The organism is Micromonospora sp. NBC_00330 (assembly GCF_036136635.1).
GTDB classification, from domain to species: domain Bacteria; phylum Actinomycetota; class Actinomycetes; order Mycobacteriales; family Micromonosporaceae; genus Micromonospora; species Micromonospora salmantinae.
Genome location: NZ_CP108012.1, coordinates 7267574 through 7324852, shown reverse-complemented (window position 1 = coordinate 7324852; position 57279 = coordinate 7267574). Strand labels below are relative to the sequence as shown.

The window sequence follows — 57279 nt, the reverse complement described above, 5'->3', positions numbered from 1 at the left end:
GTCGTACAGGTGGATCTTGCGATAGCTCGCGGCCAGACTGCCGGCACGGTCGAAGACCAGCGAGGTGTTCCAGGTGTGGTCCGGGTCCGGGCCGGCCTCGTGGAACGAGCCGGCCACCAACCAGATCCCGAGCCGCCTGGCGACGCCGGCGAAGAAGCTGCCCACCTCACCGTCGACCGGCTCCGGTTCGGGCAGCCCCGCGGCAGGACCCAGGTAGTCCACGTACTCCGGAAGGACGGCGAGATCCGCGCCGCCGGCGGCGGCGCGCTCCAGTAGGGCCTCCGCGGCCGCCAGATTGGCCTTACGGTCGTCCCGGGCGTTCAGCTGGCAGACGGCGACACGCATGACCAAAGGGTACGGCTGGAGGGCCGCTCACGGACAGCGTCACCGTCTGGCCGACACGGGGGTGGTGGTGACGGACCAACGGCGCCGAACACGATCACGCCGGCCGCTCAGTATCGAACGGCCGGCGTGACGCGGAAAGGATCAGGCGGACTTCTCTTCGCGGTCGCGCCGAGCCCGGCGCCCGGTGAACTCACGCGGCACGATCGTCGGGTTGACGTTCTCCAGGACAACCTCGCGGGTGATCAGCACGCGGGCGGCGTCGGGGTTGCTCGGCACCTCGTACATCGCGGAGAGCAGAACCTCCTCGATGATGGCCCGCAGACCACGAGCGCCGGTGCCGCGCAGCATCGCCTGATCGGCGATGGCTTCCAGCGCCGGCTCGTCGAACTCGAGCTCGACACCGTCCAGCTCGAACAGGCGCTGGTATTGCCGGACCAGGGCGTTGCGCGGCTCGGTGAGGATCCGAACGAGGGCGCTGCGGTCGAGGCTGCGAACGTTGGTGATCACCGGCAGCCGGCCGACGAACTCGGGGATCAGCCCGAACTTGAGCATGTCCTCCGGCATGACCTGGCTGAAGATGTCGTCGGTCGACCGATCGGAGACCGACCGGAGACGGGCGCCGAAGCCGGTGCCGCCCTGCCCGGTGCGGGATTCGATGATCTGGTCGAGGCCGGCGAACGCGCCACCACAGATGAACAGCACGTTGGTGGTGTCGATCTGGATGAACTCCTGGTGTGGGTGCTTACGGCCACCCTGCGGCGGCACGTTGGCCACAGTGCCCTCGAGCATCTTGAGCAGGGCCTGCTGCACACCCTCACCGGAGACGTCCCGGGTGATCGACGGATTCTCCGACTTGCGGGCGATCTTGTCGACCTCGTCGATGTAGATGATGCCGGTCTCGGCGCGCTTGATGTCGTAGTCGGCGGCCTGGATCAGCTTGAGGAGGATGTTCTCGACGTCCTCCCCCACGTAGCCCGCCTCGGTCAGCGCGGTGGCGTCGGCGATGGCGAACGGGACGTTCAACATCCGGGCGAGGGTCTGCGCCAGGTGAGTCTTGCCGCACCCCGTCGGGCCCAGCAGCAGGATGTTCGACTTGGCCAGCTCGACGGCGTCACTGCCGGAGCCCGGCGCGCCAGCCGCCTCGGCCTGGATCCGCTTGTAGTGGTTGTAGACCGCTACGGCGAGCGCCTTCTTGGCCTGATCCTGACCCACGACGTAGGTGTCGAGGAACTGGCAGATCTCCATCGGCTTGGGAAGCTCTTCCCACTTCACCTCGCCGGACTCGGCCAACTCCTCTTCGATGATCTCGTTGCAGAGATCGATGCACTCGTCGCAGATGTAGACCCCTGGGCCCGCGATGAGCTTCTTGACCTGCTTCTGCGACTTGCCGCAGAAGGAGCATTTCAGTAGGTCGCCGCCGTCACCGATCCGTGCCACCTACGTTCTCCCTGCACTCATCGGCCGGAGACCCGGCCCTGACCTGCGGACGTTGCGCGCCGTCCGGCTTAGTTCGCGCCGCCGGCCGAACCGGCGAAGCGGTACGGACCCGACGTTACCCGCTGGCGGGGCATTCTCCGACCCCCAAAACGGGTGTGTCAGAGGTCGGCCGGGAACGGAGCCCCGGCCAACCTCTGACCCGGTACAGCTCAGCGGGCGGCGTTGGCCGCCAGCAGACCCTTCTTGCGGCTGGTCAGGATCGTGTCGACCAGCCCGTACTCCTTGGACTCCTCGGCCGTCATGATCTTGTCACGGTCGATGTCCTTGCGAACCTGCTCGATCGGGCGGTTGCAGTGGCGGGACAGCATGTCCTCCAGCTGCGTACGCATCCGCAGGATCTCCCGGGCCTGGATCTCGATGTCCGAGCCCTGCCCGTAGCCGCCCTCGGTGGCCGGCTGGTGGATGATGATCCGCGAGTTCGGCAGGGCCATCCGCTTACCCGGAGTGCCCGCCGAGAGCAGCACCGCCGCAGCGCTCGCCGCCTGCCCGAGGCAGACCGTCGAGATGTCCGGACGGACGTACTGCATGGTGTCGTAGATCGCCGTCATGGCGGTGAACGAACCACCCGGCGAGTTGATGTACATGATGATGTCGCGGTCCGGGTCGGTGCCCTCGAGCGTCAGCAGCTGGGCCATCACGTCGTTGGCCGACGCGTCGTCCACCTGGACGCCGAGGAAGATGATCCGGTCCTCGAAGAGCTTGTTGTACGGGTTCGACTCCTTGACCCCGTACGACGTGCGCTCGACGAACGACGGCAGCACGTAGCGGTTGTGCACGGCCGCGAACTGGGGCGGCAGGCTCAGATCGGTCATCGTCAGCTCCTCAGCTCAGGGTCCCGGCGCCATCCGGAACCTGTGCGGCCCCGATGATCACCTTGTCGATGAAGCCGTAGTCCATGGCCTCCTGGGCGGTGAACCAACGGTCCCGGTCCGAGTCGGCCTCGATCTGCGACTGGCTCTGGCCGGTGTGGTGCGCGACCCGCTCCTGGAACATCCGCTTCGTGTAGAGCATCTGCTCCGCCTGGATGGCGATGTCGGACGCCGTTCCGCCCAGACCACCGGACGGCTGGTGCATCATGATCCGTGCGTGGGGCAGGGCGTACCGCTTGCCCTTGGTGCCCGCGCAGAGCAGCAGCTGGCCCATCGAGGCAGCCATACCCATCGCCACGGTCGACACGTCGTTGTCGATGAACTGCATGGTGTCGTAGATCGCCATGCCGGAGTAGACCGAGCCACCCGGCGAGTTGATCCACAGGTTGATGTCGCGGTCCGGGTCCTCCGCGGCGAGCAGCAGCAGCTGCGCGCAGATGCGGTTGGCGACCTGGTCGGTCACCTCACTGCCCAGGAAGATGATGCGTTCCTTGAGCAACCGGTTGTAGACCGAGTCGTCGAGGTTGCCAATGGAGTCGCCACCGCGCGCGTCAATCGCCCGGAGCGACTTCTTGGGGATGTGCATGTCGGTCATGGCAGCCCTTCGCTCTCCGTACCGTCTTTCCCGACACTAACCGCTGTGCGGGGCGGCAGAGTCCCGGTCGGGGCAGTGTTCGCTCTCAGCGCAGCTGTGTCGGGCGTACCCGCGGCGCGGGCTTCCGGGCGTACCCGGCAGTGCTTGCTGCCCGGGCGTACCCGGCAGTGCTTGCTGCCCGGGCATTACCCGGAAAGGGAAACGGCCGCCGTCCGCCGCTCAGCGGCGGACGGCGGCCGCACCCGACGATCAGTGGTCGTGGTTGTGCTCCGCCTCGTTGGCGGCACGCAGGGCGTCGAGGGTGATCCCGTTGCCGGCCGAGTCCTTGATCGTGATCTTCTCCATGACGGCCGCGAGCGCCTTGCCCCGCCGCACGTCGCCGAAGACCGCGGCGGCCGCGCCGGAGCGCACCAGCTGGTCGTAGTACTGCTGCGGGGCCATCCCGGCGCGCTGCGCCCGGTGCACGATCTCGTGCCCGAACTCGTCGTCGGAGACCTGCACGTCCTCCGCGTCGGCGAGCGTGTCCAGCAGGAGCTGGACCTTGACGCCCTCGGTCGCCGCCTCGGTCAGCTCGGCGTCGATCTGCTCCTCGGTCTTGTCCTCGGCCGCGAGGTACTCCTCCATCGAGGCGCCGATCCGCTCCAGCTGGTCGACCATGGCCTGCTTGCGGCTCTCGACCTCCTCGCGGACGACACCCTCCGGGGCCGGGATCTCGGCGGCCGCGACCAGCTCGGCCAGGGCCTTGTCCCGAGCGGCGTAGATCTGCTCGACCTGCTTGCCCTGGGTGACCCGGGATCGCAGGTCGCCGCGCAGCTCCTCGATCGTGTCGAACTCGCTCGCCATCTGGGCGAACTCGTCGTTCAGCTCCGGCAGCTCCTTCTCCTTGACCGTGCGCACGGTCACCGCCACGTCGGCGTCCCGGCCGGCGAAGTCGCCGCCGACCAGCTGGGTGGTGAAGGTGGTGTCGTCACCGGCGGCGAGGCCGACCACTGCCTCGTCCAGGCCCGGCAGGAGCTGCTTGCTGCCCACCTCGTGGGAGATGTTGCTCGCCTGGCCGCCCGGCACGTCCTCGCCGTCGACGGTGGCGTTCAGGTCGATCTGGACGTAGTCGCCCTCGGCGGCGGCCCGCTCGACGGTCTTGAGGGTCGCGAAACGCTCCCGCAGGTTCTTCACCTGCTCGTCGATCTCGCTCTCGTCGATCTGCAGCTCGTCGACGGTCACCTCGATGGTGCTCGCGTCCGGGATGGTGATCTCCGGGCGGACGTCGACCTCGGCCGTGAAGTTCAGCGAGTCACCGTCGTTGAACTCGGTGATCTCGACCTCCGGGCGCCCCAGCGTCTTCAGGTCGTGCTCGCGCACCGCGGCGAGGATGTTCTCCGGGATGGCCTCCTGGACCGCCTCGTTGAGAACGGTGCCCCGGCCCACCCGCTGGTCGATCACCGCGGTCGGCACCTTGCCCCGGCGGAAGCCCGGAACCTGGACCTGCGAACCGATCTCCCGGTACGCCTTCTTGAGGCTCGGCTCGAGCTCGACGAACGGCACCTCGATGGCGAGCCGCACGCGCGTCGGGCTCAGAGTCTCGACGGTGCTCTTCACAGGCGTACTCCTTGACGGATCTCAGTTGAGTCTGGGCGTGATTCAGCCCATCGAGTGTAGGCGAGCCGGCCTGACGCTCCGGCATCGCCCGGGGACCGCACTGGGCGGCACCCGGGGCGGCCCGGCCGCGGACGACAGTCGGGGTGGCGGGATTTGAACCCACGGCCCCTCGCTCCCAAAGCGAGTGCGCTACCAAGCTGCGCCACACCCCGTGGCGACGTGCAGTCTATGCCGTCGCCACGCCTCAGTCGGTGCCGGGGCATCCCCCACCCGGACACATCACCCCAAATTACCATTTCGCTCCGCCCTCGTGCCGCCAAGATCCGCCGGGCGGCTCCAAGATCCGCGCAACTTCACGGATGCAGTGGCCTCGGCGCAGGGCGCGGCCACTACATGCCGGATGTTGTGCTGATCTTGAGTCGCTGTGCCGCCGGGTAGCGGACGACGCGGCACCGCGGGGCGGCGACGCGGTTACGCGTCGGGCCTCGACATTGGGTACGCTGTAGGCGCGTCCTGTTTCGGCGGGATGCACGCGGGCGTAGCTCAATGGTAGAGCTTCAGTCTTCCAAACTGACTACGCGAGTTCGATTCTCGTCGCCCGCTCCAGGCACGAAGGCCCAGGTTGACCGCACGATCGCGGCACCTGGGCCTTCCGCATCTCCCCCACCCTCGATCTTGCGTGCCATCCGCGCCATCCGCGTGCCATTCACGGGCTGCGGACTTGGGCGGCCCGAATTCCAGACGGTCCCTCAGCGCCGCCAGCTCGCGAGGCACCCGCACGGTCGCCGCGTCCAGTCGACATCGCAGCGGCGCAGGGCAGCCAGCTCCCGCCACCGCAGACCCGAGAGCGCCGCGAAGCGGGCCGGCATGGCGTCGGCCAGGGCTGGACCTGAGCGATCGGCGGATCTTCTAGCCTTCCACCCGCGCGACTGACGCCGATAACGACGCCGTCCGACCGATGGGGACTGCTAGAAGACGCGATGCAGGCCGGCGGAGCTGGCGTCAGACGGCGTGCCACTGTTGTGCTCGATCATGTGGCGAATAAACCCGGGAGCAAGGTCAGGTCGGCAGTAGGAGGTGGTGTCGAGGCCAGCGGGACCCACGAATCGGAAGTCCACCTGATGATCTACGACCCGGACTGCTTCCTGCCACCACGTTGCCAATGGATCGGCGAGCTCGATGAGTGACGACAGTTGCGGCCCGGTGAACCACAGGACGTTGCCCGACCGATGTACCTCGATGCCGCGGCTCTGCACCAAGGGCGCCAGCGCAAACAGGAGATCCGTAGGGTCGATCGCCTCCCCCTGCGAAAAGACGCTCACACCGAAACCGACACGCATGTTGCGCAGCGTAGTCGCTCGCCGGGTCCATTGGTCACATCGCGAAACTGTGGAACGTGAAGCGATGCCGCGGCGCCAGTAGAACCATCCGTAGCGCCGAGCCGGAAGACCCAGCCGTTGGAGGCCCGACGCGAGGCGACGGGACGTGCAGGTCATTCTCGTCGCCCGATCCACGCACGAAGGCCCAGGTGGACCACATGGTCGCGGCACCTGGGCCTCTCGCACCTCCCCATTGTGGTGCGGCGCAGTTGGCCGACCCGGCGAACGAAATCCTGAGAGACTTTCCCGCCAAGCGGGATCAGCTGCCCTCTAGGACGTTTCGGCGTAGCTCCGAGTCGCACGGATGATCGACGCCGTGACATCGTCGGCGCGGGTGTGCCTACCGGTCCATTTGGCAAGGTTGGACTTCTGGACTGCCCAGGCGACCACACGCTCGTTCGTCGAGGTCGTGATGGTCATGCCGCCGTAACCCGCATCCACCGTCGCCACGTCGCGCAGAGCGATGCGGTGGGAGACGTTGGGATTCTGCACGATCACCTCGGTGTCCGTGAGGATCACGGCCGGACGCCAGGCGAACCTCCACCAACTCAGCAGCGCACCGACGACGGCAAGAGCGCTCGCGAGCACGGAGCCAAGAGCCAGCCACGACAACAGGCCGACCAGAGGGACCAGAGCGAGTACGCCGAATCGACCGAGCGATGAGACCCTCCAGATCTGCGGCGCGAGTGGGGTGCCGACATGCTGTGTCATCGTCGTACTGTCCTTCCTGCCATGCCTCGGCCGGCCAAAGATGGCCCTGGCGCGGGACGTCACCCCGAGCCTTCGGCCCTGGATCTGCTGTTCGCGTAGGTCCAGATGTTCTGGATCATCGCCGACTTGTGCGTGTGGGCCGGCCGCTCAGTGAACAGCAACAGTTCAAGCTCCGGCGACGGCCCCTGCTCCGCCAGCAGCCAGGCCCGTACCCGCCAGCCGCCGGCCCCGAGGAACTCCCGGCGGTCGGCGACCGCGAGGAACGCCTCGCGGTCCAGCAGCGGCAGCAGTTCCCTCAGTGTCTCGTCCAGCCGCCGGCGCACCTGCTCCGACACCTCGGCTCCGGTGGCCTCGTCGGCGATCCGCCACTGGTCACCACCGGAGAAGGTGGTGAATCCCACGCGGTGCTTCCAGATGCCGTACAGCGGCCGAGGTTGCTCGGACTCGGGCAGGCGGTAGCGCTGCCGGGCAGCCTCCCACGCCGGTGCCAGCACCAGACCCACATTGATGTAGAAGATCTTCTCGGTCGGGCTGGAGTGATCCGACATCTGAAGCTCGATGACGAGCGCGTCGCCCGCCGCCGAATACCGACGGAAGACGCGACCCTTCCCCTGTTCGAAGCCGTACCCGGCCAGTTGCTCCGCAAGGCCCTTCACGAAGTCGTTGAACAACGTTTGCAGGGACATTGACATGGTCCTTTCAACTGGCCGGGACGGCAACGAGCAGAAGCGGCCCGGTCCTTCGACTACTGCGCGGCTGACAGCCGGCCAGCCGGGGCACCAGACGTTCGATGTTCGCCGATACGGCTCCTGTGCAGGCGATGGCGGACGGCCGAGACTGTAGCGATGTCATCCGTTGGGGTGGGCGCCCCTCGCAGGCAGGTCGTCACTGCCGCCCTGCTCATCGTCGTCGGTGTGCTGGTCCTCTTCGTCCCGGCCGGTGACGAGGGCAGGGTTCTCGTGCCCATCAGCGAGGGTCACGGGCTGTCCGCCGTGGACGGGGTCGGCGCAGCGCTGCTGACGGCGGGCGGCACCTGGCTGGAGGTGCTGGTGATACGACGCCTGCCGTACCTCGCCCTGCCGCCGCGGGCCCTGTTCGCACTCGGCCTGCTGGCCGGTCTCGGCGTGGGGCTCGTGGTCGCCTCGGCCTTCTCGGGATTCTTCTGGTGGTGGGCTGTGGGCGCTGCCACGCTGGGCATTGCCCTCCTCGTCCTGGTGCCCCTCACGGCGCGCCGCTGAGAGAGATGCGCCGCGCCCCTGGCGCGCACAGGGCAAGGCCCAGGTGGACCGCACGGTGGCGGCACCTGGACCCACTCGGCGAGGCCGAGTCGCCGTGTCACTTCAGATGAAACCGTTCGTCGACAGCGAGAGCCGCCAACTGCGGCACGGAGAACGGCAGCTTCGTCAACGCCGGCCGGCTCTCGTCCAGCCGCACGCCCTGCGCCACGAAGACCACCACACCGTCCGGGTGCCGGTACGCCGACCACTGGTCGAGCCGATCGTCGCCGATCGGTCGGACCACCACGCCGACCCGCGAAGCTCCGACGGTCTCGACCTGGCACTCACCCCGCATGCCCCAGAATTTCTGGGCCAGGTCGCACGGCTCGGTCGGCAGTTGGTTGCCGGCGGCGTGCACCTCGACGATCACGCGACCGGTGCCCTTGCCCTGCGCCACGGCCACCGAGGACGAGTAACTCCACACGTCGACGCCGTCCACCTTGTCCTCGAACTGCGCCTGGTGGGTCCGCAGCGTCCGCTCCTCGGCGGACTGGCTCGACGGGTCCTCCGGCGTGGTGTAACCGGAAGGTATGACCGAGACAGCCTCGCTGAGCAGGTGAGCTCCCTGCTCGTACCTGGACCCGGCCCGCGCGGTCCGGTCCTCCTGCGGTTGCCCGTCCGGCCCGGTCGGCCACGGCTCCTTGGTGTCCGGAGAAGCAAGTGGCCCCTGCCCCGCCGGTTGGTAGACGTGGCCGCCCGGGGTGGCGACGGCCGCGAAGCCGATGACGGCCAGCACGACAGCCGCCGATCCGAGGGACGCCCACAGCGCGCGTCGACGGAAGTGCGTCCGCCGTGCCGCGCCGAGCGCGGCTGTCGTACTCAATGGTGGTGGTGGGGTTGTCCCCGCCATCTCGCTGCGCAGCCCCTCGCGCAACTCCTGCTCGTTCATCGCTCCCCCATCTCGATCCCGCTGTAGGTGGGGGTCAGAAGGCCGCGCAACGTGTCGAGCCCTCGTGCCGCTTGGCTCTTCACCGTTCCTGGAGAACACTCCAGCAGCGCCGCGACGTCCTCGATCGACAGGTCCTCCCAGTACCGCAGAACCAGCACGGCCCGCTGACGCGGCGCCACCCGGGCCAGCGCCTGCAGCAGCACCAGTCGGCTCTCCGGCGAGTCGGGCGGGGCCACCTGCTCGGCGTCCTCGCCACCCACCCGTTCACGCCGCCACCAGCCGCGGCGGCGCTCGTCGAGGAAGGTCCGGATCAGGATCCGGCGTACGTAGCTGTCGAGCACCTCGTGCCGGGAGATCCGGTTCCAGACCCGGTAGAGCTTGACGAACGTGGTCTGGACCAGGTCTTCGGCACGGTGCCAGTCGCCGCACAGCAGGTACGCGGTGCCGCGCATGGCACCGGAGCGTGCCGCGAAGTACTCGGCGAACGCCTCGTCGCGATCGCTCATTCAGGCCTCCGATCCCCGTTTCGAGATAGTCACGCGGGGTCCGGCCCGGAGGGTTGCTCCGGAACTCGCGCAGATCTCACAGGGATCAACGCGTCATTCACGCCCGCGCCATCCCGCCGGGGCGGTGACCGCACCCGGCGGGATGGCCAACAGGTCGATTCTCAGGAGATGGCGGTGAGGCTCTGAGCCGCGAGCACGCTGAGCTGCTTGGTCACCCGCTCAGCGGTGGCAGTGTCCAAGGCGAGCGTCTGGATCCGCGAAACGAGCGCACCCCGGGCCAACAGCAAGGTGCAGATATGGGTCGGCACCGACCGGTCCGCTCCATCGATCACCTCGCAGTACATCAGCTGCCCATCCAGACCAGGCAGGCGAGGAAGCTGCGTCTCACCGAGAACGCGATAACGATCCTCGCGATCACGATAGGTGCCACAACCAAGCTTGCCGCGAACCTGCTCGACGGCCTCCGCAGCCGATGTCACACCCCACGCGCCGGCCAGCTGCATGACCCGCAGATCCGGCGCCTCCCACTCACGCTGCTGCCCGAAAGCAGTGCCGTAGACGCCGTTTCCTTGACGCATCCCACAGACGGTCGAGAGGACGTCGTCGGCGTAGGGCGACTGCTGAGGCACAACCTTCAGGCCGTCGACATCCAGCGTCGGCGCGATCAGCACCCTGCCGACTTGGTCCTCAAGCTCAGGGTCCATGTCGAAGACCGGCTGCAACCCCTCGGCGACCGGATCGATGGTGTACCCGCCGGCCGGCGGCCCACTCCGGCCGGCTCCCGGCGGCGTGCCGGAGCCGCCCCCGCAGGCCGCAGTGAGGACGAGCCCCACCGCGGCCACCAGTGTGAGCAATGACCGACCGAACCCGGTCACCAACGCTGCCGGTACGGCTCGGTCACGACTGCGCTTTTCGGCGAACCGGCTTTCCACACCACGTCCTTCACCACTGACCCTGATGAGTTGAAGCCCTGTGCCCTGGCTGGAGTTGATCGCCCTCTAGGACGTTTCGGCGTAGCTCCGAGTCGCACGGATGATCGACGCCGTGACATCGTCGGCGCGGGTGTGCCTACCGGTCCATTTGGCAAGGTTGGACTTCTGGACTGCCCAGGCGACCACACGCTCGTTCGTCGAGGTCGTGATGGTCATGCCGCCGTAACCCGCATCCACCGTCGCCACGTCGCGCAGAGCGATGCGGTGGGAGACGTTGGGATTCTGCACGATCACCTCGGTGTCCGTGAGGATCACGGCCGGACGCCAGGCGAACCTCCACCAACTCAGCAGCGCACCGACGACGGCAAGAGCGCTCGCGAGCACGGAGCCAAGAGCCAGCCACGACAACAGGCCGACCAGAGGGACCAGAGCGAGTACGCCGAATCGACCGAGCGATGAGACCCTCCAGATCTGCGGCGCGAGTGGGGTGCCGACATGCTGTGTCATCGTCGTACTGTCCTTCCTGCCATGCCTCGGCCGGCCAAAGATGGCCCTGGCGCGGGACGTCACCCCGAGCCTTCGGCCCTGGATCTGCTGTTCGCGTAGGTCCAGATGTTCTGGATCATCGCCGACTTGTGCGTGTGGGCCGGCCGCTCAGTGAACAGCAACAGTTCAAGCTCCGGCGACGGCCCCTGCTCCGCCAGCAGCCAGGCCCGTACCCGCCAGCCGCCGGCCCCGAGGAACTCCCGGCGGTCGGCGACCGCGAGGAACGCCTCGCGGTCCAGCAGCGGCAGCAGTTCCCTCAGTGTCTCGTCCAGCCGCCGGCGCACCTGCTCCGACACCTCGGCTCCGGTGGCCTCGTCGGCGATCCGCCACTGGTCACCACCGGAGAAGGTGGTGAATCCCACGCGGTGCTTCCAGATGCCGTACAGCGGCCGAGGTTGCTCGGACTCGGGCAGGCGGTAGCGCTGCCGGGCAGCCTCCCACGCCGGTGCCAGCACCAGACCCACATTGATGTAGAAGATCTTCTCGGTCGGGCTGGAGTGATCCGACATCTGAAGCTCGATGACGAGCGCGTCGCCCGCCGCCGAATACCGACGGAAGACGCGACCCTTCCCCTGTTCGAAGCCGTACCCGGCCAGTTGCTCCGCAAGGCCCTTCACGAAGTCGTTGAACAACGTTTGCAGGGACATTGACATGGTCCTTTCAACTGGCCGGGACGGCAACGAGCAGATCAGCCTGACGCGGCCAACGTACCGCCGACAGCGCCGACTCCGATCGCCACTCCGCACACGCCTGCGGTGGCAAGGACGCAGGCACCGGCCAAACCGACCACCCCCACGGTGACGACGGTGGTGACCACCCACGGGTTGACGATGGGCTTCGGCACCTCAACCGGCTTGGGTGCCTCGACCGGGACCTTCACCGGCTTGGGCGGAGGCGGCGGGGTGGGTTTGCGCCAACGGAAGGCGCGGTAGAGCACTTGCCCCTCGGTGGGGCCGTTGTAGACGACCACCGACTCCTTACTGCCGGGCACCGCCGCGAACACGAGTGAGGTCAGTGCGAAACCTGGCTCGACGTTTGTGAACTGGCCGTCCGCCTTGAGTTTGCGAATGTAGTGCTTGACCTCACGCTCGGCCTCGTCCTTCAGGTGGGCGATCTTCACCTCCCATACGTAAATCGTGTCGGTTTCCACATCGATGTAGACGATGTCGGCCGCACCGGGCTGTCCGCATTGCCCCTTATGGCTTTTTGTCTTACAGGCATCCGGTATGGAGTACTCGATGGTCACCTGCTCGGGATCACCACCCATGTCCGCAACCTGTCTACGGATCCGGTCACGAGCGGCGATCTGGGCCGCCTTGTGGCGGGCATTGTTCAGGTACTTGAGGAAGTTGTCGTCCTTCTTCTTCTTTTCCTTGGCCTGCTTGGCCCGATGCTTCTGCAGCCGCTCGTTGTACTCGGCACCGGTCTCCTCCACGAACTTCAGGCCGGACGGATCGGAGAGGGTCACCGGGTTGTTGTTGCCGTAGACGTACCCGTTGATCTGCTGCGGATCGAGCAGGTCCATGACCGGGTCGAGGGAGATGAACTTCCCGAGGGCCGGGTCGTACTCTCTGGCACCCAGGTGCGTCAGGCCCGTGTTGTCGATCGTGCCGCCGACGAACCCCTTGTCGTTCGGCCAGGCCGGCGTGCCTCCGCGAGGCGTGCCGTACGGGGTCTGTCGGCGGACCGTCGCCTGTTGCGAACCGGCGTCGATGGCGACCAGGGCCGTGCCCTGGTGGTCTGACCCCAGCCAGGTAAGGCCGCTCGCCTTTCGCGACGCCACGATCGACCCGGCGAAGGCGTAGTAGCGGGTACAGGACGTCGTGGCGGTGCTGTTGGTGTACCGGATCTCCTGACCCGGCAGATAGAGGGTTCTACCGGCCGGGTCGCGGCGGATCAGCCGGTTACCGTCGGCGTCGTAGACGTACCGGGTCTCACCGGTCGCGTCAGTGGAGGTCTCCAGATGCCCCTCGGCATCCCAGGTGAGGGTCTGTGTGCCCGCCGCCGGCGTGGGACGGGTGGTCATGTTGCCCGTCGCGTCGTACGTGTAGCTGCCGCTGCGGCCGCCCGAGGTACTGGTGACCGCGTGCGGACGGACGCTCGTGCTCCCCGACGCGGGATAGTTGTACGTCGTGGTGGAGTTACCCGAACCGCTGTGCACCACCTCGCTGGTGCGGTTGCCGAGCAGATCGAAACGCCAGGAGTGCCAGTACGGGGCGGGCCCTCCCAGCGCCGTTGTCGGCGCAGCAGCGCAGTCACCGTTGGCCGGGGTCCACGCCTCGGTCAGTCGGCGGAGATGGTCGTAGTCGAAGCACTGAACGTCGTCGGCGGGGTCGGGAGCGGCGTCGACGGCCTTGGTGATGTTGCCGAAGTCGTCGTGGGTGTACCGCGTGTCGGCGACGATGTGCGGTGCCACGGAGTCGCGATCGGTACGGACGCCGGTCAGACGGCCGGTCTCCAGTTCGCGCGTGTACTTCTGAAAGACGCGCCCACCGGTGCCGGTGTACAACTCGATCTGATCGACATCGCCCAGAGCGTTGTAGTCCGTATCGGCGACGTACGACGAGTTCGTGGTGCCGTACAACGTGCTGAGCGTGGTCGGCAGACCCAGTGGGCTGTAGCCGTAGGTCAGTGCCTCGGCGGGAAGGCCCGTGTTGGTCGACGGCATACTGGTCGACGCGGTCGTCTCGTCGAGGTTGTAGGTGTTGTTGTAGTTGTAGGTCCCGCCGAGGCCGGTCTCGCTGGCGGGGACGATGATCTGGGTGTTGCCGGGCCGGTAGCTGTCGGTGTAGTCGAGGATCTTGACCTGGTAGGCCGCTGAGCCGACCATGCGCGTGGACTGCGACAGGTAGCCCTTTGCGATGGTGTCGTAGACCCACTGGGCACGCATCGTGCCGCCGACCTCGTTCTCGTACGTGGCGCGCTTCCGTCCCAACGGGTCGTACAGGTACGCAAGCTTCTTGCCGCGCGCGTCGGTGACCGTCGTGACCCGGTCGGCGTTGTCATAGGTCGAGACGGTGAGGCCCTTGTCGGGATCATCGGTCTCGGTCTGTCGGCCGCGGACGTCGTACCGGTAGATCCAGTCGTTGCCCTGCGCATCGACCATCGTGGCCAGGTGGCCCCTGCGGTCGTAGGCGTAGCGAGTCGCGTTCCAACTTCCCGCAGTGCTGGGGGTGGGGGTGGCGGAGTGGTACTCCCGCAGCTCGACCGTCCTGTCGCGGACGTCAGTGATCTTGGAGGTTGCCGTGCCACCGGCCGGAGGCGTGACGTCGGTGCGGTCGCCGGAGTAGTACGTGGTCGTGCGCCATCGCTCAGCACCGTAGGGCTGGAAGACCAGACCAGTGGTCCGGCCCGCGCCGTCGTAGATACTGCGCGTCTGCTTCGGGACGAAGGCCTTGTCGGTTGCGGTCATCAACGTGTCGCCGGGAGCACCACTCGCGTGATACGTCTCGAAGCCCAGCACGGAGCGACCGGCCGAGTCGTAGAACGCCTCGGTGATGAGCCGACCCCCAGAGGGTGACGGCTTCTGCGTCTGCCGGCTGCGTAGCAAGCCGTCGAAGAGTTCGTACGTGGTGACGTAGGCACCCGTGGCATTCAGCCGCGAGGACGAGATCACCGACGGCGCGTCGGCGCGGATCTGGTAGGTGAAGGTGCTGTTCGCTGTCTGGGTCGCCTTGTCCCGGCCCGGCAACCACAGGGACGACAGCCGGCCGAGCGGGTCGTAACTCAGATCGGTCCGCTTGCCGTTCGGGTCGACGATCGTTGTCGGCAGCCCCCACGCCGGGGCCATCGTCGTCGTGGTCTCGTGCAACAGGGGGTTCTTGGTCAGCGTCGAGGTGACGGCCCCGTCGGTCGCCGGAGTGAAGGCGACGGTGGTCTGCTTGTCCATGGCGTCCCAGGAGGACGTGACCCGGCCGTGGACGTCGTAGGCGTCCCGCTTGACCACTGTGAAGGTGGGCGCCCCGCCGTTCCAGGCCGCTATCTCCTCCGTGTGGGTGGCCAGGCCCTTTGTCGGCGTGGCCTCGAACGCCTGGTTGTCGTAACGGGTTCGCGTCTCACCGACCACGTCCGCTTCGGTGAGGGTGGCGGGGTTGGCCGCATCAGCGCACGAGACCGCGTAGGTCTCGACCCGGTGCAGGCGATCCATGATCCAGTTGGTGGAGTTGCGCGGCGTGAAGTCGTTCTTCGTGCACTGCTCGTCGCCGGCCACGCCGTCCTGGCCGAGGTCGTCGACGGTGAGTGGCATGCCGAAGCTGTCGTACGTCGTGACCGTCTTGTTGACACGTTCGCCGCGGCCCGCGTCCAGGGTGGTGTGGCGGGCCACCGTGCCTGCCCGGGTGAAGCGTGCGGTCACGGTGTCGCCGTTGATGGTGCGGGTGGCGGTGGCCGACGACGCCCACGGGGTGGTCAGCTCCCGCTGGACGACGGGTCCGCCGGGACCGTTGAAGACTTTCGTCTCGCGGAGCAGACCGGCGTACCAGTCTTCGTCGTCGATGCCGTCGACGGTCGCGGTTCGCGTGCCACCGCTCGGCGAGGACTTGTCGCCGTGCATCCCACGGAAGTAGCGGGTCTCGGTGTAGGTCCGCTCCCCGGCGTCACCGACGGTGAGCCCTACTCTGCCGTACCCCCGGTAGTCCGACCAGGTCTTGTGCTTCTTTTCGATCAGGCCGTCGTCGTCGTTGTAGTGCCAGGCCGCACCATCGAGATAGTCATAGGAGTAGACCGTGCGAGGACTGCCCTGTGGCGGGACGCCGCCCGTGTTGTCATTTTCATAGATGGTGGTCACCACGTACTTGTGGAACCAGTCGGTGACCGGGTTGGTGTATCCCTCCGGTTCCCAGATGACCGGGTAGCAGCGCCGGGTGTTGGTGTGCGGCGTCGGCATGGCCTGTCCGGCCTTGCAGTCCTGACCGGAGTAGTTGACGCTGATCGTTCCACCGGTCTCGTTGCGGATCTTGGTGATCCGCATCCAGTTCATGGCGGCGGCGAAATCGATCGTGTCCACCCGGTTGGACAACTGCACGGGGGTGAACAGCACGTCCGGAACGGAGACAGTCCCCGCGACGAGGCCGGTATGGGACAGCTTGTCCAGCCACAACCCCGCGCGGGTGCCGTCACCAGGGTCGGGGAAGGTATGCGTGAGCGTCCAGCGCTCGACATCCGTGTAACCGGTGCCACTACGGATCTGGGTGGTGACCGTGGACAGCCGCTTGGTCGACCAGAACGTGGGGAAGAGCTTGTCCGGGCACGACGTGCCGGAGCAGGCCATGTCCCACGGGGTGTCCGGCCAGTGCGTCTCGTCGTGGGTCGCGCAGTCGTTGAGGCAGCGGTCGGCGACGCCGAGGTCCACCCGCAGGGGTGCTGCCGTGCTGAGCGCCGAATCGACGCCGTTGACCTGCCGGGTGCCATAGTCAATCCGATCCAGCCAACCACCCCGGTCGTAGGTGGCCTCATCCTCGGCGTCCAGATTGCGGCCGTACTTGTTCGTCTCCTGCTGGTACCAGTAGGACGCCGAGTTGCCGGACGTGTCGACGACGTAGTCGAGGTTCCACCGCCACGCCTGTGTGCAGTCGGAGTCGATGAAGGCCGTCGCGTGACAGGGTTCGCCCGGGTCGTTGCCGAAGACCGGAGCGGTGAACGTCGACTTGGTTTCGGCGTTGCCGGACGTCCAGCCCGGCAGCCGGTTGCGGCCGAACCAGTACTGGACACCATCACTGGTGGTGACGACCCAGTGCTCGCCGTCGTTGTCGCCGTTGCTGGCACCGGTCTTGCGTTCGATCCGCGACCCGTCGTCGCCCCGCAGGTGCCAACGACCCTCGGCAGCGTTGTAGATCAGCTCACCGGAGTGGCCGACGAGGGACAGGACCGCGTTGTTGGTCTCCCAGCAGAGATCGCCGGTCTTCTTGTCGTTGTTGGCCGAGCCGTCCATATCACGAGCGCAACCCTGGTACCGGCGCTCGATGAACCCGCCAATTGACGGCTCGAAGCCCTCCCCAATCCAGGAGGGCTGGTTGTTGGAGGCGGCATGCTGGCCGTCGACCGACTGCGAGGAGTACGACAGGCCGATCTGGGGTGCCGGACCGCCCAGGGCAGCCGGCGTCCGCATGGGATACGACCACGTGAAGGCACCGGTGTTGCCGCCAGCCGCCCAGGTCGCCGACGGGTTGAGCGGGGAGGCCGCGTAGTCGCCGGCGGGACCGGACGATCCCGCCGCAGCAGCTACCAGGGTCTGCGCTCCGCTCACCGACACTTCGGCGGTGAGGGACCTGGTGGCGAGGTCGTTGCGCGACGGGAGCGGCGTTCCGGCGCACTGCTGCTTCTCAGGGGTGGTCAGGGCACAGGCGGGTAGCGCCACGAGTCGGAGCCGGCTTGCCCAGTCGGCGCCGTAGGCCGTGGCGAACGACCGGTAGTCCAGAGTCAGTTTGGCGTGGCCGGCCGCGGCAACACCGTCGGCACGGCCAAGACGCATGACCACGCCCTGCACGCCGGCCCGCTCGGTCGCGGGCCGGTCGAGGACCTCGACGCTCACCCGCTGAGGGGACCCGGTCGAGCGCGCCGTCGGCCCAGCAGCAGCCACGGTCACCGGCAACGCTCCGGCCCTGACTCCGTCGGTACCGGCCTTGGCCAGGTCAGCCACCTCCGCTCCCGGCCGTGGCCAGACTGCGGCCGGCTTGCCGGCGGTCGACGGGGCCTGCTTGGCCAGCGCTGCCGTCTGCGCCTTAACCGGTTTCACCGGCACGGTCGGCACCGGCTTGGCCGAGGACGGGGTGTACGCCTCCTTCGACGCCGCCTGCGCAGGGGGCGCGTGGAGAAGGGCAGCTACCAGGGCGGCGGTCAGAGGCGCGGCGATCCAGGAGCGACGCGCCGCAACTACGATTGGCAACTGTCTCTTTACAGAAAGTGATATCCATGGCAAGGGTGACGTCACCGGTGGCCTCCGGAACTTGGAATCAGCAGAGGGTCAGGAAGTGGATGGTGGCGGGTGGATCAGGGGGTTGGCGGGTTGAAGCGCAGCCCCAGACCGGGCCGGAGGACCGGCTGGCGGTAGGCGTACTGGATCGCGCTGGTGCCGCTGGCGTTCTCGATGCCGATGGTGGCGGCGCCACCGCGTTCGAGGAACGTGCCGTCGTTGTCGGTGTAGGCGAAGCTGTAGCCGCCGGCCTCGTCGAGGATGACCTGGAAGGTCACCCGGGTGAGCGGGTCCTCGAACGAGTGCACGTTGCGCCACTCGATGACGAACTGTCGGCTTCCGGTGCTGCCCCGCACTCCGGTGCGGATGCTGGCGTTGCTGTCGACCACCCAGTCGTGCCAGAGCGGGTAGAGGGCCGCGTTGGGTTCCTCGGGACTGTCCGGCGACGGGATGGGCCAGGCATCCGGTGAGGCCTCGCCGGGGTCGACGAAGCTGACCAGACCGTTGCTGTCCACCCAGCCGGTGTTGTACGTCTGCCCGTAGAGGTTCACCGGGAAGGGCAGGGCCACCGACGCGTACGCGTCGTCACCGGTCACCGGCAGCACCGTGGTGTTGACGGGGGTGTACGGCACCGGCTGCTCGACCAGCGTGTAACCGCTGCCGGTCGGTGTGGCGGCCAGCGCGTAGTCGGCGCTCACCTGCGTGTTCGTGCCGACCACCACCTGCCGAACGTCGGAGCCCTTGCAGGTGCCGCTCGGCACGGTGCTGATCACCGCCCAGGAGCCGGCGGGTACGGCATCGACACGGTAGGTGCCGTCGGCGGCGGTGGTGGCCGTCTTGTCGGCGACCGCGACGCTCGCCCCGGCCACCGGCGTGCCCTGGCAGGTGACGGTGCCGGCGACGCTGCCCTGGCCGGGCGGGTTGGGCTTGAACGTCACGCCCTGACCGCTGGCCAGCCAGTTCTCCCGGTGCAGGTACTGGAAGCCCATCGAGCCGTCGGCGTTCTCGATACCGACGGTGGCCTCGCCACCGCGCTCGACCGGCTTCGCCGAGTCGATGTCGGCGTACGCGAGGGTGATGTCGCCGCCCTCGGCGAAGATGACTTCGAAGGTCGCCCGGGTGTTGGTGTCGCCGTAGGCGTGGACGTTGCGCCACTCCACCACCCACTGCCGGTTGGGCGCGCTGCCACTGATCTTCGTCGCGATCCGAGCCTGCGAGTCCACCACCCAGTCGTCCCAGTGCACGTAGACGGTCGCGTTGGGCGAGCCCTCGGTGGCTGGCGAGGGAAGGGTGCCGGGGATGGACCCGATCCAGCCGAAGTACGCCGGGTCCTTGAAGCTGATCAGGCCGTTGGCGCTGATCCACGCCGACGTGTACGACTCGCCGTAGAGCTTCACCGGGAACGGCGGGTTCTTCTGCCACACAGTCTCGTCGCCGCTCCATCCCTCGGTCACGTCACCGGGAACGAACGTCTGTGCGCCGGTGGTGCACTTGTAGCCGAACTCGTCGCCGTCGACCATGACCGACAGGTCGACGTCCGAGGTCCCACCGGGGTGGTTGACGACCTCCTTGGCGTACTGCCCCGCGCACCGGTTGTCGCTGGTCGAGGCGGCCAGGGCGTACTCACCCACCGCAACGGTGTTGAACTGGTAGCTGCCGTCCGCGCCGGTCGTGGTGCTCCGGTTGCCCGGGTTCAGGGTGACGGTGGCACCTGCTACCGGGTTACCGGTCACGGCCGTGGTCAACACACCCTTGACCGTGCCCGCGGCAGCAGGTGTGTAGGTGATCGAGCTGTTGGCGGTCAGCACCGCCTCCTGGAAGGAGTACAGCGCGGCCACCGACCCGGAGGCGTTCTCCAGGCCGACGGTGGCGCCGGCGCCCTGCTGCACCGGTGTCGACATCGCGCCGTAGTGGAACGCGATCCGCCCGTCCTCGTGGAAGATCACCTCGAAGGTCAGCCGCTCGGCGTTCGTCGGGCGGAACCCGACGTTGCGCCACTCGATGACGTAGGAGCGGTTCGGGGCCGTGCCGAGCGTCTGCGTGCGGACGCTGGCCGACGCGTCCACCTCGAAGTCGTCCCAGAACGGGGCCACCACCGCGTTCGGGGCCGTTGCCGTCGGCATCGTCGGGTTCGCCCACGTGTCCGGTTCACCCGACGCGCTGCCGAAGCTGACCAGACCGTTGGTGTGCACCCGCCCGGTGGAGTAGGTCTGGCCGTGGAACTGCACCGGGAACGGCAGCGCTACCGACGTCGTGGCGTCGTCGCCGGTCAGGGCGAGCGCTGTGGACGCCGCCACGTAGCCGGACGTGCCGGTGGCGCAGGCGTACCCGAGACCGCCGTAGTCCGGACCAAGCTGCAGGTTGCGCACCGTGTTGGCGGAGAGTTCCACCTGGCTGCGCACCGCGACACCACACCGGCCGGCGAGCTTGGCCGAGACGGTGTAACTGTCGGCGACCAGAGCGGTGAAGCTGTACGCCCCGCCGGTGCCGGTGGTGGCGCTCAGCCCGCTCGGATCAAGTGTGACAGTGGCACCGACGACCGGGGTGCCGGCCGCGTTGGTCAGCACGCCCGAGAGGTTGTAGGTCTCCAACCCGCCGGCGACATCCGGGCGGACGAAAGTGATCGCCTGAGTGTTCGCCAGTACCGGATCGCCGATGGAGTAGGACAGGCCATCCTCGCCGGCTGCGGCCTCGATGCCGACGATCGCGTTGTCGCCCTTCTCGGCGGCGTTGTCCAGCTGGTCGTAGTTGGTGGTCACCGTGCCGTCCGGCGCGAGGATCGCCTCGAACGACAACCGCTGCGTCGTGTCGCCCTTGCGGTGCACGTTGCGCCACTCGACGACGAACCGCTGCGCGGTGCCGGTGCCGGTGGTCGCCGTCCGGACACTGGCGGAGCCGTCCACCACGAGGTCGTCCCAGAAGGGCGCGACCAGGGCGTTCGGGTCCGCCGGTGCGGGCAACTGCCCCCCACCGGTGTACGGGTGTGAGCCACCCGGGTCGGTGAACGACAGCACACCGTTGGTGTCCACCCAGGCGCTGCGGTACGCACCTCCGTAGAACGGGAAGGCGAACGGCAGCTGCACCGTCGCGACAGCGTCGTCACCGGTCAGCGGCAGCACCGTCGACGCCGCGGTGAAGGCGCTGGTCTGCTCGCTGCAGGTATGACCCAGGTCGTCACTGAGCGCGACGAGGAAGATGTCCAGGTTGAGGCCCTGGCCGTCGATGTCGATCGCCTGGCTGAAGGCTGAGCCACATCGGCCGCCGAACGTGACAGTGACCGTGTACGAACCGGGCGGGAAGTTGCTCAGCGCATAGCTGCCGTCCGCACCCGAAGTGGCCTGATACCCGCCGGGTTGAAGCCGAACGATCGCCCCGGCCTGCGGAAGCCAGTTCGGGTCGTACACGGTGCCGGCCAGGCTCGACGATGGCGCGACGGCGAACTCGCCCTGGTTCATCCCGCTGGTCCGGTTACCGTCGTCCACAGCGACCGCGTACACCGGCCGCTTCCCGGTGGTGCTGCCCACCGCGACGGTGACCGTCGCCGTGCCACCTGCCGCCGTGGCATTCACAGTGGTGCCCAGACCGGTGCCGTCGACGCTGTACTTGAACTTCGTGACGTTCGTGTCGCCACCAGCGTCGAACCGTACGGTGAGCTGACCGCCGGCGGTCACCTGGGACCCGTTCGGGAAGGTGATCTTCGGTTGCAGCGGAACGGCAAGCTTCGCCAGGTTGGTCGACGTCTCCACGAAGTTGTAGAACCGAACATCGTCGACGGTGCCCGAGAAGAAGCTGTCGTAGTTGCCGTCCCACCTGCGCTTGCCGATGGAGAAGTCGCCGGTCGCGTTGAACCCACCGGTCAGCGTCGCCGTCGCCGTCTGCGCCACACCGTTGACGTACAGGGTCAGCTTCTTGGTCGCCGCGTCATAGGTCGCCGCCAGATGCGTCCACTTGCCCGCGACCGGCGCGGCGTTGGATTCCACGCTGTACATCGTGGAGTTGTCAGCGTCGGCGGAGACCATGGCAAAACGCCATCGCTGATTGCCGAGGACGTACCCGAGCTGGAAGGCGGACCTACGGGACCCGTTCGCGCTCACGACGGTCTGGGCACCGGCGCCGCTGGTCAACGAATCGAGCTTCACCCAGGCGGCGACGCTCAGGTCAGCGTCCGTCCGCACCGGGGTGGAGACGAGCGTGTCCGGGTGCGGGAAGTTGAGAGTGCCCGACTTGGCGGCCGCACCGGTGCCCGACAGCTTCATTGCCGTGCCAACCCCGGCCCGGCCGGCGACACGGGTGACCCCCGTGCTGAGGCTCAGCGTGTTGCCGTGCCCGGAGGCGTCAACCGCGCTGGTGCCGCTGGCCTCCTCGAACTTCCACTCGCCTGCCGGTCCGGAGCCGGCACGGACGCTGAAGGTGTAGGTCACCGGAGACGAGAATCGACCTGCGTGGTCCTTCGACCAGACGTAGAGCACGTTGACCCCGTCGTGCAGAGGGGTGACCGTGACGGAGGCGCCGTAGTCCGTCGTCCGGGCCGGCACCGTCGCCGCGGCGGTCAGCACGCCGGAGTCCAGGCTGTACGCGTACTCCTTGACCTCGTGGGGACGGGTGGTCGGCGCGGTGATGGTGAAGGCACCGGCCAGACCGACGCCGCCCTTCGGGACGCCATTGTTGGTGTAGGTGGTCGAGGCGACGCTCGCCGGCGGCGGTGGTGGCGTCGCATCCACTGTGAACTCACAGGTGCCAGACCAGGCGCTGTAGTGGCTGCCGTCCCAGGTCCGGGACTGCCACACGTAACTCGCGCCGTCGGTCAGCTTGCCGGAGGGGATGGTCGGCGACACGGCCGACGGGTTACCCGAGGCCTGGCTCACCTTGTTGGTCTCGCTCCGCGCGCCACCGACCGGCCACCAGTAGAAGGCGGTCGTGAGCGACTGCTGGCCGCTGTCCGGGTCGGAGTGCTTCGCGGAGAGCACAGGCGTGGTGGTCAGCACGTACGGCCGGGCCGCGCCCGTGGCACATGCCTTGCCGTCCGACTTCCGGTCGGTGGGCGCGTTCGGGTCGGTGTTGTAGGTGATCGCCAGCTTCGGTGAGGCGTGGTTGAACCGCTTCCACTGGTCCTTGGTGCCCTCGTCGATCGCCCGCAACCCGACGGTCACGTTGGGCCACTTGCTCGCCGCCGCCTTCTCCACGATCGACTTGACGTTGAACTCGATCGTTCCCGTGCCGAGGCATCCGTGGGCCGAGCCGTACTTGCGGTTGCCGACGGCCTGCGCGGTGTAGGCGCTGTACCAGGTCGGTTGGTGGTTCCAGGTCGTGCCGGACGAGATGGATCCGGTCATCCACAGCTTCGCGTTGGACTTCGGACTGCACGTCCATGACCACCGCTGCTCCACCCGGAACTGCGCGCTGAGGATGCGCTTACCGGCCACCGTGGAGGTGTTCATCCGGAACAGCGACCGGATGATGTGATCGGCACAGCCCGAGCAGTCCTCCGTGCGCCCCGCGCCCGCCGACCCCACCGTCTTGCCATTACTCAACGCGGACGAGTTCTGCCAGAACGAGCTCGACTTGTACTTGCTCCACACCGAGGTCCACGCGTTGCTCGCGATACCGCCGGTCCACGACGGGTCGATGTAGATGGGTAGCTTCGTCCGCTGGTCGGCCAGCATCGCCTTGTCGGGGATGAGTGTCAGTGCGTCGGCGTCGACTCGGACCGGCATCACGGCCCGGCGGGCCGCCTCCGGCACCGAGCCCCGGTCGGGCGCCGCTTCGGCGGCCCGAGCTGAACCGGACGCGGCATCGGCCTCGGCCTTTGTCGTGGGCTTGCGCTGCGGCTCTGCGGAGCGCTCACCCTTCTTGTCCTTCTCGGGTGCCCCGCCCGCCATGTCCTCCGGGGTCGAGGAGTCCCACATCAGCGGCGCCGGTGCGGCGAAGACCGTGCCACCCTTGCTGTCCCGAGCGGCGAGCCCACCGCCGGAGGCGGCACCGACCGACACGCCCTTGGCCTGCAGGCCGAATCGCAAGGAGGCGAGCTTCGGGTTCGCCGCCGCCGCCCGGGATCGAACGACCAGGACCTCCGAGAAGCCGAGAGGCTGCGCGGTGACCTGAAGGTCCACGTCCGGAAGGACTTCGCGGTACGTCGCCGTGGAGCCCTCGATCACGGGCGCGGGCAGCTTTCCGGGCCAGGAGACGGCGAGTTCGCGCGACCCGTCACGCAGCCGCGCGAAGGCACCGTCGCCACCCTTGCTGTTGAAGACCATCGGCAGGATGGTCGCCTTCGGCACCACGCCCTCGGGAGTCACCTTCAGCGTCGTGTCCACCGGGACCCAGGATTGGCCCTTACGCACCCGCGTCGGCTCGATGGTCTGCTCCAACGTCTCGGAGCCGTCGACGTTGAGAAACGTCTGCGACCACTCCGTACGCTTCGAGAGATCCTCCACACGCCGTCCGCAGACCGCCAGCATCCGCCGTGCGGCGTTCGCGTCGGGCTGTTCGTCCGCGCAGGAGTTGCTCTTTGGCTGCGCCGCCGAGGCGGCGGTGGCCGGCGCCACGAGCAGCGAGCCGACAACAGCCGTCGTCATGACGACTGCGATCGAACGTCGGAGAGTCGAACGACTCCGCGTATAACGCGCAGGCAAAAGCCAACCAGGCATCAGCAACCCCCGTGATCAAGCCCGGATAGTGGGCCAGACATTAGGGATCGGTAGGCAGCACTGTAAAGAGCGGTCACAACTTGCGAGAACAAGCAGGACATCTGACCTAATTGACTGACCGCGCTCACGTTCGGTCACCCTCGCCGCAGGTGTGAGGCCCCACCCCTTCTTGACAGGTGTCGATCTGTGCACTGGTGTAAGGACCAGACACATCGACGTCCGTCACAGGAGGGCACATGATCGTCCGACGACGGTGGACAGCTGCCGCCACCACAGTGATCCTGTTCAGCGCAGTGTTGTCCCATCCGGCTTCCGGGGCGGCCGCACCCGCCGACCCGGCCGCCCCGATCGCTCTGAGCGCCACCGAAACCGCACTCGTCCGAGTTCAGCTCCGCGACCAGGCCCAGCTGGATCGGCTCGTCGCCAGCGGTGTGGACCTGGCCAACCGGCCCCGGGCGCGGGACGGTCGGATCATCGCCGACCTGGTGCTCAGCGGCGCGCAGCTCGGCGAACTGACCGCGCAGGGCGCGACGGCAGTGCAGATCGTGCAGCGCGCCGGGGACGGCAACCGGCACTATGCCGACAGTGTCCGTGCGGCTCAGGCCCGCACCGCCGCCGGGCTGCGCGCGCCGGCCGCGGGCCAGCGGTCCACCGCCGCCGCCACCGCCGTGGACACCCTCCAGGTGCAGCAGGCGTACTGGTGGACCACGACCGGACAGACCTTCCTACAGGCCCAGGTGGCCACCACCGCCACCGACGACCCGGACGTGGAGATCACCGTCAGTTGGCGCACGGCGGACGGCGCCACCGGCTCCTTCCCGCTGTACCGGTTCGAGGACTCCGGCGAGTACCAGTACCACTACGCGCCCCCCAGCCGCTGCCGAGCCGACCGGTTCAGCTGAGCGCCACCTCCAGCCTCGGCGGGGTCAGCCGGGCGGTCACCCCGACGCTCTGGCCGAACGCCTCCCCGCCGCCGCTGCCGGCCGGCTACCAGAAGGACTTCATCGACGCGTACCTGACGCCGGTGGACATCCAGGCGCGGATCAAGCGGCTGGCCCGCCAGTACCGGGACCTGGTGGACGTGATCGACCTGCCGAACAAGACCCAGGGATACCGGCGCAACGCCGCCGGCTACCTGGGCGACCCGGCGGTGGCCGCCCTGGTGGTCGAGTCGGTCCGCTTCGGCGACCAGAACATGAACGGCGTACAGGTGCGGACTGTCGACCCGGGCCGGGCGAACCGGCCACTGACCGTCGGTTACCGCGACCGCGTCCTCACCGTGTCACTGGCCACCGACACCGCGGGCAAGACGGTGAGCACCACCGACGAGGTCGCGGCGGCGATCAACGCCCGTCAGCCGGACCGGTTCCGGGCCATCGTCGAGGACGGTTCGGCCGGGCTGCCGATGCCCGTCGCCGGCCCCACCCGACTCGACGACGGACTCCAGGGCACCGAGGTGCCGGCACGGCCGTGGACGGTGCAGGCGCTGCGCCTCGGCGTGCACCGGGACGGCTCCCGGGTCGGGGTGCTCGCGTACTCCCAGGAACACGCCCGGGAGTGGGCCACGCCGCTGGTGACGCTGGAGTTCGCCGAGCGGATGCTGGCCAACGCCCGGACCGACCCGGCCACCCGTGAGCTGCTGGAGCAGGTCGACATCTTCGTCATCCCGATGGTCAACCCGGACGGCGCGAACTACTCGTTCAACGACTTCAACTTCCAGCGCAAGAACCTCGTCAACCACTGCACCGGGGCGGCCCGCGACCCGAAGAACCGCACCTCGTGGGGCGTCGACATCAACCGCAACTACACAGTCGGGTCGTACTTCGACGGCTACGTCGGCGCCAGCGCCAACTGCCTGTCCGGCACCTACGCGGGCACCTCGGAGCTGTCCGAGGCGGAGAGCGGCAACGTGATCGCGCTCGCCCAGGACCACCCGAACATCAAGTTCGCGATGAACGTGCACTCCTACGGCGGCTACTTCATGTGGCCCCCGGGGGCGTACCGGGCCGACGGCAGGGTCACCCTGCCGCGACCGTCGATCGACGAGTCGACGCTGTTCCTCAACAGCGCCCGCCGGATCGTCGGCGCCATCGCCCAGGAGCGCGGCACCGTCACCTGGCCGTCGCAGACCGGACCGGTCGCCGACGTTCTCTACTCCGCCGCCGGCAACTCGGCCGACCAGCTCTACTACGAGCTGGGCATCTTCGCCTGGGACTTCGAGGTCGGCAACGACCGGTGGAACCCGGCGACCAACCAGTGGGAGGGCGTCGGCTTCCAGCCGCCGTTCGACGAGGCGCACGGCGAATCCCAGGAGTACGCCGGCGGGCTGGTGGAGATGGTCCGGGTGGCCCGCGACTACGCCGCCGCCGAATCTGCCGGCTGATCCCTCACCGGTGCCGCGTCCGCTTGTCGGGCGCGGCACCGTCGGCCGGATTTCGCCCGTTTCCGCCCGGTGCCTGGTGGGTAGGGCTCGTCCATGGACACGAACACGACGGCCCACCTGGTGGGCGGCCCCCGAGACGGCAGCACCCACGAGACCGGCAACGAGGCACTCGTCGAGGTGGAGATCGACGGCCTGATGCACCGCTACATCAAGACCACCAAGCAGCACGACGATGGTCGACCGCTCTACAACTACGACGGGGCGGTCGCCCCGGACGGCGGCGAGCCCGGCGTAGAGGATCCGGCCGCCCGGGTCGCGTCGCCCCGAGCCGACGCCGAGGGGCACGGCGGCACCCACTGACCGCCGCACCGTCGGGATCACGCAAGCCCACGAATGAGGTACCGGTCGGAGCGGCCGGCCACGGATGAACCGCGGCCGGCCGGGTAAGCAGCGACCTTGCCTGGTGGGGAGACGACCGGGTGCACGGGTGGGCGGTCCTGGACCGCCCGCCCGTGCACGACCGGTCAGTTCGAGGAGATCCAGTTCCAGGCCGAGACGACCCACTCGGTCTGCTGGAGCCACGCCACGCCGAGGCCGACGAGGAACACCGCCGTCGCCAGGTGCGCGCCTCGGGCGCTGCGCCGGACCCGGCCCAACTGCCGCTCCAACACCACCCGGCCGATCAGCCGGAACAGTGCGAACAGGCCGAGGGCCACCAGCAGGCTGAGCACCAGCACCAGCAGCGGGCCGCTCAGGTCACCCTGGCCGGACAGCGCCCAGATCCCCCAACACACGAACGCGAAAAGGCCCGCCGCCGCGCTCCATTCACCGCCGCGCCGTAGCTGCTCCATCCGCGAGCTGAGCGAGCGGCGGGGCGCCGGTTCACCGGGCCAACCGGTGCCGGTCGGTTCCTGCTCGACCACCGGGAACGGCTCCGTCCGCGGGGTGCGGCGCTCACCCACCGGGGCGACCCCCCGGCGGAACCCGTCACGCTGCGGCGGCACCCCGACGCCGGCCTGCGGTGGCACCTCCACGGTCCGTTCCGCCCACGGCTGCGTCTGGTCTGCCATCTCGTCCTCCCCCTGACCGACGGCAACAGCACCGCCTTGATTCGAGGGTAGCCAGCCGGCAAATCGATCGCCGACCCCGGCCGGGACGCGCGGCCCCCCGCGACGGTGCCGGATCGAACCCGGCCAGGGTACGGTCGGCTGATGGGTGACAGCGACCGACGACGGCGACGGCTGCGCCACCATGCCGACACCGAGACGGCCAGACCGGGTGCGGACGGCCCGACGATCAGCACGCCGGGCGTGCACGACGGTGTCGAGCCGCCGCCGCGACGCAGGAGCACGGGCGGCGACGAGCGCGACGGCGAGCGAGGGCTGCGCGGGTTGGTCGGTTCCGGCTCGTCCCAGGTGGGGCTGAGCGCCGCGCTACGAGCCCGGGACGCGGCCCGCCCCACCGACGACGACCTGGCCGAGGCCGAAGCCCGGGTGGTGGTCGTCCGGCGAAACTGGGTGCCCCGCGAGGAGCTGCCCCGCTCGCCGCGCTGAGCGCCGCACGGTCAGGGCAGGTCGGGCAGCTTCCGGGTCCGCTCGTACTCGGCCACCTGGGCGATCCGACGAGCGTGCCGCTCGTTGCCGGAGAACGGCGTGTTCAGGAACGCCTCGACGATGCCGGTCGCCTCGTCCAGCGTGTGCTGGCGGGCACCGATGGCGACCACGTTCGCGTCGTTGTGCTGACGGGCCAGCTGAGCGGTCTCGACGCTCCAGGCCAACGCGGCGCGGACGCCGGCGACCTTGTTCGCGGCGATCTGCTCACCGTTGCCGGAGCCACCGATGACCACTCCGAGACCCGTCTCGTCGGCCACCACCTGGTCGCCCGTGTGCAGGCAGAACGTGGGGTAGTCGTCGTCCGGGTCGTAGCTGTGCGGGCCGACGTCGACCACGTCGTAGCCCTGCATGGCCAGGTGGTTGGCCAGGTGCACCTTCAACTCGAAACCGGCGTGATCGGATCCCAGGTAGACGCGCATACCGGGCAGTCTGTCAGGCCGCGCTCGGGGACGTCACAGGGGCGGCGTCCCCGAGCCGGGTTCGTCACACGGTCGTGGGGATGAGGCTCAACGCGGCAGCTCGGCGACGACCAGACCGCCGCGCGCCTTCGGGGTGAACCAGGTGCTCTTGCGGGGCATCTTCTCCCTGGCCAGGTTGACGGCGACGAAATCCGCCACGGTCACCGGCGCGATCAGGATGGCCAACTCGGCCCGACCGGCGTCGACCTCGCCGGTGAGCCAGCTCGCCGGGTAGTCACCGCCGACGTAGGTGATTCGCTTGTCGCCCGGGTCCAGACCGAGCGCGTCGCGCAGCACCAGCCGCTCGACCAGGGCGTGGTCCAGGTTTTCCAGGCGGGCGGAGGCGGTGGCGGGCAGGCGCACCGCGTACCCCTGGCCGTCGAGGCGGAGATGCACGGTGCCGCCGGCCGCCGGGACCTCGACCGGGCCGTCGATCGGCTCGACCTCGGCGCCCGCGGCCCGCAGCCGGTCGAGCAGCTCGGCCGGGGTGGTGGTCAGCTCGCTGACCAGCCGGTTGTACGGCTGGATGTCCACCGACGCGGGGGTGGTGACCACGGCCAGGAAGCGCGGCAGCCCGCCGGTCTGGGCGGCCAGGCTGCGGTGGTTGCCGTCTGCGACGACCAGGTCCCCGCCGCCGGCGAGAGCGGTCAGCGTGGCCTGCTCCGGGCCGGGGCCGAGCAGCCAGATGGCGTGCGTGCGCCCCGCCTGGTCGGTGTCCGTCGCGGCGGGCGCGCCGGCCGTGTCGGTCGCCGCAGCGAGCGCGGCGTGCAGTTCGTCGCCGCGCCCGGTCTGGAGCAGGAGTACGGGTGAGAGCAGGTGGCCCAGCGCGTCGGCGAGCGCCACCCGCTCGCGCACCTTGGCGATGAAGACGTCCTCGTTGCGGATGACCAGGCCCGGCTCGTCTGCCCGGGTGGAGATCTGGTCGGTGTCCACCATCGCGAACAGCCCGTACGCCGGCTCCTCGCCGGGCGCGCTGATCCGGTAGAGCACCACCACCTGCTCGGCGGGGGTGTAACTGCCGTCGGCCTTGGCCTCGGCGAGGCGGGCCACCGCGTCCGGCAGCGCGTCGAGGAACGACGTGCCCAGGCTCTGCGGGGCGCGGTGCGGCATCTCGATGCCGAGAGCGCTGTGCGGGTTCGACTCGATGATCGCGGTGATCTCCGCGTCGTCGGCGAACTCGTCGTAGTTTTGCGCGCCGGTGCCGCCAGTGGTGACCCAGGCCCGGGAGATCGGATGCACGACCGTCATGCCCACTGACGCTACCGGCGACGGTGTGGCCGCCGACGGGGACCCGCGGGGCGTCCACCAGATGAAAGCACCCGGTGGGGCCCGGCAGGTCAGCCGGCGCGGTCGGAGGTGCCCCGGCGGTGCTTACCCGCGCTCACCGGCCCACCGTTGCCACGCCGACCGGCCCCGATCGGCCCGGCGTTCAGGGCGCGGCGGGGCGACGCGGGCGGCCCCGGCACGGGACGGTCGGGAGGAGGCGTGGGAACGGGCCGCGGGTTCAGCGGCGGCGTCGGCACCGGGCGCGGAGGAGCCGGCGCCGGTGGCGGAGGAGCCGGTTCAGCCGGTGCCGCCCCCGACGGCACCAGCGCCGGCGCTTCGATCGGCACCGGGTCGACGGACGACGGCAGTGGGTCGACCGCCCTGGGCGGGGTGAGCCGGGAGGTCACCGGGACCCGGGCCACGCCCACCACGATGGGCGGCGCGAGTAGATCCACCAGGTGGGCGGGCAGGTCCGGGCGGACCGTCGGCCAGCGGGAGTCGTCGACGGACCAGTAGTCCGCGCCGGGAGTCTCGATCACCCCCTGCCGGGTCAACTGATCGTCACCGGACGCACGGTGCTTGGCCATCGGGGTTTTCCTCCACGAACTGCGGCGTGCGGCCCTGCGGGTCGCTGCGGCGGACACCGAGGGAAACGACGCCGCCCGCCTCCCGGTGACGCCACGACCCTCCGCCGACCTCGGCACCCGACGAGAAACGCCCCCGTCCGCGCCACTGACGAGGCACGGACGGGGGCGCTGCGGTCGTCGCTCAGTCGAAGATCGGGCTCTGCTCGCGGGTGCGCTTGAGCTCGTAGAAGCCCGGAGTGCCGGCGACCAGCAGCACGCCGTCCCAGAGCCGGCCGGCGGCCTCCCCCTTCGGAGCCGGAGTGATCACCGGGCCGAAGAACGCGACAGGGGCGCCATCCGGGCCGGGCGCGTGCACGACCGGAGTGCCCACGTCCTGCCCGACCGGGCGCATGCCCGCCTCGTGGCTGGCCCGCAGTGCCTCGTCGTAGTCGGTGCTGTCGGCGGCCGCGGCCAGTGCCGGGTCGAGGCCGGCCTCGGTGAGCGCGGCCACGTACAGCTCCGGACCCCGCTCCTGCTTCTGCAGGTGGATCCGGGTGCCGAGCGCGGTGTAGAGCGGGCGCAGCACGTCATTGCCGTGCAGCTGCTCGGCGGCGATGCAGACCCGCACCGGGCCCCACGCGGTCTTCAGGAACTCCTTGTAGTCCTCGGGCAGCTCGTCCCGGCCGTCGTTGAGCACGGCCAGGCTCATCACGTGGAAGCGGATGTCCACATCTCGGATCTGCTCGACCTCGAGCAGCCAGCGGGAGGTGATCCACGCCCACGGGCAGGCCGGGTCGAACCACATGTCGGCGGTGACACGTTCGGTCACTGTGAGATCCCTTCACGACGGGTGGCGCCGACAGGTCGGCGTCTCAGGAGAATCTTCACCCCGCAGCGCATCGACCGGCACCCGAATGAGAGCGTGACCTCGGCCACCGCGGGCTGCCCGTACATGGAAGACTCGAATCGGGCCAGCCGTCACGAGCGGTAGGCGAACGGGCGCCGCCGGGCGTACGGCGACACGTGGGATGGAGACGAACAGTGCCGGGAGTGCGCAACCTGACGCAGGTCGAGGCGACCGAGCGGGCACGCCTGCTCAACGTGACGGGGTATGACATCAGTCTGGACCTGTCCAGCGCCGTGCTGGCGGCCGACGGCCGCACGTTCAGGTCGACGACCGAGGTCAGGTTCCGCTGCTCCGAACCGGGCGCGAGTACCTTCATCGAGCTGGCCGCCGAGTCGGTGCGGTCCGCGACGCTGAACGGCACGCCCGTCGACCTCGCCGACTGGTCCGCCGAGAAGGGCCTGACCCTGTCCGGGTTGGACAGCGACAACGTCCTGGTGGTCGACGCCGACTTCGGTTACTCCAACAGCGGCCAGGGTCTGCACCGGACGGTCGACCCGGTGGACGGCGAGACGTACCTCTACAGCCAGTTCGAGACGGCCGACGCGCAGCGGGTGTTCGCCTGCTTCGACCAGCCCGACCTGAAGAGCGTCTACACCTGGCACGTCATCGTTCCGGCGCACTGGCGGGCGGTCTCCAACATGCCGGTCCAGCGGGAGGAGCCGGCGGGCGAGGCGCTCAAGACGCTGCACTTCACCGAGTCGCCCCGGATGAGCACCTACATCACGGCGATGTGCGCCGGGCCGTACCACGAGGTGCGCGACGCGCACGACGGCATCGACCTGGGGGTGTTCTGCCGGGCGTCGATGGCGCAGTACCTGGACTCCGACGACCTGTTCCTGATCACCAAGCAGGGCTTCGACTTCTTCCACGAGAAGTTCGACGTGCGCTACCCGCTGCCGAAGTACGACCAGCTCTGGGTGCCCGACTTCAACGCCGGCGCGATGGAGAACTTCGGCTGCGTGACGCACGCCGAGTCGCACTACCTGTTCCGCTCGCAGGTCACCGACTTCGAGTACGAGCAGCGGGCCAACACGATCCTGCACGAACTCGCCCACATGTGGTTCGGTGACCTGGTCACCATGCGCTGGTGGAACGACCTGTGGCTGAACGAGTCGTTCGCCGAGTGGGCCAGCCACTGGTGCAACACCAACGCGACCCGGTTCACCGAGGCGTGGACGACCTTCCTGTCCATCCGGAAGAACTGGGGCTACCGGCAGGACCAGCTCTCCTCCACCCACCCGGTCTACACCGAGATGCCGGACATGGAGGCCGTGGAGGTCAACTTCGACGGCATCACCTACGCCAAGGGCGCGAGCGTGCTCAAGCAGCTCGTCGCGTACGTGGGTGAGGAGCCGTTCGTGGCCGGGCTGCGGGCCTACTTCGGCAAGCACGCCTGGGGCAACGCCACCTTCGACGACCTGCTCACCGAGCTGGAGGCCGCGTCCGGCCGGGAGCTGCGCAAGTTCGCCGCGCAGTGGTTGGAGACCGCGCAGGTCAACACGCTGCGTCCGGAGGTGACGATCGGGGCGGACGGCACGTACGAGCAGGTGCTGGTGCGGCAGGAGGCCCCGGCGGCGTACCCGACGCTGCGGACCCACCGCATCGGCGTGGGCCTGTACGACCTGACCGAGGGGCGGCTGGTCCGTCGGGAGCGGTACGAGGTGGACGTGACCGGCGAGCACACTGACCTCGCCCCGCTGCGTGGCGTCCGGGCGGCAGACGTGTTGCTGCTCAACGACGACGACCTCAGCTACACCAAGCTGCGCCTCGACGAGCGCTCGATGGCGACGGTGGTGCAGCACATCGGTGGTTTCGACTCGTCGCTGGCCCGCGCGCTCTGCTGGACCGCCGCATGGGACATGATCCGCGACGCCGAGCTGTCCGCCCGCGACTACGTGGCGCTGACGCTGAGCGGGCTGCCCGCGGAGACCGACATCAACCTGGTCACCGCCACCCTGCGGCAGGCGACCACAGCGCTCACCCTGTACGCCGACCCGGCCTGGGCGCCGACCGGCTGGGCCGACCTGGCCCGTACCGCCCGGGACGCACTCGCTGCCGCCGAGCCCGGCAGCGGGTTCCAGTTGGCCTGGGCCCGTGCGTTCACCTCGGCGGTCCGCTCCGAGGAAGATCTGGCCACGCTGCGCGGTTGGCTGGACGGCACCGGCATGCCGGCCGGGCTGACCGTCGACACCGAGCTGCGCTGGTCGGTCCTCGCCGCGCTGGTGGCCAACGGTGCCGCCGGGACCGCCGAGATCGAGGCGGAGCTGAGCGGCGACCGTACGGCCAGCGGTGAGCGGGAAGCCGCTTACGCGCACGCGTTGATGCCGACGGCCGAGAACAAGGCCGCCGTGTGGGCCCTGCTCACCGGCCCGGACGCGCTGCCCAACTGGCGGCACCGGGCGCTGTTGCAGGGCTTCGCCCACCCGGCGCAGGTGGAGCTGGTCACCCCGTATCGGGAGCGGTACTTCGCGGCGGTCGGGCAGGTGTGGGCCACCCGGGACAGCGAGCCGGCGCAGGAGTTCGCCCAGCTGGCGTATCCGACCTACCTGGTGGAGGACGACACGGTCGCGGCCACCGACGCGTGGCTGGCCGGTGACGGGCACCCGGCCCCGCTGCGTCGACTGGTGGCCGAGGGTCGCGACGGTGTGGTGCGGGCGCTGAAGGCCCGCGCGAAGGACGCCCAGAGCGCCTGAGCAGCGTTGTCCGGCCGGGGCCGGCGTGGGTGTGAGCCCGCGCCGGCCCCGGGTCGTTTTCCGCTTGTGAAGATCGTGCTCCACCATGGAAGTAGGGGCCTCAGCCGCAGCCGAGGCCCCTACTTCCTGGATCGGGCACGATCTTGCATGCCCGCGCGTCGTGTGTGCCGGTCAGCCCTTGCCGGCGTGGCTGGCGAGCTGGTCGAGGCCGTTGATGATGCCGCCGGCCAGGTCACCGCCGCTGAACGCGCCGACCATGGAGAGCGCGGCCAGCTTGGCGTACGTGTCGGGGATGCGCTTGCGGGCGTACCGCCCGGTGATGATCTCCAGTTGCCGCTGGTTGGGCGACACGGCGATCAGCACCGACTTGTCGGGCTCGGCGAGCTGACGGTGCAGCCGCTGGGCGTGCTCGCGGATCGGCTCGTCGAGACCACCGACGAAGACCGAGAAGACCAGGCCGGTGCCCTTGTCGGCCAGGCGCAGGGCCTCGTCGATGCGCAGCAGCTGGCGGGTCGAGAACGGCCCGTCGAGCACCTCGGGCGGATTTTCCGACCCGGTCTGCTTCTCACCAACGGTCACTTGCGCCTCCGGTTCCACCGGCCGGCGCCTCGACGCTGGCCTGCTCAAGCTTGTGGCTGGTCAGCGCGGGCGCCTGCGCCCCCGCCGTCAGCGCGGTGCCGGCCGAGTCGGCCAGCTGCTCCGGACGGCCCAGGAACCAGACCGGAGTGAAGTCGAAGGGCCGGCCCGGGCGGTAGCGCTTGGCGCCACCGCCACCGCCGGTGGCACCCCCACGGCTACCGGCGTACGACAGGCCGGCGATGACCAGCACCGCGGCCAACGGGATGCCGACGAAGACCAGCAACGTCTCGGTAACAGACAATCCCAACGCCCCCAGGCGGAAGAAGGACGACCTTGAACAACCGGGTCGGGTGGACGATCACGCTGCCGACCGCCCGACTCCGTCACCATTCACGTTAGCGGAGTCGACGGCCCGCCAGATTGCGGGGTGCCGATCCCATCCGTCACTGGAGTTCTCCAGTTGCGCAGCGGTAGCGATAAGCCGCGCGTCGTCGCCGTACCGGCCGGTGAGCAGCACCCCGACGGGCAGGCCGTCGGTCGTGGCGCCCAGTGGCAGGGAGACGGAGGGATCGCCTGTGACGTTGAAGATGGCGCAGTAGGGCGAGAACCGGCGTTGCCTGTCGAAGTCGGCGGCCGGGTCCGCGTCGGCGGTGAACCAGCCGACGGGCGCCTGCGGGGTGGCCAGGGTGGGACAGAGGAGCAGGTCGCAGCCGGCGGTGCGGCGGGCACCGAGGCGCACCTGCGCCTGCAACTCCCCGAGGGTGGCGGCCAGGGTGCCGGCGGAGAGTTCGGCGCCCCGGGCCCGGAGCAGCCGGGTCAACGGCAGCAGCTCCGCCTCCCGCTGCGGTGGCACCGGGGTGAGCGCCAGCACGTACCAGAGGATCTCGAACAGCGGCCACGCCGCCGGCCCGAGCGGCGGTGGCACCTCGACCACCTCGTGGCCGGCCGCCGCGAGCAGCGCGGCGGCCCGGTCCACGGCGGCCACGCAGTCGGGGTGCACCGGTTCGTCGGCGAGCATCGGCGTGGTGAACCGGCCGATCCGCAGCGGGCCGGGCTCGGCCCGGCGCGCGACGGCCAGGTAGCCGCCGGGCGGCGCGGGCGGCGGCAGGTAGGGCTCGCCGGCGACCGGAACGGCCATGACGTCGAGCAGCGCGGCGACGTCGGTGACCGTCCGCCCGAGCGGGCCGCTGGTGGGCAGGCCGAACGCGCCGGAGCCGATCGGCCCGCCGGAGACGAGGCCCCGACTGGGCTTGTAGCCGACCAGGCCGCAGAGCGACGCCGGGATGCGCAGCGACCCGCCGCCGTCGGACCCCTGGGCGACCGGGACCAGCCCGGCCGCGACCGCCGCCGCCGCGCCACCGCTGGACCCGCCCGCCGTGTACGCCAACTGCCACGGGTTGCGGGCCGGCGGTGCTACCCGGCCCTCCGAGTAGAGCGAACAGCCCAGCTCGGAGGTGGTCGTCTTGCCCAGGCTGACCAGACCGGCGGCCTTGATGAAGCGGACCACGTCGGCGTCGACCGGCGGGACGAAGTCGAAGAAGGCGGCCGAACCGAAGGTGGTGCGGACCCCGGCGGTGAGCGTCAGGTCCTTGATCGCGGTTGGCACGCCGTGCAGCGGGCCGCGCTCCTCGTTCGGCACCGCGTCGGCGGCGCGCGCGGCCTGCCGGGCGAGGTCCGGTGTGACGGTGACGAACGCGCCCACCGTGTCGCCGAGCGCCGCCACTCGGCGCAGGCAATGCTCGACCAGGTCGACGCTGGACAGCTCGCCGCGGGTCATCGCGGCGGCCTGTTCCAACGCGGTCAGGTCGTGCGGCTCGGCCATGCCGTCATCCTGCCGGCAGTCGGTCGTTCGCGCAGCCGACACGCGCCGACGACCGGAAACGGACCAACCGGGCGCCCGCCCGTCCGCCCGGCCTGCCCGGTCTGTAGATCTTGGACAGTTTCCGTCAGCGCCGGACGGAAACTGTCCAAGATCTGCTCACGTCGAGAGCTAGGCGGACGATCAGCCGTGCAGGAAACGGAGGGCGTTGGTCGACAGGAGCTTGTCGCGCTGGGTGTCGGTGAGGAAGTCGGCCGCGTGAACCACAGCGCCGGCCGGCCGTTCGCCCAGCGGGTACGGGTAGTCGCTGCCGACCAGCACCCGATCCTCCCCCAGGGTGTCGACAAGCAGCCGCAGCGCGGGCGGCGCGAACACCACCGAGTCGACGCTGAACCGGTCGAGGTAGCTGCTGGGCGGACCGGCGGACGCACCCCGGACCAGGTCGCCGCGGCGGTGCCAGGCGTTGTCGGCGCGGCCCAGCCAGAACGGGAAACTGCCGCCGCCGTGCGCGAAGCAGATCCGCAGCGTCTCGGGCACCCGGTCGAAGACACCGCCGAGGATCATCGCCAGCACCGACAGGTGCGTCTCGGCGGGCATCCCGGTGAGCCAACGGGCCATCCAGCGGTCCAGTCGCGGCCCGCCGGGCATGTCCCACGGGTGGACGAAGACGGGTGCGCCCACCTCGGCGCAGTGCTGGAGGAAGGTGACCACGCCGGCGTCGTCCAGGTCCCGGTCGCCGACGTGATTGCCGATCTCCACGCCCACGTGCCCGGCGGCGAGGCTGCGGTCCAGCTCGGCACAGGCGGCGTCCGGGTCCTGGAGCGGCACCTGGCAGAACGGCACCAGTCGGTCGCCACCGGCCGCGGTGACCTCCAGGGTCAGGTCGTTGAAGATCCGGGCGACCTTCACCGCCTGGTCGGCCGGGCGGTCGTAGCTGAAGAAGACCGGGGTGGGCGAGACCACCTGCACGGCCACGCCGTCGGCGTCCATGTCGGCCAGCCGGCGCGACGCGTCCCAGCACTCGGCGCCGACCGGGCGGAACTCCGTCTCCCCCACCATGATCATGGCGGCACGTTCGGAGTCGACCCGCAACCACGGCCAGCCGGACCCGCCGCACGCCGCGCCGAGGTCCGGCCACCCCTTCGGTACGACGTGCGTGTGCACGTCGACAACGCCTGCGGGCATCAGCCCTTGCCCGGGTGCAGGGTGCCGCAGTCGGCGCAGGTGCGCGCCTGCTCGTCGGCGTAGAACGCCTGGAACACCGGGGGCAGATCGGCGGCGATGTCGCGGACCTGCAACTCCACCTCGTGCACCTTGCTGCCGCACTCCGGGCAGTACCACTGGAACGTCTCCAGCGTGCCCTCCTCGCGGACCCGCTCGACGACCACACCGATGGAGCCGGCCTCCGGCCGCTGCGGCGAGTGCGGGGTGTTACGCGGCAACATCCACATCTGACCCTCGCGCACGTGCACCGTACGCGGCCCTTCCGGGGTGACCAGGTTGATGTGCATGTTGCCAGTGACCTGGTAGAAGAACTCCTCGTACGGGTCCACGTGGAAGTCGGTGCGCTGGTTGGGCCCGCCCACCACCATCACGATGAAGTCGTCCCCGCCGGGGAACATCTCCTTGTTGCCCACCGGGGGCTTCAACAGGTGCTGGTTGTCGGCGATCCAGCCCGGAAAGCTGAACGGCTCGGCGATCTCACTCACGACTGACCTCCCGAGGGAAGAAGGGCCACGGCCTGGATTTCGATCAGCAGGTGCGGATGCGGCAGCTGGTGCACCGCCACCGTCGTACGGGTCGGTCCGGAGGCGTCGAAGAACTCGGCCCACACCTCGTTGTAACCACCGAAGTCGTTCATGTTGACCAGGTACGTCGTCACCTGCACCAGGTCGGTGAGGTCCGCGCCGACCGAACGCAGCAGATCCCGCACGTTCTCGATGACGGCCCGTGTCTGCGCCCGGATGTCGAGGTTGGTGGTGCCGAACCCGTCCACCTCCACACCGGCGAAGGTGTTGTCCGCGCGCCGCGACGACGTACCGGAGACGAAGACGAACCCACCGGCGACCTTCACGTGCGGAAAAGCCCCCCGCGGGACGGCCTTCCCGGCCACCACCCGGGCGGTCACGACGACGCCCGCAGCGAGGCCGTGCCGAGCTTCTCGACGACGGCGCGGACGTGGGCGCCGGGACGCAGCGGAACAGCGGCGGTGGCGGCACCGGCCAGGAAGACCCAGCCGGACTCCAGCCGCACCCCGTGCCGGCCCGCCAGCCGGATGCCCTCGTCGAGCGCCCGGCGCGGATCACCGAGGATCGCCGCCGTCGAGCCGACCTGCGCCACCCGCCCGTCGACCTCCAGCAGCACGCCCAGGTTGTCCAGCCCCGCCGGCACCGGCGACCACTGCCCGATCACGAAGGCGGCGGCCGAGGTGTTGTCGGCGACCACGTCCGGCAGCGAGAACTGGAAGTCCGCGTACCGGGAGTCGATCAACTCGATGGCCGGGGCGACGGCGCGGACCGCCGTGGCGAAGTCGCCGACCGGCTCGCCCGGCTCGGGCAGCCGGTCCAGCAGGAACGCCACCTCCGGCTCGACCCGGGGATGGATGTACGCGGCCGGGTCCACTGTGCCGCCGTCGGGCACCCGCATCGTGTTGGTGAGCCGCCCCCAGATCACCTCGTCCACGCCGACCTGGGCCATCTTCGCCCTGCTGGTCAGCCCCATCTTCAGGCCGACCAACCGCTCACCGGCGTTCAGCCGGCGTTGCAGCAGCGCGGCCTGCACGGCGTACGCGGTGTCCACGTCCAGGCCGGTCTCGGCGGCGAGCTGCGGGATCGCGGTGGCCGTGTCGGCCGCCGCGCCCAGCTTCTCGGCGATCCCGACGATGTCCACGCCGATCATGCTGGCCCACCCTTCGTTCGCGACTGCGGGGCTCGCAAGCCCGGCTCACTCCTCGCGCTCACGGCCTCCTGGTCGGCCAGGTCGAGCGCCACGTCCACGATCATGTCCTCCTGGCCGCCGACCATCCGGCGGCGGCCCAACTCGACCAGGATCGACCGGACGTCCACGCCGTACTTCGTGGAGGCCCGCTCGGCGTGCCGCAGGAAGCTGGAGTAGACCCCGGCGTACCCCAGGGAGAGCGTCTCCCGGTCCACCTGGACCGGCCGGTCCTGGAGCGGGCGGACGATGTCGTCGGCGGCGTCCATCAGCGCGAACACGTCGCAGCCGTGCTTCCAGCCGTGCAGCTCGGCGACCGCGACGAAGACCTCCAGCGGGGCGTTGCCGGCGCCCGCGCCCATGCCCGCGAGGGAGGCGTCGACACGGACGGTCCGGCCGTGCACCGCGTCGGGGCCGACCGGGGCGGACCCGGTGACCCGGCCGTGCTCGACGGCGAGCACGCTGTTGGCGACCCCGAGCGACAGGTTGTGGTGGGCGTGGATGCCGATCTGCGTCTCCGGGGCGAGGACCTGCCGGTACGCGTCGACCCGCTGCGCCACGTCGGACATCAGCAGCCGGCCGCCGGAGTCGGTGACGTAGACGCAGTGCGCCCCGTACGACTCCATGAGCTTGGCCTGCCCGGCGAGCCCGGCCGCATCGTTCATATGCGACATCATCAGGAACCCGGCCACGTCCATGCCGTTCTCCCGCGCCCAGGAGATGTGCTGGGCGGAGATGTCCGCCTCCGTGCAGTGGGTGGCGATCCGGACGCTCGTCACCCCGAGGGCCTTCGCGGCCTTCAGGTCGGCGATCGTGCCGATGCCCGGCAGCAGCAGGGTGGTCAGCTTCGCAGTGGTCAGCACCTCGGCCGCCGCCGAGATCCACTCCGCGTCGCTGGCGGCGCCGTGGCCGTAGTTGACGCTGGAGCCGGCGAGGCCGTCACCGTGCGCCACCTCGATGGCGGCCACACCGGCGGCGTCCAGCGCGGCGGCGATGGTGCGTACGTGGTCGACCGTGTACTGGTGGGCGATGGCGTGCATGCCGTCGCGCAGCGTCACGTCCTGGATGTACAGGTCGGTCATGGCGCGGCCACCTCCGAAGAACGCAGGGCGACCAGCCGCTCCGCGGTGCGCAGCGCGGCGGAGGTCATGATGTCCAGGTTCCCGGCGTACGCGGGCAGGTAGTGCCCGGCGCCGGAGACCTCCAGGAAAACCGACACCTGCAGGGCGGTGAGCCGCCGCCCGAGCGTCGGCAGGTACGCCTCGACAGTGTCGAACTGCACGTCCTGCTTGAGCCGGTAGCCGGGGACGTACTCCTGCACGGCCGCCACCATCTCGGCGACCGAGGCGGCGATGGCGTCGGCGTCGGCGTCGGCGTCCGGGCAGAGGCAGTAGACGGTGTCCCGCATCAGCAGCGGCGGGTCCGCCGGGTTCAGCACGATGATCGCCTTGCCCCGCTCGGCACCGCCCACCACCTCGATGGCGCGGGCCGTGGTCTCGGTGAACTCGTCGATGTTGGCCCGGGTGCCCGGGCCGGCGGACTTCGACGCGATCGAGGCGACGATCTCCCCGTACGCCACCGGGGTGACCCGGCGTACCGCGGCGACGATCGGCACCGTCGCCTGCCCGCCGCACGTCACCATGTTGACGTTGGGCTGGTGCAGGTGCTCGTCGAGGTTGACCGGCGGCACCACGTACGGGCCGAGCGCGGCCGGGGTCAGGTCGACCACAGTGCGGCCGTGGGCGCGCAGCACCTCGTCGTGGCGTCGGTGCGCGCCGGCCGAGGTGGCGTCGAACACCAGCTCGACGTCGGCGAACTCGGGCATCGCCACGAGCCCGTCCACGCCGTCGGCCGTGGTGGCGACGCCGAGCCGGCGAGCGCGCGCCAGGCCGTCTGAGGCCGGGTCGATGCCGGCCATCGCCACCATGCGCAGGCTGTCGCTCAGCCGCAACACCTTGATCATCAGATCGGTCCCGATGTTTCCCGATCCCAGCACCGCCACGTTAGTGGTCACTGCCCGCCCCTGTCGCTGAAGGATGTCCGAACCGAGCCGAGCCCGGAGATCCGGGCCTCGTACGCGGCCCCCGGGGTGACCGGCACCATCGGGCCGAGCGCCCCGGAGAGCACCACGTCCCCGGCGCGCAGCGGGTCACCGGCGCGGGCCAGGGTGCCGGCCAGCCACTGCAGGGCGTGCAGCGGGTTGCCCAGGCAGGCGGCGCCCGCGCCCACCGAGACCGGCTCGCCGGCGTGCTCCAGCACCATCCCGCACAGTCGCAGGTCGACGTCGGCGAGCCGGCGCGGCGTGGTGCCGAGCACGAAGAGCCCGCTGGAGGCGTTGTCGGCGACGGTGTCCACGATGGAGATGTCCCAGGCGGCGATGCGCGAGTCGACGATCTCGATCGCCGGCAGCACGTGGTCGACCGCGCGGATCAGGTCGACGGTGGTGAGCTGCGGGTTCGGGAGGTCCTTGTCGAGCACGAAGGCGATCTCCGCCTCCACGCGGGGCTGGAGCAGCCGGTCGATGGGCACCTCGACCCCGTCGCCGACCGCCATGGCGTCGGTCAGCATGCCGAAGTCCGGCTGGAACACCCCGAAGGTCTCCTGCACGGCCCGGGAGGTCAACCCGATCTTCGCGCCGACCCGGCGTTCGCCGCGGCCCTGCCAGGCCCGCGCCTGGAGTTGCTGCACCCGGTACGCGGCCTCGACGTCGCCCTCCGGCAGCAGCCGGCCCCGAAGCGGCGCGCACGGCTTGCCGGTGCTGCGGGCGTCGGCCAACTCCCGGTTGGCGGCCTCGATGTCAGCTTCCATGCCCGCTCCCTCGCTACGGCTCACGACAGGTCCACGCAGACGTTCGTGAGTTCGGAGTAGAAGTTCAGCGAGTGCACGCCGCCCTCGCGACCGATCCCGGACGCCTTCACCCCGCCAAACGGGGTCCGCAGGTCACGCAGGAACCAGGTGTTGACCCAGACGATGCCGGCGTCGAGCCGGGCGCCGGCACGGTGCGCGACGCCCACGTCCCGGGTCCACACGGTCGCCGCCAGGCCGTACTCGGTGCCGTTGGCGAGGGAGTACGCCTCGTCCTCGGTGTCGAACGGCGCGACGTGCACCACCGGGCCGAAGATCTCCTCCCGGTTGGTGCGGGCGTCCGGGCCGAGCCCGGTGAGCACCGTCGGCTGCACGTACGACCCGCCGTCGCGGGTGTCGCCGAAGGTGGGCGTGCCGCCACCGGTGAGCACCTCGGCGCCCTCGGAGCGGGCCAGCTCGTACGCGCCGAGCACCTTCGCCCGGTGCTGGTGGGAGATCAGCGGCATGGTGGCGGTGGCCTCGTCGGTCGGCCAGCCGTACGCCAGCTCGCCGGCCCGCTTCGCCAACCGGGCCGTGAACTCCTCGAAGACCGGACGCTGCACGTAGATGCGCTCGGTGCAGAGGCACACCTGCCCGCCGTTGGTGAAGCTGGACCGCACCGAGCCGGCCACCGCGGCGTCCAGGTCGGCGTCGGCGAAGACCAGGCCGGCGTTCTTGCCGCCGAGTTCGAAGCTCACCGCCTTCACCCCGTCGGCGGCTGCTCGCATGATCGCGCCGCCGGTGGCCGACTCGCCGGTGAAGGTGATCGCGTCGACGCCCGGGTGGCGGGTGAGGAACTCGCCCGCCGAGTCCGGCCCGAACCCGTGCACCAGGTTGAACACCCCGGCCGGTACGCCGGCGGCGGCCATCACCTCGGCGAGCACCGTCGCCGAGGCGGGAGTCTCCTCGCTGGGCTTGACCACGACGGCGTTGCCGCAGGCAAGCGCCGGAGCCACCTTCCAGGTGAGCAGCAGCAGCGGCAGGTTCCACGGCACGATGACCGCTACCACTCCGACCGGCTTGCGCAGCGCGTAGTTGAGTGCCCGACCACCGGTCGGGGTGACAGTCGTGAACGACTCGGTGGGGGCGGTCGCCACGATCTCCGCGAACGCCCGGAAGTTCGCCGCGCCGCGCGGAATGTCCAGGGTGCGGGCCTGGGCGATGGACTTGCCGGTGTCGGCGACCTCGGCGGTGACCAGGTCGTCGAAGCGGCGCTCCAGCTCGTCGGCGACGCGGCGCAGCACCTCGGCGCGCTCGCGCTCCCCCATCCGGCCCCACGGCCCCCGCAGCGCCGCCCGGGCGGCGGCCACCGCGTCGTCCACAGTGGACCGCGACGCCTCGTCCACCTCGAAGACCTGCTCCCCGGTGACCGGGCTGGCCTTGGCGAACGTGTTTCCGCCGTCGACGAACTCGCCGGCGACGAAGTTGCGCAACCGCCGCGGACCACTCGGCGCGTGGCCGGCCATCAGCCGCGGATCCCAGTTGCCGGTCATGCCCGCCTCCCTCGGCCCAGTGCCGCACCGACCGCGCCGACCAACAGCAGCGCGGCCCCGCCGACGACCGCCCCGAGCACCCGGTGCTGTCGGCGCACCCGGCGGCGCACCTCCGCGTACGGGGTGGTGGAGAACGACACCAGCTCGTACTGGGAAACGTACCGGCCGGGCAGTGCCCGTTCCAGTGCGTGCTCCACCCGCCGCCGGGTCTGGAAGACCGGCGAGGCGACCTTGTCCCGCATCTCCACGAAGTTGGTCAGCGCCATCGTCGCGATGGCCTCGGCGTTCTCCTGTCGGCGCCGCTGGAACAGCGGCAGCGCCGCCAACCAGTCGTCGGCGCACTCGTCCAGGCAGCGGTCCAGCTCCACCACGTCCTCGAAGGCGCAGTTGGCACCCTGGCCGTAGAACGGCACGATGGCGTGCGCCGCGTCGCCGAGCAGGCCGACCTTCCCGTTGACCTGCCACGGGGCGCAGCGCACGGTGCCGAGCACGCCCACCGGGTTGTGCTGGTAGTCGTCGACGAGGTTCGGGGCCAGCGGGACCACGTCCGGGTAGTGCTCGGTGAAGTGCCGTTCGATCTCCGCCGGGTTGGTCAGCGAGGCGAAGCTGCCGGCGCCGTCGTTGGGCCAGAACAGCGTGCAGGTGAAGGAGCGGTCCGGGTTCGGCAGCGCGATCATCATCGAGGTGCCGCGCGGCCAGATGTGCAGCGCGTCCGGGTCCAGGGCGAAGTCCCCGCCCAGCGGCGGAATCGTCAGCTCCTTGTAGCCGTAGTCGAGGAAGTCCACGCTCTCGTCCAGCAGCCCGTACGCCAGCAGTTGCCCGCGCACCGCCGAGCCGGCGCCGTCGGCGCCCAGCACGACCGACGCCTTCGCCGCGACCGGGCCCTGCGGAGTCTCGAAGCTCAGGGCGCCGTCGGTCGGGTCGAGCCCGACCAGCCGGTGGTCGAAGACGACCCGCACTCCGGGCAGCGCGGCGGCCTCGTCCAGCAGGGCGTTGTTCAGCGCACCCCGGCTGATCGAGTTGATCGCCCGGTCGCCGGCCGCGCTGTACGACTGGAACTGCTGCTCGCCCTCGACCGGGTGGATCATCCGGCCGCGCATCGGCAGCGCGTCGGTCATCACCTGCTCGGCCAGCCCGATGCGGCGCAACGCGTCCAGGCCCCGCTCGGAGAGCGCCAGGTTGATCGAGCGACCGCGTTCGGCGGTGCCGGCGCGCGGGTCGGAGCGGCGCTCGTAGAGGGCCACCGGGTAGCCACGCCGGGCCAGGAAGCAGGCCGCCAGACAGCCGGCCAGCCCGGCACCGATGATCGCGATCTCGTCCCGCCGCGCGGTCATGAGCTCGCCCCCACCGTCGCGGCGAGCGCCGCGGCGGCCCGCCAGCAGTCGAGGTACGTGGAGTACAGCGGCACCGGGGCGAACCGCACGACGTCGGGTTCGCGGGCGTCGGCGATGACGCCGTGTTCGTACCGTAGGCGTTTGGTCAGCTCGGCGGCGCTGCCCGAGCCGATGCGCACGGAGAGCTGGCAGCCTCGGCGGGCCGGGTCGCGCGGGGTGACCACCCGCAGCGGCCGGCCGACTGTCACCTCGTCGAACAGTGACTCCAGCCAGCCGGTGAGGCGCTGGCTGCGCGCGCGCAGCGCGGTCATCCCCACCGCGTCGAACAGCTCCAGCGAGGTACGCACCGGGCCCATCGCGAAGATCGGCGGGTTGGAGATCTGCCAGGCCTCCACTGTGGCCGGCGGCCGGGACACCGGCGTCATCTCGAACCGGGTCGCCGCAGCGGTGCTCCACCACCCCTCGAACCGGGGCAGGGTCTCGTCGCCGAGGTGCCGCTCGTGCACGAAGACGCCCGCCAGCGCACCCGGGCCGGAGTTCAGGTACTTGTAGGAGCACCACGCGGCGAAGTCGACGTCCCAGTCGTGCAGGGACAGCGGCACGTTGCCGACCGCGTGGGCCAGGTCCCAACCGACCACCGCGCCGGCGGCGCGGCCGGCAGCCGTGATCGCCGGGATGTCCAGCAGCTCACCGGTGAGGTAGTTGACCCCGCCGAGCAGCAGCAGCGCCACCCGGTCGCCCTCGGCGGCCAGATAGTCGGTCACGTCCTCGGTGCGCAGGGCGTCCTCACCCGCGCGCGGACGCAACCGGACCACGGTGTCGTCCGGGTCCAGGCCGTGGAACCGGGCTTGGCTGCGCACGGCGTAGCTGTCCGAGGGGAACGCGGCGTCCTCGATGACGATGCGGGTGCGCGCGCCGGCCGGTCGGTAGAAACTCACCATCAGCAGGTGCAGGTTGACAGTGAGCGAGTTCATCACCACGGCCTCCGCGGGCCGGGCGCCGACCAGTCGCGCGGCCGGCCCGGTCAACAACTCGTGGTACGGCAGCCAGGGGCGCTCCGCCTCCAGGTGCCCCTCCACGCCGAGCCGCCCCCACGCGTCCAGGTCGGCCAGGAGTTCGTCGCGGGTGGCCCGAGGTTGCAGGCCGAGCGAGTTGCCGGCCAGGTACGCCGACTCGGGGTGGTCGCCGCCGTCGGCCGGCGGCACGTGGAACAGGTGCCGGTGACCGGGGTCGGTCTCGTCACGGCGATGCGCTTCGTGTTCTGGGGTGTGCATGTCTCGCTCTCCGGTCACATCGCGGTGCGGGCCGACCACAGCTCCGGGAAGACCACCCGGGCCATGCTGCGCTGCAACCACGCCAGGCCGGCGGAGCCTCCGCTGCCGACCTTGGCGCCCATCGTCCGCTGCACCGCCTTGACGTGGTTCCACCGCCAGTCGCCGAACTCCTCGGCGACAGCGCTCAGCGCCTCGCCGAGCAGCCGCAGGTGATTGTCCGGGCTGGCGTCGTCGTAGATCCGTACCCAGGCCGCCTCGACCAACGGGTGCGGGTCGTGTTCGACGGCCACGTCCCGGTCGAGCAGGTCGGCGGGGAGGTCGAAGCCGCGCCGGGCGAGCAGCGCGAGCACGTCGTCCCAGAGGCTCGGGGTGGACAGCGCCGCGTTCAGCTCGGCATGCACCTCGGCCTGCCGGCGGAACGGGCGGATCAGCGTCGGGTCGCGCAGCCCGAGCAGGAACTCCAACTGCCGGTACATCGCCGACTGGAAGCCGGAGGCCTCACCGAGCAGATTGCGGAACCTGTTGAAGTCGGCCGGGCTCATCCAGCGCAGGCCCTGCCAGGCGGCGTTGAGCCCCTCCAGGTGCAGCTTGGCGCGGCCCAGCGGGGCCAACGCCTCCCAGATCTGGTCGGCGCGGATCAGCCGCTGGGTCTCCCGCAGCTCGTGGCAGGTCAGCCCGAAGTACAGCTCCATGATCTGGCTGACCATCAGGAAGGACATCTCGCCCGGGTCGCTGCTGAGCGGGTGCTGCATCTTGTGCAGGGCGCTGGCCTGCACGTACGCGTCGTACGGCACCATGTCGGCGAACTCCAGGGTCGGCTCGCCGCCGGTGCGCTCCGCCTGCGCGGCACGCTGCCCGGGGGTCACCGGTTGCACCGTGGCACGGCGGTTCGGCGCCCGCCGCTCCGTCTGATCCACCATCTCGTCTCCCTCCCCCGGACTAGCCGACGTCATGATCTCGCGGTCGGATCGGCCTACGGAATGCCGAATCAACGGCTCTCGCCGGCTTCTCCTGGCAAACCAAAGGCAACTAGGCGAAGTCGGTTCACGAAAGTAAGGTCTGAGCGTGGACGACATGGACTGGGCGCTGCTGCGCGAGTTGCAGGCCGACGCGCGGCTCTCCTTCAGCGAGTTGTCCCGGCGGGTGCACCTGTCGCCACCGTCCGTCGCGGAGCGGGTCCGCCGGCTGGAGGAGGCCGGAATCATCACCGGCTACCACGCCCACGTCGACCTGAGCCGCGCCGGCCGTACCGTGGTCGCGCTGATCCGGATGTCCTGCTACGGCGCGCGGTGCATCCTGCACGACCCGGCGGTGGCCGACTGGCCGGAGATCCTGGAGATCCACCGGATCACCGGGGACGCGTGCAGCGTGCTGAAGGTGGCGGCCGGCTCGATCGGCGCGTTCGAGGGGGTCATCGACCGTCTCGCCCCGTACGGCCAACCGTCGAGCACGATGGTCCTCTCCTCCCCACTGAACTGGCACCCCGTCACCCCCCTGCCCGCCACCGGGCCCATCCCCCGCCCGCGCTGACCCCGCCCACCCCTCGGGTTTGCCCCCGCGCCAGCGGGAAAGCAGCGCGTGCCCAGGGGAGGGTTCCGGCGGTCGTCGCCGGTTGGGGGGAAATCATGCAGGCAATCCGCACGATCAACCGCGCGCTCTCGTCCGCACTGACACTGGTGGGGCTGGTCGGGGCGTTCGTCCTGTTGTCGGTCGCGCCGGCGCGAGCGGGCGAGAACGTCTTCGTCGAGGTGACACCGAACAGCGCCCAGGCCGGCAGCCGCGTCAGCATCAAGGCGAGCTGCGACAACGACAACAACAACAGGCAGTCCAGCGTGCACTCCGACGCGTTCGGGCACGTGCAGCTCAAACCGGACAAGGGCTTCCTGACCGCGCAGGCCACCATCGCGAGGGACAAGCCGGCCGGTGACTACCCGGTCGACCTGCGCTGCGAGAACGGTCAGACGTCGTCGACCACGCTGACAGTGCTGAACATGGCCTCACCCAGCAAGGGCCCGGCGACCGGTGGCGGCGGAATGGCCGGCGGGCGCGGCACCGGCTCGCTGCTGGTGCTCGGTGGCGTGGCGTTGGTGGCCACAGCGATCGTGCTCGGGATGGCCGGCGGCCGACGTCGACCGGGAGCCGGCTCCTGAGCCGGATCACCCATGACCCGCAGATCCGCGCGTGCGCGGCCGAACCGCCGCGCCCGCCTCCGGGCCGGGCCGGCGCTTCGCGCGTCCGGCCGGCTGGTGGCCCGCGTCTCCGGACGGCTGCGCCGGGTCGCCGGGCAGGCCGTGTCGGCCAGCGTCACCACCACCGACCCGGCCGCCCGCCCGCTGCCGCCGCGGCGCCCGGCCGGGCCCTCGTCGGCCCGACACCGGTTCGCTACGAGCCCCGGGTTGCCGGTGCTGGCCATCGCCGCGCTGATGGTGCTGATCGTGGCGATGCTCGGCTTCGAGCAGGTGACCGGAATGAGCCTGCTGCCGGACCGGCTCAGCGCCGGACTGCGACCGCCGCCGAAGAAGTTCCCGGTGCTGCCGGCCAGCCAGCCGACCAACCTCGCCATCGAGAAGATCGACGTGCGGGCGCCCGTACACGAGGTGGGTATCGCGCCGGACGGCACGATCGCCGTGCCGGACGCGGCCCGCGCCCAGGAGGCCGGCTGGTACGACCAGGGGCCCACCCCGGGCCAGTACGGCCCAGCCGTGATCGTCGGGCACGTCGACACCACCAGCGGGCCGGCGGTCTTCCACAAACTCCGCGAGTTGCGCTCCGGTGACGAGATCGAGGTCACCCGCACCGACCAGCGGGTGGCGGTCTTCGAGGTCAACTCGGTGGAGAAGTTCGACAAGGGCCGCCTGCCGGTGGACGAGGTGTACGGCGACTTCAGCCGCCCGAGCCTCCGACTGATCACCTGCGGCGGCCAGTGGGTCGGCGGCGAGACCGGCTACGCGGACAACGTGGTGGTCTTCGCCTCGCTGGTCGAGGCGCGTGCCGGGTGAGGGCAGGCAGATCGGAACTACAGGTCAGTTCTGGCCTGGGCTTGCCACGGGCAACCCTGCGGCCTTGGCACAGTCGAGCAGTCGCCGGTCGTAACTGACGAATGCGATGAGTGTCGTTCCCGACTCGTTTGTCAGAACCTGGGCCGTGGCAAGGTGGATGGCGTCGAGGCTGCGTAGCGTCGGCTCGGCGAATGCAGCTGCGGTAGCGCGGACAGTGCTGTCGATCTCCAGCCGGAAGAGGCGTCCGACGGCAGCCGGCACTCCGATCAACGCTTGCGGGGCTGATCGGCGCAACGCTCTGGGCACCTCAACCTCGACGAGGGCGGAGGAGGCCAGCGGGACGTCTCCGTGGCTGTTGAGCCAGGAGACGAGGTCAGCGGTGCACTCCTCCTGCCGAACCAGCTTGACGACGGCGGCGGAGTCGAGATAGATCACCAGCGCTCCTCGTCCCGCATCTCGGCGAGCGTCGCGGCGGCGTCCACATCCTCAGCGCCAAGCTTGGGCGGAAGCGGAACAGGACCACCGCCGGTTGGAGGGACTGCCCGCCCCGCCGCCACAAGCTTGGCCAGCACCGACCTGTCGTCGCCGACCGGTACGAGTCGGGCGACGGGGCGCCCGCGGTCGGTGATCTCGACCGTCTCGCCACCACTCACCCGAGCCAGGACCTGACTCGTGTTCTGGTTCAGCTCTCGGACCCCGATACGCTCCACGAACACAGTGTAGAACTAAATGTTCTACACGGCGAGGCTACTCGCCTCGCTGGTCGAGGCGCATTCAGGCGGCTGACCGGCGTCGACGTATTCGGCGAGCCGGGCGGCACCGGTGAGCATGGCCCGGCCTCGCTCGGTGAGCCGTTGCCGCCACTGGCGCAGCGAGGCGGCGAGCGGTTCGGCGCCGCCGGCGTCGCGCACTCGACGCAGCACAGCGGCGATGTGGTCGAGCCGGTACCCGCCGCGGCGCAGCAGGTGGGCCAGTTCGGCGTCCCGGACGTCGTCGGGGAGGTAGAGCCGGTAGTGGGTCACCGGATCACGTACCGGTCGCAGCACCCCGGCCCGCTCCCACTTGCGCAGCGTGGCCGGCCGTAGACCGAGCCGGTGAGCCAACACGCTGATCGGCACGGCTTTCTGGCTCTGCGGTTGCGGTCTCGTTCCGGTGAGCGTCGCCACCGCCGCCTCGACCGCGTCCAGGGTTTCCCGATCGCGCTGGAGCAGCGCATGCCCCTGGTCGATGGTGCGCAACGCCGTGTCGATGTCACCCCGGTTGACGGATCGCATGATCTCGCCGCTGGCCGCGTAGCCGTGGCCCGGGATCAACGCGAGGTAGGCACGCAGCGCCTTGACGTGCAGCTCGGTGAAACGACGGTAGCCGTTCGGAGTGCGCTGGGCGGGCGGCAGGACGCCGTCTCGTTCGTAGTTGCGCACGGCCTGCGCGGAGAGGGCGTGGGCGCGCGCGAGATCCACCGGTCGGCGTACCTCTGGGTTTGAAGGTTTTGGGGCTGCCACCGCGCTCCGCCGCTCGTGAGTCTCAACCGCTGGTTCAACGATACGGTTCATGGAATGCCATCTTTTCTCGACCTGCTGGCGGTATCCCCCGACCTGCTCGCGCTCGGCGAACCGACGCACGGCGAGTCCGCCTTCCTCCAGCTCCGCAACGAGGCCTTTCTGTCGCTGACCGAGCACGGCTACCGCTCGATCGCCGTGGAGAGCGACCGGGCGGCCGGGCTGATCGCCGACGACTTCGTGCAGGGCGTCGCCGCCGTGACGCTCGACCGGGCGCTCGCCGAAGGGTTCAGCCACGGATTCGGGGCAGCCCCGGCCAACCGCGACCTGCTGCTGCGGATGCGGGAGTGGAACGCTGGACGGCCGGCCGCCGAGCGCCTGACGTTCCACGGCTTCGACGCCCCGGTGGAGCTGGAAGCCGCTCCGAGCCCGCGCCGGCACCTCACCCAGGTCTGCCAGTTTCTCGACCTGGACCGGACTGCCGAGATCGACGACCTGATCGGGGACGAGGTGCGGTGGAGCGACACTGCCGCGATCTGGGAACCCGGCCGATCGGTCGGGCGCTCGACCGACGCCCAGCGACTGCGGGTGCTCGCCGACGACCTGCTCACCGAGCTGTACCTGCGGGCGCCGGGAAGGTCAGCGGGCTGGGCGGCGGCATTCGTGCACGCCACTGCCGCTGTCGCGTTGCTGCGTTACCACGCCGCGGCCGCCGCACCACTGGCCCAGAAGGAACGCTTCGCCCGCCTGGCCGCGGTCCGGGACGCGCTGATGGCCGAGAACCTGCTCGCGATCCGATCGGCCGAGGCACACCGCGGGCCCACACTGGTCTTCGCGCACAACACGCACCTCCAGCGTCACCTGAGCACGATGACGCTGGCCGACACGCAGGTGTCATGGGCCGGCGCCGGCGCCATCATCGCGTCGCTGCTGGGCGACCGGTACGCGGTGATCGCCGGCAGCCTCGGCGCGAGCCCGGCACTCGGCATCGGGCCACCCGCCCCCGCCACCTACGAGGGTCGACTCCAGCAGGAGACCAGCCTTCCCCGGTACCTGCCGACGTCCGACATCGGAGCGGCCGAGCAGCGGACGCACGACTATCGCTACTTCCCCCTGGACCGGGCCACCATCGACCACGCCGACGCGGTCCTGCACGTTCCGACCGGCGTCGACACGGCAGTGCTCGCCGATCGGATCGCCGCACTGCCCGGCGTCGAGCAGGTCGTGGCGAGCGAGGAGAACGGATCACCCGAGGCGGCCTGGGGCGACCGGTTCTTCTTCGTCGGCCCGGACCGCCGCCAGCCGTTCACCACCATCGTCGAGCACGACGTGCCCGGCTTCGACGAGGCCGCACAGCTAGACCGCCCCGGCGTCTTCCGCCTCAACCTGGACCTGGGCCGGACCAAGTTCGAGCGGCTGTTCGGCTTCCCACCCAAGGCATTCGAGGAGCACCGGCACGAGTTCGACTTCGCCCGACTGGACACCCTCGTACCGCACCCGGGCTACGCACAGTACGGCTTCGCCAGCATCGTCATGCCCGGTCCGCACCTGCTGCCCGAGATCGACCGGCTACTCGCGATCGCGTACCGCCGAGCTGTCGACCGCCACGAACGCGCAGCGCGCCGGGCAACCCGCCCGCAATCCGGAGCCTGACCACGCCCTGCGGGGTCAGGCGGCTGCCTCTGGCTCCCGCAGGTCCAGCCAGTCGGCCCAGCGGGGGTCGGGGGCGCGGTGGCCCAGCACCCGCCAGGCGGTGCCCTTCGGCGCGGCCGGCAACGCGTGCAACCGCCACCCCATCTCGGCCGGGGTCTTGTCGCCCTTGGTGTGGTTGCACCTGGCACACGCGGCGACCACGTTCTCCCAGGCGTGCCGGCCACCCCGGCTGCGCGGAAAGACGTGGTCGATGGTCTCGGCCGGGCCCCGACAGTAGGCGCACCGCCACCCGTCGCGGGCGAAGATCGCCCGGCGGGACAGCCCGACATGCGTTCGGTACGGCACCCGGACGAAGCGCGTCAGCCGGACCACTGATGGGACCGGGAGCGCGTCCCGGGCGCTGTGCAGGATGCCGTCACCATCGGCGACACAGACCGCCTTGGCGGAGAGGACGAGGATCGCGGCGCGACGCACCGACACGACACACAGCGGCTCGTAGGTGGCGTTGAGGACCAGCGCGCCGGAGCCCACCGTGGGTCGTATGTCAGGCATCGCGCTCACCCTCCCGGTTCAGCGGCTGCTGGGGACCGCCGCCGACCGGGGCCGGGCACAAGGGCCCACACGGTCGACGCCGGGCCGATCACCGACGTCCGTTGCGCCAATAGTCCCTGATCGGACCCCGGATTGCACGTACTAATCTCTCTTCTGGTAAGCGGATCACCCACGCCGGGACGGGCAGCTGCTCCAGCCTGGGCGGACACTGACGTGTGACACCCCCGCCGCCGGTCTCACCGGTGCCGAACCTGCGCCGGCCGCCTGATCGACCCCGGTCTCACCAGGCACCTCGTTACGACGCTTCGGTGCCCAGCCTCGACCGATCGGCCAGCAGGTCCAGCGGCCATCGGCCCCTATGGTCACCGGCATGATCGACAAGCTTGCCGCCGCCACAGTGCGCCACCGGCACGTCGTCCTGGCACTCGGGCTGCTCCTGGTCGGCGTGAACGCCGCAGCCTCGGGGCCCGTGTCCGTTGCGGGGCAGCGCCTGTTGATCCTCATCTCCCTGGCGGCCCTGATCCTGGCGATCGTCGTCATGGGGGTCCGTCCGGCCTACCTCGTGGTGCAGCCGCAGATCCCGGCGTTCGCCACACCCGGGCCCGCCTGGACGGTGCTCTTCGCCCTGGGCTACCTCGGGCCCGCGTCCACCCGCGTCGACGCACTGCTGCGCTCGACCAGGCAGGGCACGCTGTCGGCGTTCGACGTGGTCTTTGATGTCCTCTGGGTGGTCCTGGCCGCGCTGGTGGTGGCGTGGGCGTGGCGGGGCCACGGGGTGCGGCTGCATCCCTCCGGGGTACGGCGGACGTGGGCGCTGGGCTCGCTCACCGTGCCGTGGGAGGCACTGCTGCCGCCGCAGATGCCATCGGCTGCCGACGGCCGGCTGTGGCTGGGAATGAGGATCATGGAACCTCAACTGGTTCGGCGGCGCGGCATTCCGCAGAGCCGAAGGGCGACGCGGAACGACAACATCGACGCCGGATTTCTCGCTGCGGTGATCGGGCACTACGTCGTTCACCCCGAACACCGGGCGGCGATCGGTGGTCAGGCCGAGTACGAACGGCTGCGCGCCGCGTTGCCCAAGAGAGGGTGAGCAACCGGCAGCGGGCATCCTGCCCTCGACGGTAGGTGTCACCCGGCCGGTGGGTCGGCGGCGGGCGCTCGGGTCCCTTGCGGTACGAAGACAGGGTGAGTGCCGCCAGTGTGACGCCCCTAGCCCTGTCCGACGCCGTCTCGGTGAGCTGCCAGGGCAGCACCTCCTGCGAGTGGATCTACCGGATCACCGAGTCGGCCTGGTTCGCCGAGGGAAGCTACTGGATCCTGCTCAAACCGCTTCGGGTGCTGCTGATCCTGGCACTGGCGATGGTGGCCCGCTGGGCGCTGCACCGGACCATCAACCGGTTGGTGCGAACGACCACCGATGGTGCGGTGCCGACGATGCTGCGGCCGCTGCGCGAGCGGGTACCCACCGCCGCGGTCGACCCGGCCGAGTTCGTGCCGGAGCGACGGAGGCAGCGGGCCGAGGCGATCGGGTCGGTGCTGCGCAGCCTGACCACCGCGTTCGTCTTCGGCATCGCGCTGCTGATGATCCTGCGGGAGTTCAGTTTCGACCTGGCGCCGTTGCTGGCCAGCGCGGGGATCGCCGGCGTCGCGCTGGGCTTCGGCGCGCAGAGCCTGGTGAAGGACCTGATCGCCGGCCTGTTCATGCTGATCGAGGACCAGTACGGCGTGGGTGACAACGTCGACCTGGGCGAGGCGATGGGCGTGGTCGAGTCGGTCGGCCTGCGGGTCACCACGGTGCGCGACGGCCGTGGCGTGCTCTGGTACATCCGCAACGGCGAGATCATCCGGGTGGGCAACAAGAGCCAGGGTTGGGCCCTCGTGGTGGTGGACCTGCCGATCGGTTTCAACAGCACCGAGGAGGCCACGGCGGTGCTACGGACCGCGGCCGCCTCGGTCGCGATGGACCCGGAGCTGTCGTCGGAGATCGTGGAGGCGCCCGAGGTGCTGGGTGTCGAGCAGGTGACGGTGGACGGCGCTGTCATCCGCACAGTGGTGAAGACGACAGCGGACGGGCAGTTCGCTGTGGGCCGGGAACTGCGTCGGCGTCTCGCCGAGGCGCTGGAAAATTCGGGGATCACCGCGCAGATCGCTGCGGCCCGCATCTATCCCGGTCTGTCCACCCGACCGTTGCCCGAGGGTGAGACAGGTCAGGGCGGCGCCACCTGACATCGCCGACATTGCCCGGCAATTCAGGGGTCGCGAGCCGGCCGGCCCCTCGGGTATCGTCCGTTCGTTCAGTCGGGGAGGCGACGAACGGCCCGTTCGACCTAGCTAGTTGTCAGACGATCGGGCAGAATCCGGAGCACGCGTTCCCACCAAAGCGTGTTCACATCCTCGCTGATCCGTAGATCTGACGAGTGCTTCCGGCCGGGCTGCCACGAGCGGCCGAGCCGGGGCCGATGGAGGCGACGGTGCCTGACGAGCGACCTTCCGCGGAAGGCCCCGCCACATTCCGCGAAGTCTTCGGCCAGCACGAGTTCCGGGCCGTGTTCGTGGCTGGCGCTCTCTCCTGGATCGGCGACTATGTCGCGAAGGCCGCCGTCACCCTGCTCGTCTATCAGCAGACCCGGTCCGTCGCGCTCTCCGCGGCCGCCTTCGCGGTCAGCTTCCTGCCCTGGCTGCTGGGCGGTCCCGTGCTCGCCGCGCTCGCGGAGCGGTACCCGTTCCGACGGGTGATGGTGGCATGCGACCTCATCCGGATGGCGCTGATGCTGCTCATCGCCATCCCGAACCTGCCGTACCAGGCGGTGCTGGTGCTCATCTTCGCCGCCACGCTGGCCAACCCGCCAAGCCAGGCGGCGAAGTCCGCGCTGATCCCGCAGTTGCTCACCGGGGACCGACTGGTGCTGGGGCTGTCGCTGAACAGCAGCGTCGGGCAGGCAGCCCAGGTCGTGGGGTACGTCTTCGGCGCCGCTGTCGCCGCTGTCGACCCGGAGGCGGCGCTGCTGTTCAACGCGGTCACGTTCGGTCTCTCGGCGCTGCTGGTTCGCCTGGGCGTGCGTCACCGCCCTCCGGTGATGAACCCGGAGCACCGCAGCCACCTGTTGCAGGAGACTCGCCAGGGGTTCGGCATCGTGTTCCGCACACCGGTGCTGCGGGCCATCGCGGTGCTGGTGTTCAGTTCGATGCTCTTCTCGATCGTTCCCGAGGGTCTGGCCGCAGCCTGGGCCAACGACGAGGGTCGTGGCGCGGTGAGCGCGGGCACCGCACAGGCGGCGATCATGGTGGCCAACCCGATCGGCTTCATCCTCGGTGGGTTGCTGGTGAGTCGCCTGTTCGGGCCGGCTCGCCGACTGAAGCTGATGCGGCCGCTCGCGGTGCTCGCCCCGTTGGTGCTCGTGCCGGTGCTGCTCGACCCTCCGCCGCTGGTGGTCGCGCTGCTCGCCGCGCTCTGCGGGTTCGCGGTCGCCGGCATGATGCCGATGGCCAACGGGTTGTTCGTCCAGGCTCTGCCCAACGGCTTCCGAGCCCGCGCCTTCGGGGTTATGGCCACCGGCATCCAGGTCATCCAGGGTCTCGCGGTGCTGGTCACCGGGATGCTCGCCGAACGGTTCCCCATTCCGATTGTGGTGGGGGTCTGGAGCGCAGCCGGGGTGGTGCTGATGGCGGTGGCCACGCTGCGCTGGCCGGACCGGCAGACGGTGGACGACG

The 57279-nt window shown here is 70.0% G+C and carries 51 protein-coding genes and 2 tRNA genes (2 of these 53 only partly in view); 14 read left to right on the top strand and 39 right to left on the bottom strand.

Translation table 11 applies throughout. The features are described 5' to 3' along the window. From OG598_RS33485 to OG598_RS33460, 6 genes are all read right to left on the bottom strand, one after another. Positions 1-345: the 5' end (the start) of a carbon-nitrogen hydrolase family protein gene (locus tag OG598_RS33485; RefSeq protein WP_328652493.1), read on the bottom strand. It extends 453 nt beyond the left edge of the window; 345 of the gene's 798 nt are visible here — the first part of the coding sequence; it begins with the start codon at positions 343-345; its stop codon lies off the left edge, out of view. Between the two features lie 141 nt (positions 346-486). Further along, positions 487-1782, bottom strand: coding sequence for an ATP-dependent Clp protease ATP-binding subunit ClpX (gene clpX, locus OG598_RS33480; protein WP_112676080.1), 1296 nt, complete (start codon positions 1780-1782; stop codon positions 487-489). 209 nt (positions 1783-1991) lie between these two features. Further along, positions 1992-2654, bottom strand: coding sequence for an ATP-dependent Clp protease proteolytic subunit (locus tag OG598_RS33475; protein ID WP_030333536.1), 663 nt, complete (start codon positions 2652-2654; stop codon positions 1992-1994). A 10-nt stretch (positions 2655-2664) separates the two neighbouring features. Then, positions 2665-3306 carry an ATP-dependent Clp protease proteolytic subunit gene (locus OG598_RS33470; RefSeq protein ID WP_007464111.1) on the bottom strand — a complete coding sequence of 214 codons (642 nt, stop codon included), beginning with the start codon at positions 3304-3306 and terminating at the stop codon, positions 2665-2667. A gap of 249 nt (positions 3307-3555) precedes the next feature. Beyond that, positions 3556-4902 (bottom strand): trigger factor, encoded by a 1347-nt coding sequence (gene tig / locus OG598_RS33465; RefSeq protein ID WP_328652492.1) that lies wholly within the window; start codon positions 4900-4902, stop codon positions 3556-3558. A 138-nt stretch (positions 4903-5040) separates the two neighbouring features. Then, positions 5041-5114 (bottom strand) — tRNA-Pro (locus OG598_RS33460). A gap of 320 nt (positions 5115-5434) precedes the next feature. On the opposite strand from OG598_RS33460, the gene OG598_RS33455 reads away from it, so the two are divergent. Then, a tRNA-Gly gene (locus OG598_RS33455) sits at positions 5435-5508 on the top strand. A 362-nt stretch (positions 5509-5870) separates the two neighbouring features. Here OG598_RS33455 and OG598_RS33450 read toward each other — a convergent pair. The 3 genes from OG598_RS33450 to OG598_RS33440 all read right to left on the bottom strand — a co-directional run bounded on the left by OG598_RS33450 (position 5871) and on the right by OG598_RS33440 (position 7678). Beyond that, a complete protein-coding gene (locus OG598_RS33450; RefSeq protein WP_328652491.1) occupies positions 5871-6242 on the bottom strand; it encodes a hypothetical protein in 372 nt (123 codons plus the stop codon). 309 nt (positions 6243-6551) lie between these two features. Further along, the gene (locus OG598_RS33445) at positions 6552-6992 is read right to left on the bottom strand and encodes a hypothetical protein (RefSeq protein ID WP_328652486.1); all 441 of its coding nucleotides are present in this window, start codon (positions 6990-6992) and stop codon (positions 6552-6554) included. Positions 6993-7051: 59 nt separating this feature from the next. After that, positions 7052-7678 carry a DUF4304 domain-containing protein gene (locus OG598_RS33440; protein ID WP_328652485.1) on the bottom strand — a complete coding sequence of 209 codons (627 nt, stop codon included), beginning with the start codon at positions 7676-7678 and terminating at the stop codon, positions 7052-7054. A gap of 159 nt (positions 7679-7837) precedes the next feature. Here OG598_RS33440 and OG598_RS33435 point away from each other — a divergent pair, with 159 nt between their 5' ends. Next, the gene (locus OG598_RS33435; protein ID WP_328652490.1) at positions 7838-8230 is read left to right on the top strand and encodes a hypothetical protein; all 393 of its coding nucleotides are present in this window, start codon (positions 7838-7840) and stop codon (positions 8228-8230) included. Positions 8231-8327: 97 nt separating this feature from the next. On the opposite strand, the gene OG598_RS33430 is transcribed toward OG598_RS33435, so the two are convergent. The 7 genes from OG598_RS33430 to OG598_RS33400 form a co-directional block, all read right to left on the bottom strand. Then, positions 8328-9158 carry a hypothetical protein gene (locus OG598_RS33430; protein ID WP_328652489.1) on the bottom strand — a complete coding sequence of 277 codons (831 nt, stop codon included), beginning with the start codon at positions 9156-9158 and terminating at the stop codon, positions 8328-8330. Next, positions 9155-9664, bottom strand: a complete 510-nt coding sequence (locus tag OG598_RS33425; RefSeq protein ID WP_328652488.1) for a SigE family RNA polymerase sigma factor — start codon at positions 9662-9664, stop codon at positions 9155-9157. Before OG598_RS33425 ends, OG598_RS33430 begins: the two co-directional genes overlap by 4 nt. A 161-nt stretch (positions 9665-9825) precedes the next feature. Beyond that, positions 9826-10596, bottom strand: coding sequence for a hypothetical protein (locus tag OG598_RS33420; protein WP_328652487.1), 771 nt, complete (start codon positions 10594-10596; stop codon positions 9826-9828). A 66-nt stretch (positions 10597-10662) separates the two neighbouring features. Beyond that, positions 10663-11103, bottom strand: coding sequence for a hypothetical protein (locus OG598_RS33415; protein ID WP_328652486.1), 441 nt, complete (start codon positions 11101-11103; stop codon positions 10663-10665). Between the two features lie 59 nt (positions 11104-11162). After that, a complete protein-coding gene (locus tag OG598_RS33410; protein WP_328652485.1) occupies positions 11163-11789 on the bottom strand; it encodes a DUF4304 domain-containing protein in 627 nt (208 codons plus the stop codon). A gap of 41 nt (positions 11790-11830) precedes the next feature. Further along, positions 11831-17671: an RHS repeat-associated core domain-containing protein gene (locus tag OG598_RS33405; RefSeq protein WP_328652484.1), complete on the bottom strand. Its 5841-nt coding sequence runs from the start codon at positions 17669-17671 to the stop codon at positions 11831-11833. A 458-nt stretch (positions 17672-18129) separates the two neighbouring features. After that, the gene (locus OG598_RS33400; RefSeq protein WP_328652483.1) at positions 18130-24627 is read right to left on the bottom strand and encodes a carboxypeptidase regulatory-like domain-containing protein; all 6498 of its coding nucleotides are present in this window, start codon (positions 24625-24627) and stop codon (positions 18130-18132) included. A gap of 308 nt (positions 24628-24935) precedes the next feature. Here OG598_RS33400 and OG598_RS33630 point away from each other — a divergent pair, with 308 nt between their 5' ends. The 3 genes from OG598_RS33630 (at position 24936) to OG598_RS33390 (ending at position 27442) form a co-directional block, all read left to right on the top strand. After that, positions 24936-25601, top strand: a complete 666-nt coding sequence (locus OG598_RS33630; RefSeq protein WP_442931440.1) for a hypothetical protein — start codon at positions 24936-24938, stop codon at positions 25599-25601. A 122-nt stretch (positions 25602-25723) separates the two neighbouring features. Then, positions 25724-27082: a M14 family zinc carboxypeptidase gene (locus tag OG598_RS33625; RefSeq protein ID WP_442931439.1), complete on the top strand. Its 1359-nt coding sequence runs from the start codon at positions 25724-25726 to the stop codon at positions 27080-27082. A 93-nt stretch (positions 27083-27175) separates the two neighbouring features. Beyond that, on the top strand, positions 27176-27442 hold the full coding sequence (locus OG598_RS33390) for a hypothetical protein (RefSeq protein WP_091405397.1): 267 nt from the start codon (positions 27176-27178) through the stop codon (positions 27440-27442). A gap of 164 nt (positions 27443-27606) precedes the next feature. On the opposite strand, the gene OG598_RS33385 is transcribed toward OG598_RS33390, so the two are convergent. After that, positions 27607-28152 (bottom strand): hypothetical protein, encoded by a 546-nt coding sequence (locus OG598_RS33385; RefSeq protein WP_328652482.1) that lies wholly within the window; start codon positions 28150-28152, stop codon positions 27607-27609. A gap of 141 nt (positions 28153-28293) precedes the next feature. Here OG598_RS33385 and OG598_RS33380 point away from each other — a divergent pair, with 141 nt between their 5' ends. Further along, the gene (locus OG598_RS33380; protein ID WP_328652481.1) at positions 28294-28635 is read left to right on the top strand and encodes a hypothetical protein; all 342 of its coding nucleotides are present in this window, start codon (positions 28294-28296) and stop codon (positions 28633-28635) included. A gap of 11 nt (positions 28636-28646) precedes the next feature. Here OG598_RS33380 and OG598_RS33375 read toward each other — a convergent pair whose 3' ends face one another. The 4 genes from OG598_RS33375 to OG598_RS33360 all read right to left on the bottom strand — a co-directional run bounded on the left by OG598_RS33375 (position 28647) and on the right by OG598_RS33360 (position 31814). Continuing rightward, positions 28647-29114, bottom strand: a complete 468-nt coding sequence (locus tag OG598_RS33375; RefSeq protein WP_112584153.1) for a ribose-5-phosphate isomerase — start codon at positions 29112-29114, stop codon at positions 28647-28649. Positions 29115-29201: 87 nt separating this feature from the next. Further along, complete coding sequence (locus OG598_RS33370) at positions 29202-30401, bottom strand: DUF1015 family protein (RefSeq protein ID WP_328652480.1); 1200 nt, start codon at positions 30399-30401, stop codon at positions 29202-29204. Between the two features lie 89 nt (positions 30402-30490). Further along, positions 30491-31006 carry a hypothetical protein gene (locus OG598_RS33365; protein WP_328652479.1) on the bottom strand — a complete coding sequence of 172 codons (516 nt, stop codon included), beginning with the start codon at positions 31004-31006 and terminating at the stop codon, positions 30491-30493. 181 nt (positions 31007-31187) lie between these two features. After that, on the bottom strand, positions 31188-31814 hold the full coding sequence (locus tag OG598_RS33360; RefSeq protein WP_328652478.1) for a mycothiol-dependent nitroreductase Rv2466c family protein: 627 nt from the start codon (positions 31812-31814) through the stop codon (positions 31188-31190). Positions 31815-32035: 221 nt separating this feature from the next. On the opposite strand from OG598_RS33360, the gene pepN reads away from it, so the two are divergent. Next, positions 32036-34585 carry an aminopeptidase N gene (pepN, locus tag OG598_RS33355; protein ID WP_328652477.1) on the top strand — a complete coding sequence of 850 codons (2550 nt, stop codon included), beginning with the start codon at positions 32036-32038 and terminating at the stop codon, positions 34583-34585. A 171-nt stretch (positions 34586-34756) separates the two neighbouring features. On the opposite strand, the gene OG598_RS33350 is transcribed toward pepN, so the two are convergent. The 14 genes from OG598_RS33350 to OG598_RS33285 form a co-directional block, all read right to left on the bottom strand. Continuing rightward, on the bottom strand, positions 34757-35164 hold the full coding sequence (locus tag OG598_RS33350; protein ID WP_091405419.1) for a DUF5130 family protein: 408 nt from the start codon (positions 35162-35164) through the stop codon (positions 34757-34759). After that, entirely contained in the window at positions 35151-35465 is a 315-nt protein-coding gene (gene ctaJ / locus OG598_RS33345; protein ID WP_428842198.1) for an aa3-type cytochrome oxidase subunit CtaJ, read from the bottom strand. Before ctaJ ends, OG598_RS33350 begins: the two co-directional genes overlap by 14 nt. A gap of 57 nt (positions 35466-35522) precedes the next feature. After that, positions 35523-36986 carry an amidase gene (locus OG598_RS33340; protein WP_328652476.1) on the bottom strand — a complete coding sequence of 488 codons (1464 nt, stop codon included), beginning with the start codon at positions 36984-36986 and terminating at the stop codon, positions 35523-35525. 180 nt (positions 36987-37166) lie between these two features. Then, positions 37167-38168, bottom strand: a complete 1002-nt coding sequence (locus OG598_RS33335; protein WP_328652475.1) for an amidohydrolase family protein — start codon at positions 38166-38168, stop codon at positions 37167-37169. Then, on the bottom strand, positions 38168-38692 hold the full coding sequence (locus OG598_RS33330) for a 3-hydroxyanthranilate 3,4-dioxygenase (RefSeq protein WP_328652474.1): 525 nt from the start codon (positions 38690-38692) through the stop codon (positions 38168-38170). Before OG598_RS33330 ends, OG598_RS33335 begins: the two co-directional genes overlap by 1 nt. Continuing rightward, positions 38689-39111: a RidA family protein gene (locus OG598_RS33325; RefSeq protein ID WP_328652473.1), complete on the bottom strand. Its 423-nt coding sequence runs from the start codon at positions 39109-39111 to the stop codon at positions 38689-38691. The genes OG598_RS33330 and OG598_RS33325 overlap by 4 nt, the downstream gene beginning before the upstream one ends. Further along, the gene (locus tag OG598_RS33320; protein ID WP_328652472.1) at positions 39108-39881 is read right to left on the bottom strand and encodes a 2-keto-4-pentenoate hydratase; all 774 of its coding nucleotides are present in this window, start codon (positions 39879-39881) and stop codon (positions 39108-39110) included. Before OG598_RS33320 ends, OG598_RS33325 begins: the two co-directional genes overlap by 4 nt. Beyond that, positions 39878-40999, bottom strand: a complete 1122-nt coding sequence (gene dmpG / locus OG598_RS33315) for a 4-hydroxy-2-oxovalerate aldolase (RefSeq protein ID WP_328652471.1) — start codon at positions 40997-40999, stop codon at positions 39878-39880. Before dmpG ends, OG598_RS33320 begins: the two co-directional genes overlap by 4 nt. Then, positions 40996-41931, bottom strand: a complete 936-nt coding sequence (locus tag OG598_RS33310; protein WP_328652470.1) for an acetaldehyde dehydrogenase (acetylating) — start codon at positions 41929-41931, stop codon at positions 40996-40998. The genes dmpG and OG598_RS33310 overlap by 4 nt, the downstream gene beginning before the upstream one ends. Then, positions 41928-42725 (bottom strand): 2-keto-4-pentenoate hydratase, encoded by a 798-nt coding sequence (locus OG598_RS33305; RefSeq protein ID WP_112584140.1) that lies wholly within the window; start codon positions 42723-42725, stop codon positions 41928-41930. The genes OG598_RS33310 and OG598_RS33305 overlap by 4 nt, the downstream gene beginning before the upstream one ends. Positions 42726-42745: 20 nt before the next feature. Next, positions 42746-44227: a 2-hydroxymuconic semialdehyde dehydrogenase gene (locus OG598_RS33300; protein ID WP_328655510.1), complete on the bottom strand. Its 1482-nt coding sequence runs from the start codon at positions 44225-44227 to the stop codon at positions 42746-42748. A 23-nt stretch (positions 44228-44250) separates the two neighbouring features. Continuing rightward, on the bottom strand, positions 44251-45588 hold the full coding sequence (locus tag OG598_RS33295) for an FAD-dependent oxidoreductase (RefSeq protein WP_328652469.1): 1338 nt from the start codon (positions 45586-45588) through the stop codon (positions 44251-44253). Continuing rightward, complete coding sequence (kynU, locus tag OG598_RS33290; protein WP_328652468.1) at positions 45585-46862, bottom strand: kynureninase; 1278 nt, start codon at positions 46860-46862, stop codon at positions 45585-45587. The genes OG598_RS33295 and kynU overlap by 4 nt, the downstream gene beginning before the upstream one ends. A gap of 14 nt (positions 46863-46876) precedes the next feature. Then, positions 46877-47779, bottom strand: coding sequence for a tryptophan 2,3-dioxygenase (locus OG598_RS33285; RefSeq protein ID WP_328655509.1), 903 nt, complete (start codon positions 47777-47779; stop codon positions 46877-46879). Positions 47780-47927: 148 nt separating this feature from the next. Here OG598_RS33285 and OG598_RS33280 point away from each other — a divergent pair, with 148 nt between their 5' ends. The 3 genes from OG598_RS33280 (at position 47928) to OG598_RS33270 (ending at position 49861) form a co-directional block, all read left to right on the top strand. Further along, positions 47928-48392, top strand: coding sequence for an Lrp/AsnC family transcriptional regulator (locus OG598_RS33280; protein WP_091405454.1), 465 nt, complete (start codon positions 47928-47930; stop codon positions 48390-48392). A 95-nt stretch (positions 48393-48487) separates the two neighbouring features. Next, entirely contained in the window at positions 48488-49012 is a 525-nt protein-coding gene (locus OG598_RS33275; protein ID WP_328652467.1) for a hypothetical protein, read from the top strand. A 12-nt stretch (positions 49013-49024) separates the two neighbouring features. Beyond that, on the top strand, positions 49025-49861 hold the full coding sequence (locus OG598_RS33270; RefSeq protein WP_328652466.1) for a class F sortase: 837 nt from the start codon (positions 49025-49027) through the stop codon (positions 49859-49861). A 24-nt stretch (positions 49862-49885) separates the two neighbouring features. Here the strand turns inward: OG598_RS33270 and OG598_RS33265 are convergent, their stop codons facing one another. From OG598_RS33265 to OG598_RS33255, 3 genes are read right to left on the bottom strand one after another with little or no spacing between them, the layout of a single operon-like run. Beyond that, positions 49886-50296: a type II toxin-antitoxin system VapC family toxin gene (locus OG598_RS33265; protein WP_328652465.1), complete on the bottom strand. Its 411-nt coding sequence runs from the start codon at positions 50294-50296 to the stop codon at positions 49886-49888. Next, complete coding sequence (locus OG598_RS33260; RefSeq protein WP_328652464.1) at positions 50293-50571, bottom strand: type II toxin-antitoxin system Phd/YefM family antitoxin; 279 nt, start codon at positions 50569-50571, stop codon at positions 50293-50295. The genes OG598_RS33265 and OG598_RS33260 overlap by 4 nt, the downstream gene beginning before the upstream one ends. 24 nt (positions 50572-50595) lie before the next feature. Further along, complete coding sequence (locus tag OG598_RS33255) at positions 50596-51321, bottom strand: MerR family transcriptional regulator (protein WP_328652463.1); 726 nt, start codon at positions 51319-51321, stop codon at positions 50596-50598. 96 nt (positions 51322-51417) lie between these two features. Here OG598_RS33255 and OG598_RS33250 point away from each other — a divergent pair, with 96 nt between their 5' ends. Continuing rightward, entirely contained in the window at positions 51418-53013 is a 1596-nt protein-coding gene (locus OG598_RS33250) for a DUF6194 family protein (RefSeq protein WP_328652462.1), read from the top strand. A gap of 15 nt (positions 53014-53028) precedes the next feature. Here the strand turns inward: OG598_RS33250 and OG598_RS33245 are convergent, their stop codons facing one another. Beyond that, a complete protein-coding gene (locus OG598_RS33245) occupies positions 53029-53565 on the bottom strand; it encodes an HNH endonuclease (RefSeq protein WP_030333470.1) in 537 nt (178 codons plus the stop codon). Between the two features lie 370 nt (positions 53566-53935). Between OG598_RS33245 and OG598_RS33240 the strand changes: the two genes are divergently transcribed. The 3 genes from OG598_RS33240 to OG598_RS33230 form a co-directional block, all read left to right on the top strand. Continuing rightward, positions 53936-54658 carry a hypothetical protein gene (locus OG598_RS33240; protein ID WP_328652461.1) on the top strand — a complete coding sequence of 241 codons (723 nt, stop codon included), beginning with the start codon at positions 53936-53938 and terminating at the stop codon, positions 54656-54658. 77 nt (positions 54659-54735) lie between these two features. Then, positions 54736-55794 (top strand): mechanosensitive ion channel family protein, encoded by a 1059-nt coding sequence (locus OG598_RS33235; RefSeq protein ID WP_442931438.1) that lies wholly within the window; start codon positions 54736-54738, stop codon positions 55792-55794. A gap of 233 nt (positions 55795-56027) precedes the next feature. Further along, positions 56028-57279 carry the 5' portion of an MFS transporter gene (locus OG598_RS33230; protein WP_328652460.1) on the top strand. 134 nt of this gene lie beyond the right edge of the window, so the window shows 1252 of its 1386 coding nt (coding positions 1-1252); its start codon is at positions 56028-56030; its stop codon lies off the right edge, out of view.

What these genes read in the sequence shown, in the direction of transcription:
- OG598_RS33475 (WP_030333536.1), bottom strand. Translation starts at nt 2,654, where the DNA reads ATGACCGATCTGAGCCTGCCGCCCCAGTTCGCGGCCGTGCACAACCGC.
- OG598_RS33470 (WP_007464111.1), bottom strand. Translation starts at nt 3,306, where the DNA reads ATGACCGACATGCACATCCCCAAGAAGTCGCTCCGGGCGATTGACGCG.
- OG598_RS33450 (WP_328652491.1), bottom strand. Translation starts at nt 6,242, where the DNA reads ATGCGTGTCGGTTTCGGTGTGAGCGTCTTTTCGCAGGGGGAGGCGATC.
- OG598_RS33445 (WP_328652486.1), bottom strand. Translation starts at nt 6,992, where the DNA reads ATGACACAGCATGTCGGCACCCCACTCGCGCCGCAGATCTGGAGGGTC.
- OG598_RS33440 (WP_328652485.1), bottom strand. Translation starts at nt 7,678, where the DNA reads ATGTCCCTGCAAACGTTGTTCAACGACTTCGTGAAGGGCCTTGCGGAG.
- OG598_RS33435 (WP_328652490.1), top strand. Translation starts at nt 7,838, where the DNA reads ATGTCATCCGTTGGGGTGGGCGCCCCTCGCAGGCAGGTCGTCACTGCC.
- OG598_RS33430 (WP_328652489.1), bottom strand. Translation starts at nt 9,158, where the DNA reads ATGAACGAGCAGGAGTTGCGCGAGGGGCTGCGCAGCGAGATGGCGGGG.
- OG598_RS33425 (WP_328652488.1), bottom strand. Translation starts at nt 9,664, where the DNA reads ATGAGCGATCGCGACGAGGCGTTCGCCGAGTACTTCGCGGCACGCTCC.
- OG598_RS33415 (WP_328652486.1), bottom strand. Translation starts at nt 11,103, where the DNA reads ATGACACAGCATGTCGGCACCCCACTCGCGCCGCAGATCTGGAGGGTC.
- OG598_RS33410 (WP_328652485.1), bottom strand. Translation starts at nt 11,789, where the DNA reads ATGTCCCTGCAAACGTTGTTCAACGACTTCGTGAAGGGCCTTGCGGAG.
- OG598_RS33400 (WP_328652483.1), bottom strand. Translation starts at nt 24,627, where the DNA reads ATGACGACGGCTGTTGTCGGCTCGCTGCTCGTGGCGCCGGCCACCGCC.
- OG598_RS33630 (WP_442931440.1), top strand. Translation starts at nt 24,936, where the DNA reads ATGATCGTCCGACGACGGTGGACAGCTGCCGCCACCACAGTGATCCTG.
- OG598_RS33390 (WP_091405397.1), top strand. Translation starts at nt 27,176, where the DNA reads ATGGACACGAACACGACGGCCCACCTGGTGGGCGGCCCCCGAGACGGC.
- OG598_RS33385 (WP_328652482.1), bottom strand. Translation starts at nt 28,152, where the DNA reads ATGGCAGACCAGACGCAGCCGTGGGCGGAACGGACCGTGGAGGTGCCA.
- OG598_RS33380 (WP_328652481.1), top strand. Translation starts at nt 28,294, where the DNA reads ATGGGTGACAGCGACCGACGACGGCGACGGCTGCGCCACCATGCCGAC.
- OG598_RS33375 (WP_112584153.1), bottom strand. Translation starts at nt 29,114, where the DNA reads ATGCGCGTCTACCTGGGATCCGATCACGCCGGTTTCGAGTTGAAGGTG.
- OG598_RS33370 (WP_328652480.1), bottom strand. Translation starts at nt 30,401, where the DNA reads ATGACGGTCGTGCATCCGATCTCCCGGGCCTGGGTCACCACTGGCGGC.
- OG598_RS33365 (WP_328652479.1), bottom strand. Translation starts at nt 31,006, where the DNA reads ATGGCCAAGCACCGTGCGTCCGGTGACGATCAGTTGACCCGGCAGGGG.
- OG598_RS33340 (WP_328652476.1), bottom strand. Translation starts at nt 36,986, where the DNA reads ATGGCCGAGCCGCACGACCTGACCGCGTTGGAACAGGCCGCCGCGATG.
- OG598_RS33335 (WP_328652475.1), bottom strand. Translation starts at nt 38,168, where the DNA reads ATGCCCGCAGGCGTTGTCGACGTGCACACGCACGTCGTACCGAAGGGG.
- OG598_RS33320 (WP_328652472.1), bottom strand. Translation starts at nt 39,881, where the DNA reads ATGATCGGCGTGGACATCGTCGGGATCGCCGAGAAGCTGGGCGCGGCG.
- dmpG (WP_328652471.1), bottom strand. Translation starts at nt 40,999, where the DNA reads ATGACCGACCTGTACATCCAGGACGTGACGCTGCGCGACGGCATGCAC.
- OG598_RS33305 (WP_112584140.1), bottom strand. Translation starts at nt 42,725, where the DNA reads ATGGAAGCTGACATCGAGGCCGCCAACCGGGAGTTGGCCGACGCCCGC.
- OG598_RS33300 (WP_328655510.1), bottom strand. Translation starts at nt 44,227, where the DNA reads ATGGCCGGCCACGCGCCGAGTGGTCCGCGGCGGTTGCGCAACTTCGTC.
- OG598_RS33295 (WP_328652469.1), bottom strand. Translation starts at nt 45,588, where the DNA reads ATGACCGCGCGGCGGGACGAGATCGCGATCATCGGTGCCGGGCTGGCC.
- kynU (WP_328652468.1), bottom strand. Translation starts at nt 46,862, where the DNA reads ATGCACACCCCAGAACACGAAGCGCATCGCCGTGACGAGACCGACCCC.
- OG598_RS33275 (WP_328652467.1), top strand. Translation starts at nt 48,488, where the DNA reads ATGCAGGCAATCCGCACGATCAACCGCGCGCTCTCGTCCGCACTGACA.
- OG598_RS33270 (WP_328652466.1), top strand. Translation starts at nt 49,025, where the DNA reads ATGACCCGCAGATCCGCGCGTGCGCGGCCGAACCGCCGCGCCCGCCTC.
- OG598_RS33250 (WP_328652462.1), top strand. Translation starts at nt 51,418, where the DNA reads ATGCCATCTTTTCTCGACCTGCTGGCGGTATCCCCCGACCTGCTCGCG.
- OG598_RS33245 (WP_030333470.1), bottom strand. Translation starts at nt 53,565, where the DNA reads ATGCCTGACATACGACCCACGGTGGGCTCCGGCGCGCTGGTCCTCAAC.
- OG598_RS33240 (WP_328652461.1), top strand. Translation starts at nt 53,936, where the DNA reads ATGATCGACAAGCTTGCCGCCGCCACAGTGCGCCACCGGCACGTCGTC.